This window comes from Vibrio sp. YT-19(2023), assembly GCF_033337395.1.
Map to the genome: position 1 here is coordinate 57672 of NZ_JAWOQN010000012.1, position 57671 is coordinate 115342.

49 protein-coding genes and 4 tRNA genes (2 of these 53 cut by a window edge) are annotated in these 57671 nt (G+C 44.5%); 39 read left to right on the forward strand and 14 right to left on the reverse strand.

The window, feature by feature from the left end; translation table 11 throughout:
• The 9 genes from uvrC to nspC all read left to right on the forward strand — a co-directional run.
• A protein-coding gene (uvrC, locus tag R7E78_RS11120; protein WP_017820475.1) for an excinuclease ABC subunit UvrC crosses the window boundary here: on the forward strand, positions 1 to 1255 show its 3' portion. 578 nt of this gene lie to the left of the window's left edge; only the last 1255 of its 1833 coding nucleotides appear in the window; its start codon lies beyond the left edge, outside the window; it ends in the stop codon at positions 1253 to 1255.
• Positions 1256 to 1301: 46 nt separating this feature from the next.
• Positions 1302 to 1859 (forward strand): CDP-diacylglycerol--glycerol-3-phosphate 3-phosphatidyltransferase, encoded by a 558-nt coding sequence (gene pgsA, locus R7E78_RS11125; RefSeq protein WP_213892482.1) that lies wholly within the window; start codon positions 1302 to 1304, stop codon positions 1857 to 1859.
• A gap of 463 nt (positions 1860 to 2322) precedes the next feature.
• A tRNA-Cys gene (locus R7E78_RS11130) sits at positions 2323 to 2396 on the forward strand.
• A gap of 36 nt (positions 2397 to 2432) precedes the next feature.
• Positions 2433 to 2508 (forward strand) — tRNA-Gly (locus R7E78_RS11135).
• Positions 2509 to 2585: 77 nt separating this feature from the next.
• Positions 2586 to 2672: transfer RNA gene (locus R7E78_RS11140), tRNA-Leu, on the forward strand.
• A gap of 13 nt (positions 2673 to 2685) precedes the next feature.
• Positions 2686 to 2761 (forward strand) — tRNA-Gly (locus R7E78_RS11145).
• Positions 2762 to 3660: 899 nt separating this feature from the next.
• Positions 3661 to 6537, forward strand: a complete 2877-nt coding sequence (locus R7E78_RS11150) for a pyridoxal phosphate-dependent class III aminotransferase (protein WP_262640460.1) — start codon at positions 3661 to 3663, stop codon at positions 6535 to 6537.
• Positions 6538 to 6555: 18 nt separating this feature from the next.
• Positions 6556 to 7800: a carboxynorspermidine synthase gene (locus R7E78_RS11155; RefSeq protein WP_262640459.1), complete on the forward strand. Its 1245-nt coding sequence runs from the start codon at positions 6556 to 6558 to the stop codon at positions 7798 to 7800.
• Between the two features lie 103 nt (positions 7801 to 7903).
• Positions 7904 to 9037, forward strand: coding sequence for a carboxynorspermidine decarboxylase (nspC, locus tag R7E78_RS11160; RefSeq protein ID WP_025767273.1), 1134 nt, complete (start codon positions 7904 to 7906; stop codon positions 9035 to 9037).
• A 77-nt stretch (positions 9038 to 9114) separates the two neighbouring features.
• Here nspC and R7E78_RS11165 read toward each other — a convergent pair whose 3' ends face one another.
• Together R7E78_RS11165 and R7E78_RS11170 are read right to left on the reverse strand one after the other, a co-directional pair.
• Positions 9115 to 9627 carry a glycine cleavage system protein R gene (locus R7E78_RS11165; RefSeq protein ID WP_213870258.1) on the reverse strand — a complete coding sequence of 171 codons (513 nt, stop codon included), beginning with the start codon at positions 9625 to 9627 and terminating at the stop codon, positions 9115 to 9117.
• Between the two features lie 221 nt (positions 9628 to 9848).
• Positions 9849 to 10751, reverse strand: a complete 903-nt coding sequence (locus tag R7E78_RS11170) for a DUF3943 domain-containing protein (protein WP_033905662.1) — start codon at positions 10749 to 10751, stop codon at positions 9849 to 9851.
• Positions 10752 to 10942: 191 nt separating this feature from the next.
• Between R7E78_RS11170 and R7E78_RS11175 the strand changes: the two genes are divergently transcribed.
• Entirely contained in the window at positions 10943 to 12175 is a 1233-nt protein-coding gene (locus tag R7E78_RS11175) for a CinA family nicotinamide mononucleotide deamidase-related protein (protein ID WP_005376816.1), read from the forward strand.
• Positions 12176 to 12271: 96 nt separating this feature from the next.
• On the opposite strand, the gene yfaE is transcribed toward R7E78_RS11175, so the two are convergent.
• The 4 genes from yfaE to ubiG all read right to left on the reverse strand — a co-directional run bounded on the left by yfaE (position 12272) and on the right by ubiG (position 17261).
• Entirely contained in the window at positions 12272 to 12553 is a 282-nt protein-coding gene (gene yfaE / locus R7E78_RS11180; protein ID WP_005376817.1) for a class I ribonucleotide reductase maintenance protein YfaE, read from the reverse strand.
• Positions 12553 to 13686, reverse strand: a complete 1134-nt coding sequence (gene nrdB, locus R7E78_RS11185) for a class Ia ribonucleoside-diphosphate reductase subunit beta (protein WP_005376818.1) — start codon at positions 13684 to 13686, stop codon at positions 12553 to 12555. Before nrdB ends, yfaE begins: the two co-directional genes overlap by 1 nt.
• Positions 13687 to 13769: 83 nt before the next feature.
• Entirely contained in the window at positions 13770 to 16052 is a 2283-nt protein-coding gene (nrdA, locus tag R7E78_RS11190) for a class 1a ribonucleoside-diphosphate reductase subunit alpha (protein WP_262640458.1), read from the reverse strand.
• A 501-nt stretch (positions 16053 to 16553) separates the two neighbouring features.
• Positions 16554 to 17261, reverse strand: coding sequence for a bifunctional 2-polyprenyl-6-hydroxyphenol methylase/3-demethylubiquinol 3-O-methyltransferase UbiG (gene ubiG, locus R7E78_RS11195; RefSeq protein ID WP_005376820.1), 708 nt, complete (start codon positions 17259 to 17261; stop codon positions 16554 to 16556).
• A 475-nt stretch (positions 17262 to 17736) separates the two neighbouring features.
• Between ubiG and gyrA the strand changes: the two genes are divergently transcribed.
• From gyrA to R7E78_RS11210, 3 genes are all read left to right on the forward strand, one after another.
• Positions 17737 to 20457, forward strand: coding sequence for a DNA topoisomerase (ATP-hydrolyzing) subunit A (gene gyrA / locus R7E78_RS11200; RefSeq protein WP_005376821.1), 2721 nt, complete (start codon positions 17737 to 17739; stop codon positions 20455 to 20457).
• A 123-nt stretch (positions 20458 to 20580) separates the two neighbouring features.
• Positions 20581 to 21204 carry a tetratricopeptide repeat protein gene (locus tag R7E78_RS11205; protein ID WP_165401636.1) on the forward strand — a complete coding sequence of 208 codons (624 nt, stop codon included), beginning with the start codon at positions 20581 to 20583 and terminating at the stop codon, positions 21202 to 21204.
• Between the two features lie 42 nt (positions 21205 to 21246).
• The gene (locus R7E78_RS11210) at positions 21247 to 21801 is read left to right on the forward strand and encodes a hypothetical protein (protein ID WP_130545101.1); all 555 of its coding nucleotides are present in this window, start codon (positions 21247 to 21249) and stop codon (positions 21799 to 21801) included.
• Positions 21802 to 21930: 129 nt separating this feature from the next.
• On the opposite strand, the gene nrfA is transcribed toward R7E78_RS11210, so the two are convergent.
• Positions 21931 to 23358, reverse strand: a complete 1428-nt coding sequence (gene nrfA / locus R7E78_RS11215; protein ID WP_262640457.1) for an ammonia-forming nitrite reductase cytochrome c552 subunit — start codon at positions 23356 to 23358, stop codon at positions 21931 to 21933.
• A gap of 450 nt (positions 23359 to 23808) precedes the next feature.
• Here nrfA and nrfB point away from each other — a divergent pair, with 450 nt between their 5' ends.
• From nrfB to R7E78_RS11290, 15 genes are all read left to right on the forward strand, one after another.
• Complete coding sequence (nrfB, locus tag R7E78_RS11220) at positions 23809 to 24411, forward strand: cytochrome c nitrite reductase pentaheme subunit (protein WP_262640456.1); 603 nt, start codon at positions 23809 to 23811, stop codon at positions 24409 to 24411.
• Between the two features lies 1 nt (position 24412).
• The gene (gene nrfC / locus R7E78_RS11225) at positions 24413 to 25099 is read left to right on the forward strand and encodes a cytochrome c nitrite reductase Fe-S protein (RefSeq protein ID WP_086046905.1); all 687 of its coding nucleotides are present in this window, start codon (positions 24413 to 24415) and stop codon (positions 25097 to 25099) included.
• Positions 25096 to 26067 carry a cytochrome c nitrite reductase subunit NrfD gene (gene nrfD, locus R7E78_RS11230; RefSeq protein WP_025767279.1) on the forward strand — a complete coding sequence of 324 codons (972 nt, stop codon included), beginning with the start codon at positions 25096 to 25098 and terminating at the stop codon, positions 26065 to 26067. The genes nrfC and nrfD overlap by 4 nt, the downstream gene beginning before the upstream one ends.
• 9 nt (positions 26068 to 26076) lie before the next feature.
• Complete coding sequence (locus tag R7E78_RS11235; RefSeq protein ID WP_151514965.1) at positions 26077 to 27984, forward strand: heme lyase CcmF/NrfE family subunit; 1908 nt, start codon at positions 26077 to 26079, stop codon at positions 27982 to 27984.
• The gene (locus tag R7E78_RS11240; protein WP_025767281.1) at positions 27962 to 28495 is read left to right on the forward strand and encodes a DsbE family thiol:disulfide interchange protein; all 534 of its coding nucleotides are present in this window, start codon (positions 27962 to 27964) and stop codon (positions 28493 to 28495) included. Before R7E78_RS11235 ends, R7E78_RS11240 begins: the two co-directional genes overlap by 23 nt.
• Positions 28482 to 28892, forward strand: coding sequence for a heme lyase NrfEFG subunit NrfF (gene nrfF / locus R7E78_RS11245; protein ID WP_262640455.1), 411 nt, complete (start codon positions 28482 to 28484; stop codon positions 28890 to 28892). The genes R7E78_RS11240 and nrfF overlap by 14 nt, the downstream gene beginning before the upstream one ends.
• A 146-nt stretch (positions 28893 to 29038) precedes the next feature.
• Positions 29039 to 29215, forward strand: a complete 177-nt coding sequence (locus R7E78_RS11250) for a hypothetical protein (RefSeq protein WP_020480909.1) — start codon at positions 29039 to 29041, stop codon at positions 29213 to 29215.
• Between the two features lie 271 nt (positions 29216 to 29486).
• Positions 29487 to 30083, forward strand: a complete 597-nt coding sequence (locus tag R7E78_RS11255) for a GTP cyclohydrolase II (RefSeq protein WP_025767283.1) — start codon at positions 29487 to 29489, stop codon at positions 30081 to 30083.
• Positions 30084 to 30257: 174 nt separating this feature from the next.
• The gene (locus R7E78_RS11260; RefSeq protein ID WP_262640454.1) at positions 30258 to 31520 is read left to right on the forward strand and encodes an imelysin family protein; all 1263 of its coding nucleotides are present in this window, start codon (positions 30258 to 30260) and stop codon (positions 31518 to 31520) included.
• A gap of 92 nt (positions 31521 to 31612) precedes the next feature.
• Positions 31613 to 32995 carry a di-heme oxidoredictase family protein gene (locus R7E78_RS11265; protein WP_064368586.1) on the forward strand — a complete coding sequence of 461 codons (1383 nt, stop codon included), beginning with the start codon at positions 31613 to 31615 and terminating at the stop codon, positions 32993 to 32995.
• Between the two features lie 10 nt (positions 32996 to 33005).
• Positions 33006 to 34043, forward strand: coding sequence for an imelysin family protein (locus R7E78_RS11270; protein ID WP_262640452.1), 1038 nt, complete (start codon positions 33006 to 33008; stop codon positions 34041 to 34043).
• Entirely contained in the window at positions 34024 to 35106 is a 1083-nt protein-coding gene (locus R7E78_RS11275) for a DUF1513 domain-containing protein (RefSeq protein WP_262640451.1), read from the forward strand. The genes R7E78_RS11270 and R7E78_RS11275 overlap by 20 nt, the downstream gene beginning before the upstream one ends.
• A 153-nt stretch (positions 35107 to 35259) precedes the next feature.
• Entirely contained in the window at positions 35260 to 36801 is a 1542-nt protein-coding gene (locus R7E78_RS11280) for a murein L,D-transpeptidase (protein ID WP_170893455.1), read from the forward strand.
• A 166-nt stretch (positions 36802 to 36967) separates the two neighbouring features.
• Positions 36968 to 37516, forward strand: coding sequence for a DUF882 domain-containing protein (locus tag R7E78_RS11285; RefSeq protein ID WP_031778936.1), 549 nt, complete (start codon positions 36968 to 36970; stop codon positions 37514 to 37516).
• Between the two features lie 129 nt (positions 37517 to 37645).
• A complete protein-coding gene (locus tag R7E78_RS11290) occupies positions 37646 to 38302 on the forward strand; it encodes an MBL fold metallo-hydrolase (RefSeq protein WP_149191754.1) in 657 nt (218 codons plus the stop codon).
• Between the two features lie 18 nt (positions 38303 to 38320).
• On the opposite strand, the gene R7E78_RS11295 is transcribed toward R7E78_RS11290, so the two are convergent.
• Positions 38321 to 38986: a DUF2982 domain-containing protein gene (locus R7E78_RS11295; RefSeq protein ID WP_005376857.1), complete on the reverse strand. Its 666-nt coding sequence runs from the start codon at positions 38984 to 38986 to the stop codon at positions 38321 to 38323.
• 273 nt (positions 38987 to 39259) lie between these two features.
• On the opposite strand from R7E78_RS11295, the gene R7E78_RS11300 reads away from it, so the two are divergent.
• The 6 genes from R7E78_RS11300 (at position 39260) to R7E78_RS11325 (ending at position 45262) form a co-directional block, all read left to right on the forward strand.
• Positions 39260 to 39664 carry a hypothetical protein gene (locus tag R7E78_RS11300; protein WP_005376863.1) on the forward strand — a complete coding sequence of 135 codons (405 nt, stop codon included), beginning with the start codon at positions 39260 to 39262 and terminating at the stop codon, positions 39662 to 39664.
• A gap of 414 nt (positions 39665 to 40078) precedes the next feature.
• Positions 40079 to 41170, forward strand: coding sequence for a TRAP transporter substrate-binding protein (locus R7E78_RS11305; protein ID WP_225491958.1), 1092 nt, complete (start codon positions 40079 to 40081; stop codon positions 41168 to 41170).
• A gap of 115 nt (positions 41171 to 41285) precedes the next feature.
• Complete coding sequence (locus tag R7E78_RS11310; RefSeq protein WP_005376869.1) at positions 41286 to 41825, forward strand: TRAP transporter small permease subunit; 540 nt, start codon at positions 41286 to 41288, stop codon at positions 41823 to 41825.
• 12 nt (positions 41826 to 41837) lie between these two features.
• A complete protein-coding gene (locus tag R7E78_RS11315) occupies positions 41838 to 43124 on the forward strand; it encodes a TRAP transporter large permease subunit (protein ID WP_005376871.1) in 1287 nt (428 codons plus the stop codon).
• Positions 43125 to 43275: 151 nt separating this feature from the next.
• Complete coding sequence (locus R7E78_RS11320; RefSeq protein WP_025767289.1) at positions 43276 to 44631, forward strand: cache domain-containing protein; 1356 nt, start codon at positions 43276 to 43278, stop codon at positions 44629 to 44631.
• Positions 44624 to 45262 carry a response regulator gene (locus R7E78_RS11325; protein WP_017636110.1) on the forward strand — a complete coding sequence of 213 codons (639 nt, stop codon included), beginning with the start codon at positions 44624 to 44626 and terminating at the stop codon, positions 45260 to 45262. Before R7E78_RS11320 ends, R7E78_RS11325 begins: the two co-directional genes overlap by 8 nt.
• 40 nt (positions 45263 to 45302) lie before the next feature.
• Here the strand turns inward: R7E78_RS11325 and R7E78_RS11330 are convergent, their stop codons facing one another.
• Entirely contained in the window at positions 45303 to 45779 is a 477-nt protein-coding gene (locus tag R7E78_RS11330; RefSeq protein ID WP_005376877.1) for a MarR family winged helix-turn-helix transcriptional regulator, read from the reverse strand.
• 387 nt (positions 45780 to 46166) lie between these two features.
• On the opposite strand from R7E78_RS11330, the gene R7E78_RS11335 reads away from it, so the two are divergent.
• Both R7E78_RS11335 and R7E78_RS11340 read left to right on the forward strand, forming a co-directional pair.
• Complete coding sequence (locus R7E78_RS11335) at positions 46167 to 47738, forward strand: BCCT family transporter (RefSeq protein WP_047103228.1); 1572 nt, start codon at positions 46167 to 46169, stop codon at positions 47736 to 47738.
• A gap of 230 nt (positions 47739 to 47968) precedes the next feature.
• On the forward strand, positions 47969 to 49852 hold the full coding sequence (locus tag R7E78_RS11340) for a methyl-accepting chemotaxis protein (protein ID WP_138940459.1): 1884 nt from the start codon (positions 47969 to 47971) through the stop codon (positions 49850 to 49852).
• 70 nt (positions 49853 to 49922) lie between these two features.
• On the opposite strand, the gene R7E78_RS11345 is transcribed toward R7E78_RS11340, so the two are convergent.
• Entirely contained in the window at positions 49923 to 50642 is a 720-nt protein-coding gene (locus R7E78_RS11345; protein WP_005376881.1) for a 3'-5' exonuclease, read from the reverse strand.
• Positions 50643 to 50650: 8 nt separating this feature from the next.
• Positions 50651 to 52540, reverse strand: coding sequence for a DUF294 nucleotidyltransferase-like domain-containing protein (locus R7E78_RS11350; RefSeq protein WP_033905640.1), 1890 nt, complete (start codon positions 52538 to 52540; stop codon positions 50651 to 50653).
• 314 nt (positions 52541 to 52854) lie between these two features.
• On the opposite strand from R7E78_RS11350, the gene R7E78_RS11355 reads away from it, so the two are divergent.
• Complete coding sequence (locus R7E78_RS11355; RefSeq protein WP_064368581.1) at positions 52855 to 53496, forward strand: outer membrane beta-barrel protein; 642 nt, start codon at positions 52855 to 52857, stop codon at positions 53494 to 53496.
• 89 nt (positions 53497 to 53585) lie between these two features.
• Here R7E78_RS11355 and R7E78_RS11360 read toward each other — a convergent pair whose 3' ends face one another.
• The 3 genes from R7E78_RS11360 to R7E78_RS11370 all read right to left on the reverse strand — a co-directional run bounded on the left by R7E78_RS11360 (position 53586) and on the right by R7E78_RS11370 (position 55884).
• Complete coding sequence (locus tag R7E78_RS11360; RefSeq protein ID WP_017636105.1) at positions 53586 to 54776, reverse strand: amino acid aminotransferase; 1191 nt, start codon at positions 54774 to 54776, stop codon at positions 53586 to 53588.
• Positions 54777 to 55108: 332 nt separating this feature from the next.
• Positions 55109 to 55408, reverse strand: coding sequence for a hypothetical protein (locus R7E78_RS11365; RefSeq protein ID WP_005376885.1), 300 nt, complete (start codon positions 55406 to 55408; stop codon positions 55109 to 55111).
• A 245-nt stretch (positions 55409 to 55653) separates the two neighbouring features.
• Positions 55654 to 55884, reverse strand: coding sequence for a hypothetical protein (locus tag R7E78_RS11370; protein ID WP_065274663.1), 231 nt, complete (start codon positions 55882 to 55884; stop codon positions 55654 to 55656).
• A 259-nt stretch (positions 55885 to 56143) separates the two neighbouring features.
• Here R7E78_RS11370 and R7E78_RS11375 point away from each other — a divergent pair, with 259 nt between their 5' ends.
• Complete coding sequence (locus R7E78_RS11375) at positions 56144 to 57535, forward strand: PLP-dependent aminotransferase family protein (protein WP_033905636.1); 1392 nt, start codon at positions 56144 to 56146, stop codon at positions 57533 to 57535.
• A 98-nt stretch (positions 57536 to 57633) separates the two neighbouring features.
• Positions 57634 to 57671, forward strand: partial view of a hypothetical protein gene (locus R7E78_RS11380; protein WP_017636102.1) — the 5' end (the start) only. 187 nt of this gene lie beyond the right edge of the window; 38 of the gene's 225 nt are visible here — the first part of the coding sequence; it begins with the start codon at positions 57634 to 57636; the stop codon falls past the right edge of the window.

A 57671-nucleotide genomic window follows, 5' to 3' on the forward strand; every position in this document is an offset into this window, starting at 1 on the left:
CTTTGTGCGCATGTTTTTGCAAGGCAAAGATCAGCAAGTACTCAAACAGTTGATTGAGAAAATGGAAGTTGCCAGTCAGCAATTGCGCTTTGAAGATGCCGCTAAATTTCGCGATCAAATCCAAGCGATTAGGCGTGTTCAAGAGCAGCAGTACGTCTCAGAAGACAGCATGGATGATATGGATGTACTCGGGTTTGCTCAGGAGAATGGTATCGCGTGTATCCATATCCTGATGATACGCCAAGGCAAAGTGCTTGGTAGCCGTAGCCATTTTCCGAAAATCCCACAAAATACAAGCCAGCAGGAAGTGTTCGATAGTTTTCTGACTCAATACTATTTGAGCCATAACGAAGCACGTACAATTCCTTCTCGTATTATTTTGAATCAAGAGTTGGCAGAAGATATTGCGCCAATACAGAAAGCGTTAAGTGAAGTGGCAGGCCGTAAGGTTCATTTTCATACGTCGCCAACTGGCTCTCGAGCAAGGTATCTCAAGCTTTCGAACACGAATGCACTAACGGCGATTACCACCAAAATCAATCACAAAATGACGATTAATCAACGTTTTCATGCGCTTCGCGAAACATTGAATTTGGAGTCTATAGCTCGAATGGAATGTTTTGATATCTCTCATACGATGGGGGAAAGCACGATTGCGTCATGTGTTGTGTTCAACAACGAAGGCCCCGTAAAGCAAGAGTATCGTCGCTACAACATTACTGGGATTACCGGTGGTGATGATTACGCAGCAATGGGACAAGCGTTGGAGCGCCGTTATTCGAAGCAATTGGACGTAGAGAAAATTCCCGACATCATCTTTATCGATGGCGGTAAAGGTCAGTTAAATCGTGCGCATGACATCATTTCGCAGTACTGGGGGGATTGGCCAAAGCGTCCTATCATGATTGGTATTGCAAAAGGCGTTACTCGCAAACCAGGTTTAGAAACGCTGATTACAGTCGATGGGGACGAGTTTCATTTACCAAGCGATGCTCCTGCGCTGCATCTTATTCAACATATTCGTGATGAAAGCCATAACCATGCTATAGCGGGGCACCGTGCTAAGCGAGGTAAAACCAGACGTACGAGTGCACTCGAAGGGATTGAGGGAATCGGCCCTAAACGACGTCAGGCGTTACTCAAGTACATGGGTGGGTTACAAGAACTTAAACGTGCAAGTGTCGAAGAAATCGCCAAAGTACCGGGAATAAGTCACTCTTTAGCAGAAATTATTTTCCAAGCATTGAAACAATAAGGAAAATCGCGCAACATTAAGCCGCAATGTGTAAGAGAATAATAAAATGCGTTTGAATATCCCGAACATTCTGTCTCTTCTTAGACTGTTCCTAATCCCTGTTTTTGTGGTTGTCTTTTATCTACCTTATCCATGGGCACCGTTTGCAGCAGCAATGGTGTTTTGGGTAGCGGGCTTTACTGACTGGCTTGACGGCATGTTGGCCCGTAAACTTGGCCAAACTTCTCGTTTTGGCGCGTTTATTGATCCTGTTGCTGATAAAGTACTAGTGGCAACGGCATTGATTCTAATCACGGAACATTATCATTCAATTTGGGTGACCATTCCTGCAGTAACGATGATTGCGCGAGAAATCATTATCTCAGCATTGCGAGAATGGATGGCTGAAATCGGTAAGCGAGCAAGTGTTGCGGTATCTTGGGTTGGCAAAGTAAAAACTGTTTCGCAAATGTTCGCCTTATGGGTGTTGATATGGCGTTACGATGAATGGATGGTTTGGCTAGGCTTTGCGGCCTTGTATGTGGCAACTTTCTTGACATATTGGTCAATGATTCAATATTTAGCTGCTGCGAAAGACGATCTGTTGAATGAAGAGCACCATTAAATTCTGATGTTAGAAAGCAGGCTTAGTAGCCTGCTTTTTTGTATCTAAGACAATCTACAGCATTTTTTGGCTTCTCTCGCTTTCCAATGCTTGCTAACGGCCATGTTTGCAATTTGTATCTGGAGCTTTTGCTTCGATAGAGTTCTATTTGTGATCTAAATCTTGTTTTTGTCCTTGGAGAGTCTTAGAGAGGCGAGTCTTCTGATTATTAATACTTCAATGCACGCAACGCACGGCCAGCAGTGTAAGGCGTAGCCAAAGTTTTATGATAAACAAGTGTATTTAAGCGATTTTTAGTATTAAAACTAAGCAATCCATCGTCTTTCGCACAAATTCTAGTCAAACGATTTAAAAAAATAAAAATAGTGTTGACTCGATCGCTCGAATCCGTAGAATGCATCCCGTACCCAAGAGAGCACGGCTCGAAAGGGTGGTGAAAAAGCTTAGCTTTATTCACAAATGAGGCGCCTTGGCAGAGTGGCTATGCAGCGGATTGCAAATCCGTGGACCTCGGTTCGACTCCGGGAGGCGCCTCCATTATTCTTTTGAGAGCGAATGGCTTTCGAGAAAAATGCGACACTAGCTCAGTTGGTAGAGCGCAACCTTGCCAAGGTTGAGGTCACGAGTTCGAACCTCGTGTGTCGCTCCAAATTTTATTGATATGGCATTGGCGATATCAGATGGTGTTTTACTTTTCTGTAAAGGCATCACAAAGAATATTTGTGTGCCCTGGTGGTGGAATTGGTAGACACAAGGGATTTAAAATCCCTCGACGTACGCGTTGTGCCGGTTCAAGTCCGGCCCGGGGCACCATCTAATATTAAATGCGACACTAGCTCAGTTGGTAGAGCGCAACCTTGCCAAGGTTGAGGTCACGAGTTCGAACCTCGTGTGTCGCTCCAGATTTAAGGCCTAACATGAAAATGTTAGGCCTTTTTCGTATTTTTTTGAAAATCTCAAACTTCTTTTCTGTCACAGACTTCGTTAAGTAGCGAACCCTTTGTCTCATTGACTCAAGTGATTGTTAATTCTGCCATTGCAAAACATCTTAGCTATTCCTACCAGTCTATGTTTAAACCATCACTTGTGGTGAATAACCACTCTTACTCCAGGCAAAGCTGTGACGAGAATGCTATCTTTTTAAATGTTCCGGATATAGAAAGGAATGTTTTACGATTAAGCAGCACAACCTTAAACCTCTGTTTAGATGAGGTGATGATATCTCAAGAATATTTGTTTAAATAACAGCTATTTGAGAGAAGCAGAAAAGCATAGCTCATGAATATGAACATGTGAGTTGCAATGGGGTATGTTTTGTTGTGATTTACATCACTGTTACTAATATGAAAAATCGTTGCCAGAAGATTTTATTTTGTGATAAATTCGCGCGCAATCTCGGAGCGTAATTAACAACGTTTGATCTCTGGGGGATACGCGTAGTGACCATTCAAGCTGATTGTGACACTGCGTAGGGTAGGTATCGGCAAAGCCTTTTGTCGATAGACGGGATACTAATGCTGTAAACGCGGCATATTAATGGGAAACCCAACATTGAAACCTTTGAATAAACACACACTAATCAGCTTCATACTGCCGAAATGTCCTGTTTTACAAAACGGGTGCATTACAGAACCTTGATTAATCCCTTTTACATATAAAGTCGCGAGTATCGTGGCGGATGATCTGTATTTGTCATTTATGCACTGACAAATGCGGAGGGGTATTCACACCTCCTGTAATTTCATTCTAATGATTATTAATACAGGATACAGAATTATTATAATTCAAGGGATTATGTAGTATGAGCACTGCCTTTGAAGTCGATAGCAATATCGCAAACATTTTTTCGTCTCAGGTTCCTATCGTTGAGGGAACGTATGACTTAACGCCAGATCAAGTATTGATTGATCAGGCTGAGCATGAATCTGAAGTACGTTCTTATCCACGTCGTTTGCCGATCGCAATTAAACAAGCCTTTGGGTGCTTGGTTGAAGATACGCGTGGACAGATCTTTCTAGACTGCCTTGCTGGGGCAGGCACTCTAGCTTTGGGGTATAACCATCCTGAAATAAACCAAGCTCTGAAAGAGCAATTAGATTCAGGACTGCCATATCAGACGCTAGATATTGCAACATCAGCAAAAACGACGTTTATTCAATCTGTTAAGTCTTTTCTTCCTCAAGAGTTAAGCGAGAACAGCGTTATCCAATTTTGTGGCCCGTCTGGAGCTGATGCGGTTGAAGCTGCTATCAAGCTCGCGAAACAGACTACCGGTCGCAACACTATGTTTGCCTTCCGTGGCGCATACCATGGTATGACTAATGGTACGATGGGGATGATGGGTAACTTAGGCACGAAAGCTCGTCGAACCGGTTTGATGTCGGATGTGCACTTTATGCCTTTCCCATACAACCTGCGTTGTCCTTTTGGGCTTGGCGGTGATGAAGGTGCGAAAGCAAGTATTCGCTATATCGATCGTCTTTTAAACGATGATGAGTCAGGCATTATGAAGCCTGCCGCGATTATCGTGGAGCCAGTGCAAGGTGAGGGTGGTGTTGTTCCTGCGCCAGCATTCTGGCTACGAGAGTTACGTCGTATTTGTGATGAACACGGTATCTTACTGATCTTCGATGAGATCCAGTGTGGTATTGGTAAAACTGGCTACAATTTCGCGTTCGAAGAGTCGGGCATTGTTCCAGATATTCTGTGTTTATCAAAAGCAATTGGTGGTGGCTTACCAATGTCGCTATTGGTTATCAACAAGCAACATGATACATGGAAGCCGGGCGAGCACACAGGTACATTTCGTGGTAACCAGCTAGCTATGGTCTCTGGTGCGAAAGCATTAGAAATTATCCAGCGTGATAGCCTTGTTGAGCATGCCAATATTGCGGGTCAGTACCTGCGTTACGGCCTTGAGAGTATTCAAAAGCGTGTAAACTGTATCGCAGAGGTTCGTGGCAAAGGTTTGATGCTAGGCGTGGAGATTAAAAATCCAGACGGTGAGCTCAATAAATTTGGTGAACCTCAAGCGGATAGTGAACTCACACTTTCTATTCAACGCGCAGCACTCGAGCGTGGCTTGATCGTTGAAAAAGGTGGACGCGAAGGCGCAGTAATTCGTTTCCTTCCTCCTCTTATCATCTCGTTTGAGCAAATCGACTTTGCTTTACGTGTATTTGAAGACGCGATTTTAGCCGCTGGCGGTAGTCACATCGAAACTCAGCCACAAGATGAATGGAAGAAGCATTTCATCCACACTGGAGAGATGGGCAGCAATGAATTTGCTTCGGTGATGAATCACACTACTACGGCAATGAAGTCAGTGTTTGAACAAGTGACTGCACCGTATTCAGGTATGGATCCAAAAGCATTGGAAGCAGCGATTCACGACGTTGATCTTGATAATGGAAATGCGCCTCTTAAAACCGTTATCGACGATGCTGCTGAGCTGGTCGCGAAAAACGCAATTTTTACTCAACATCCAGATTGTATTGCTCACCTGCATACTCCACCTTTGATGCCAGCGATTGCGGCAGAGGCAATGATTGCGGCTTTGAACCAGTCTATGGACTCATGGGATCAAGCTTCATCAGCGACTTATGTTGAACAGAAAGTTGTGAACTGGCTATGTGATAAATATGAGTTAGGTGAAAAAGCGGACGGTATCTTCACGAGCGGCGGCACGCAAAGTAACCAAATGGGCTTGATGTTAGCGCGTGACTGGATTGCTGACAAACTCAGTGCACACTCAATTCAAAAGCTTGGCCTTCCTGAATACGCAGACAAGCTACGTATTGTATGTTCGAAAAAATCCCACTTCACGGTTCAAAAATCAGCGTCTTGGATGGGGTTGGGTGAAAAAGCGGTCATGACTGTCGATGCTAATGCCGATGGAACGATGGATGTCACTAAATTAGACGAAGTTCTCAATCAGGCCAAAGCAGAAGGTTTGATCCCATTTGCCATTGTTGGCACAGCGGGCACAACGGACCACGGTGCTATTGATGACTTAGACTTTATCGCCGATATGGCAGCGAAACATGACATGTGGATGCATGTCGACGGTGCATACGGTGGAGCTCTGATTCTAAGTAGCCAAAAAGCGCGTCTGAAAGGTTGTGAGCGTGCACATTCCATCAGCGTAGACTTCCATAAGCTGTTTTACCAAACCATCAGTTGTGGTGCGCTATTGGTAAATGACAAGTCTAACTTTAAATTCCTGCTTCACCATGCAGACTATTTGAACCGCGAACACGACGAACTACCGAACTTGGTGGATAAGTCTATTGCGACAACTAAGCGTTTTGATGCGCTCAAAGTGTTTATGACGATGCAAAGCGTAGGGCCAAAAGCCCTAGGCGATATGTATGATCATTTGCTTGAACAGACGCTTGAAGTGGCAGACATGATTCGAGATAACAAACACTTTGAGTTGTTGGCTGAACCATCACTATCTACGGTTCTGTTCCGCGCGACACATGAATCAGCGGATCTTGATGAACTGAACAAAACGTTGCGCTTAGAAGCGTTAACACGCGGTATCGCGGTATTGGGTGAAACCATTGTCGACGATAAAACTGCATTGAAATTTACGATTTTGAACCCGTGTCTGACGACGGCGGACTTTGAATCTTTGCTCTCAAAAATCAATACGCTAGCGGCAGAGCTAGTTTAACAAAGGTAACGGAAAACTATGGCAATTCTACAGATTGGTGCAGGCGGCGTTGGCTGGGTAGTTGCACATAAAGCAGCACAAAACAACGACGTTCTGGGTGATATCACAATCGCATCACGTACCGTAGGTAAGTGTGAGAAAATCATCGAATCGATTCAGAAGAAAAACAATCTGAAAGATTCAACTAAGAAATTAGAAGCGCGAGCGGTAAACGCGGACGACGTAGATTCTTTAGTTGCTTTAATTAAAGAAGTACAACCTGACTTAGTGATCAACGCAGGTCCTCCTTGGGTGAACATGTCTATTATGGAAGCATGTTACCAAGCTAAAGTGTCATACCTTGATACATCTGTTGCGGTTGATTTGTGCTCTGAAGGCCAACAAGTACCTCAAGCTTACGATTGGCAGTGGGGTTACCGTGAGAAGTTTGAAGAAGCGGGCATTACAGGTATTCTTGGTGCTGGTTTCGATCCGGGCGTAGTATCGGTGTTTGCCGCATACGCAGTGAAGCATCTGTTCGATGAAATCGATACTATCGACGTAATGGATGTAAACGCAGGCGACCACGGTAAGAAGTTCGCAACTAACTTTGATCCAGAAACGAACATGCTTGAGATTCAAGGCGATTCGTTCTACTGGGAAAACGGCGAGTGGAAACAAGTACCTTGTCACTCACGTATGCTTGAGTTTGAATTCCCGAATTGTGGTTCACACAAAGTGTACTCAATGGCGCACGACGAAGTTCGATCTATGCAAGAGTTCATCCCGGCGAAACGCATCGAATTCTGGATGGGCTTTGGTGACCGTTACCTAAACTACTTCAATGTGATGCGCGACATCGGTCTACTCAGTCCAGATCCACTAACGCTTCACGACGGTACGGTTGTTCAACCTTTGCACGTGCTAAAAGCACTACTACCAGATCCAACATCTCTCGCACCAGGCTACACTGGCCTAACGTGTATCGGTACTTGGGTTCAAGGTAAGAAAGATGGCAAAGAGCGCAGTGTATTTATTTACAACAACGCTGATCACGAAGTCGCATACGAAGATGTTGAACACCAAGCTATCTCATACACCACTGGCGTACCTGCGATCACTGCTGCTTTGCAGTTCTTCCGTGGCAAATGGGCAGACAAAGGCGTGTTCAACATGGAGCAGCTAGATCCAGACCCATTCCTAGAAGCCATGCCATCTATTGGTCTAGATTGGCATGTCCAAGAACTGGAGCCAGGACAACCTGTTATCCATAAATTGAAGTAAGAATTTAGCGACTCTTATTTGTACGTTTAAGCCGATGCACTTGCGTCGGCTTTGTTCGATTTTATAGTGTCTTTGCTAAGGCGAAGGGACGTAAGGTATCAAAATGCAACAAAACGAACTAAAAACGCCATACTTCATGATCAATGAAGACAAGCTGATTGAGAATCTAGAGAAAGCAAAACAGCTAAAAGACATCTCTGGTGTGAAGCTTGTATTAGCACTGAAGTGCTTCTCAACATGGGGTGTATTCGACATCATCAAGCCTTACCTAGACGGAACAACAAGTTCTGGCCCGTTTGAAGTGAAGCTTGGCTACGAAACGTTCGGTGGTGAGACACACGCATACAGTGTGGGTTACAGCGAAGATGACGTTCGCGATGTGGCGGACATCTGTGACAAGATGATCTTTAACTCTCAGTCACAGCTAGCGGCTTATCGTCATATTGTCGAAGGTAAAGCATCGATTGGCTTGCGCCTAAACCCAGGTGTGAGCTATGCAGGGCAAGACTTAGCAAACCCAGCGCGTCAATTCTCTCGTCTTGGGGTTCAGGCTGATCACATCAAACCGGAAATTTTTGATGGTATTGATGGCGTAATGTTCCACATGAACTGTGAGAACAAAGACGTAGATGCGTTTATCGGCTTACTCGATGCTATTTCAGATCAGTTTGGCGAGTACCTAGATAAGCTGGACTGGGTGAGCATGGGCGGCGGCGTGTTCTTCACATGGCCGGGGTACGATATCGAGAAGTTGGGGTTAGCACTTAAAGCGTTCTCAGAGAAACACGGCGTACAAATGTATTTAGAGCCGGGTGAAGCGATAATTACTAAGACCACTGATCTCGTTGTAACAGTGGTTGATATTGTAGAGAACGTAAAGAAGACGGCGATTGTCGATTCGGCCACAGAAGCTCACCGCTTAGATACGTTGATCTACAATGAGCCAGCGTCAATCCTTGAAGCATCTGAAAATGGTGAACATGAGTATGTGATCGGCTCGTGCTCTTGTTTGGCTGGTGACCAGTTCTGCGTGGCGAACTTCGAACAGCCTCTAGAGATAGGACAGCGTCTGCATATTCTAGATAGTGCCGGTTACACCATGGTGAAACTGAACTGGTTTAACGGTCTACGTATGCCGTCGGTCTACTGTGAACGCTCGAATGGTGACATTCAAAAACTGAATGAATTTGACTACTCTGATTTCAAACGTTCACTGTCTCAGTGGTCAGTGAAATAAAACGTATTGAGTATTAGAACGACAAAGAGCAGCTGAATTGCTGCTCTTTTTATTGGGGAAGCGTTAAAGGTATGCAGTTAGCTTTCTACAATTACACGAGTGTCTTCACTCAGAGATTCTAACTCATTGGCTATGTCTTCAATTTCTAGCTCGCTAGGTAGTTTTATCGCCATTTTAGCGCTGAATAAGCTAGAGCTTACCCCTCCGCCTCCAGCAATGAATACACGCTGACAATCCATATCTAAAATTGAGATACCTTGATTATCGAGAACGTGAGTAATTTCATTCACAATACCCGCTCTATCGTTGGCATCTAAACGAAGTTGGAAGATAGTGTCTTCACGATATGAATGAGGTTCAGAGTCGACGAACCTAACAACAAGAGTCTGACAAGAAGAGAACGCCTGTTTAACGATGTCGGCATTTTCTCTTGGAAGCTCTACTTTGATGACACCTGCAACTTGGTCTTCGATAAAGTTTACTTTGCTGATCAGCCATTTCCCGCCGTTTTCGTGTGTGATTGCAGCGAGCTCTTTAATCGTGGCGGGTAACGCTTGTCCGACAAAATTAACAATAAATACGGTGTTCATAATGTCCCCTCCTGGAATCAAGGTTTGGACGCAGTACGAATAAACGTGCTACTTAAGTTATTGGAATAAATCCTTTTATTTAGTGTAGGTGCTAAGGGCAGGTAATGTTTGATGAAAGTCAATTTTTAATACTAATTCGTGATGCAAATAATTAAAACAATGTTCAGAGCACAAAAAAGCAGCCATCGTAAGGCTGCTTTTTACCGAGTATCAACTTAGGATTAGAACGTTACTTTTAACTCGACACCATAAAATTGACTGTCGTAGTTTGCGCCTGCGTCCATGGCGAATTTTGCAACATCTTGATTTCCAAACCAAGGTGATGAATTGAATTGTAGTTCTGCACTACCGCCCCATGCATCAGTTACCCAATAATGAATATGTCCAACAGGGTTTAAGAAGAAGAGCGAAACATCACCTGCGGTTTCAGAGCCCATAACTTCGCCGCCGTTTGCAATAATGTCTTGCTCAGCCGTTAACATCATTTCACCAACAACAGCACCAAAGAATGGTGTGATAAAAATATCCTGCCAAGATGGTACTTCTGCGAACGCCTCCACGCCATACTCCCAAAAGAACGTCGACATAGTTGCGGAGTACAAAAACGACTGAAATTCATTATAGCCAGCATGACGTGCTGCCGTGTAGTAAACGCCGCCAAAATATGGGTGCATGATGTAGTTGAGGACATGTTCATCACGATCCCAAACGGGGCCGTCAGAGACATTATCTTTCCACTTTTGCCCCAACTTACTCATGTCTCGGTCTTCTTCGTCCCATTTGGTGATACTTTCTGGAAGAAAAGTCATCATGCCTACGGTCGCGATACTGAGGCCTAGAATGGTGTAGGTTTGACCCATCAGATAATCCCAGTCTTTATCTTGAGGGATGATGAGATGTTTAGGCTGAAGCCCTGCGTCAAGGTTTAGCGAATCATCATTATTCTGTTCATACATAACACCGCGATTTTGAGCCTCGAAGGTGTACAGAGTCGTCGTTTCGCAGTAACCTGACAAGCAATCAGGTGTGTAAGAAAACTCTGTATGACGGCTTAGGTCATAGTGACTTGCTTGCGCAAGCGCTGACGAAGCCAAGCAAAGGCCTGTTAGAGTCGTCTTGAACATGGATGATTTTGACACAAAGGTCTCCGAGTTAATGGTGTATGTTCGGGCTCGTAATTATCCCTCAAAACATCAATCATTTAAACACTTGACCCTTATTTAGTCCCAACAAACCTCGGCGAGATTTGTCCAAATAAAAAGAAAAATAAGCGCTATAACGAAAATAGGATTGTGCTTACGTTCAGGAGTCAGTTGTGAAAATAGCAATGCTTAGTACTGGTGAGGAAGTCCTCCACGGTGATATTGTTGATACTAATGCGGCATGGTTGTCTAGCCTGTTCTATCAACATGGATTTGGCTTAACAAAGCGCTCAACGGTTGGCGATAGCCTATCGAGTTTGGTTGAAGAGTTTTTAATGCTCAGCTTTAACAACGATGTGGTTATTGTTAATGGTGGTTTAGGCCCTACAACGGATGACATGAGTGCTGCCGCCGCCGCGAGAGCCGCCGATTGTAAACTGGTGCTATTCAAAGAGTGGTTGCAGCATCTAGAAAGTTTGTATGCTCGACGTGGCATCCCTATGCCGGACAGTAATTTAAAGCAAGCAATGCTGCCAGAAACGGCAGAGATATTGGACAACCCGATAGGCACTGCTTGCGGTTTCAAAATGCTGATTAATGATGCCATTTTTTATTTCACACCGGGTGTACCAAGTGAATTTAAGCTCATGGCAGAGACGCAAATTCTTCCCGATCTGAGAAGAGTGTTTCCCGATGTTCAAGGTTCATGTTGTAGTCGAATCTACACGTTTGGTCTATCTGAATCCGGTATTTCAGATAAGCTAGATCAGCTAAAACTTCCTCAAGGCTATGAGCTAGGGTATCGCTCTTACTTGCCTTTTATTGAAGTGAAACTTTTTGGTCCTTCAGATCAGCTTGAACAGCGTTTGAAACTCGTACAGATAATTAATAAACACCTTGAGAGTAATACCGTTAGTATTGATTTACCTATGGTTGAAAATGTCGGCCAGTTGTTGGTCGATAAAGGACTAACAGTGTCGACCTCCGAAAAAAGTAGCGGAGGATACTTAACGTACTGGCTAAACGGTGATGAAAACGCTGAAAAGCAACTAGGGCATGGTTGGATACTACCGAGCCTGACTCAAGCGATGGCCAACAGCGGAGATCCATTAGCAGAAACGTTTGCTCTGGCTGGTGCTACGCGAGAGAAGTGTGGGACGGATTTATCACTCGTTACTGGCCATATTGAAGAGGGGGTTTTTTCCGTCGCTTTATCGACACCGTCAGGCGAGTGGGGAGCGTTATATAAACTCTCGAAAAAGTATCAGCGCAGTGATCAAGTTAAAGTGATCAGCACGGCAGCTCTAGACTTGTTGCGTCGCTACCTAGAACGTAAACCGATGTTTGCGCATTATGCATTTTTAGAGAAAGTTAAAGAGATGCACCTCCCGAGCAGTGCTTTATAACCAAAGCTCTATACAGTAGTCTGAGAGACAAAACACAGAGACAAAAAAGCCAAGGTGATTGCCTTGGCTTTTGCATTTTATACCGTCGAGTCAACGTTATGCGCGCTGCTTTTCTTTCATCGCGTAGTTAACGCCGCTAAGTGACAAATCTGATTTTGCTTTACAGATACAAGGTAATATTTCATCACTTTGTGTGTAAGCCATGGCAAAACCAACATACTCCACTTCACCAGACTCCAATTTGCAGCGACAGGCGCCGCAGTGCCCATCACGGCAGTTGTATTCTGGTAATAGGCCAGCTTGCTCCATTGTTTCCAAAATCGTATTGGAAGGGTTGGATTCAATGCTGATCAGTTTGTTGATTTTGAGTGTTGCCATTACAGCTCGAATCCTTCGAAGTCATCTGCGCGAACTTCATTGTCAATTTGACCCACAAGGTAAGAAGAGATTTCTGCTTCTTGAGGCGCAACTTGAACGTTATCTGAAGACAACCAAGCGTTAATCCATGGAATTGGGTTGGTTGTTGCTTCTGGATACGCTGCTGGTAGACCTACCGCTTGCATACGAATATTTGTGATGTATTCAACGTATTGGCTTAGGATGTCTTTGTTTAGACCGATCATAGAGCCATCTTTGAATAGATACTCTGCCCACTCTTTTTCTTGCTCAGCCGCTTCTTTGAATAGGTCAAAGCAGTCCTGTTTTGCCTCTTCTGCGATTTGCATGAAAGTGAAGTCATCTTGACCGTTACGTAGCAGGTTGATCATGTGCTGCGTGCCGTTTAAGTGAAGTGCTTCGTCACGAGCGATCAGCTTGATGATTTTCGCGTTACCTTCCATTAGTTCGCGTTCTGCGAAAGCGAAAGAACATGCGAAACTTACGTAAAAACGAATGGCTTCTAATGCGTTAACAGACATCAGACAGATGTACAGCTTCTTCTTAAGATCGTACAGACTAACCTTAACCGTTTCACCGTTAAGGACATGCTCACCTTCACCGTAGCGATGGTAATCATTCGTCGCTTGAATCAAATCGTCGTAGTAGTGCGCGATGTCTTTTGCACGCTTCAGAATGTGCTCGTTCTCAACGATATCATCAAACACTACAGCAGGGTCGTTCACGATGTTACGAATAATGTGTGTGTAAGAACGAGAGTGAATCGTTTCAGAGAAAGACCAAGTCTCAATCCAAGTCTCTAGTTCTGGCAGAGACACAAGCGGCAGCAGTGCCACGTTAGGGCTGCGGCCTTGGATAGAGTCAAGAAGCGTTTGGTACTTCAAGTTAGAGATGAAGATGTGCTTCTCGTGATCTGGCAGTTTGTTGTAATCGATACGGTCGCTAGATACGTCTACTTCTTCTGGACGCCAGAAGAAAGAAAGTTGTTTCTCGATAAGTTTTTCGAAAATCTCAAACTTTTGTTGGTCGTAACGTGCAACGTTTACTGATTGACCTAGGAACATTGGTTCCTTCAATTGGTCATTCTTTTTTTGGTTAAAAGTACTGTAAGCCATAATGCCTCAATTCCTTTTAAACCTCCCCGTAAGGGGGAGGTTATCGATAGTCTGTCTTTACGGGTTCGCTAGGTACGGGAAGATTAAATCTTACAACCGCCGCCAGCACAATCGTCATCTTGTGGTTGAACAGCGTCTTTCTGTTCATCTTTCGCGCCATCACGAGTGTTGTGGTAGTAAAGCGTTTTCACACCAAACTTATACGCTGTTAGCAGGTCTTGAAGTAGTTTCTTCATTGGAACCTTGCCAGTCTCGTAACGTGACGGGTCGTAGTTAGTATTAGCAGAGATAGCTTGGTCAACAAACTTCTGCATAATACCCACAAGGTGTAGATAACCGTCGTTCGAACCGATATTCCAAAGCAGTTCATAGCTGTCTTTAAGTTCTGTGAACTCTGGTACAACTTGCTTCAGGATACCGTCTTTCGAAGCTTTTACTGAAACGTAACCACGTGGTGGCTCAATACCGTTAGTTGCGTTTGAAATCTGAGAAGAAGTCTCAGAAGGCATTAGCGCAGTCAGTGTTGAGTTACGTAGGCCGTGCTCCATAATTTCTTTACGTAGGCTGTCCCAGTCGTAGTGCAGCGCTTCGTCACAAATTAGGTCGATATCTTTCTTATACGTATCAATCGGCAGTAAGCCTTTCGCGTAGTTCGTCTCGTCGAATGAAGGGCACTTACCTTGTTCTTTCGCCAGTGCTACAGATGCTTTCAATAGGTAGTACTGCATTGCTTCGAACGTACGGTGAGTTAGGCCGTTCGCGCTACCGTCAGAGTATTTCACGCCATTCTTCGCTAAGTAGTAAGCAAAGTTAATCACACCAACACCTAGCGTACGACGGTTCATAGTCGATTTGTATGCCGCTGGTAGAGGGTAATCTTGGTAATCAAGCAGTGCATCTAACGCACGAACAACAAGATCGGATAGCTCTTCGAAATCATCTAGAGACTTGATAGCACCTAAGTTGAATGCAGAAAGCGTACACAGTGCGATCTCGCCTGAGTCATCTTCAACGTTAGTTAATGGTTTCGTTGGTAGTGCGATTTCTAAACATAGGTTCGACTGACGAACTGGAGCAACTTCAGAATCAAATGGGCTGTGAGTATTACAGTGGTCCACGTTCTGGACGTAGATACGACCCGTTGATGCACGCTCTTGCATTAGCAGAGTGAACATTTCAATCGCTTTAACCGTTTCTTTCTTGATTGAAGGATCGTTCTCGTACTTCACGTATAGACGCTCAAACTCTTCTTGGTTTTCGAAGAATGCGTCGTACAGACCAGGTACATCAGATGGTGAGAATAGCGTAATATTGCCGCCTTCAACTAAACGTTGGTACATCAGTTTATTTAACTGAACACCGTAGTCCATGTGACGAACACGGTTTTCTTCAACACCACGGTTGTTCTTAAGTACCATTAGTGAGCGTGCTTCACCGTGCCACATTGGGTAGAACACAGTAGCTGCGCCACCACGTACACCACCTTGTGAACAACATTTTACTGCTGTTTGGAAGTACTTGTAGAACGGAATACAACCAGTGTGGAATGCTTCACCACCGCGAATCTCTGAGCCTAATGCACGGATACGACCTGCGTTGATACCAATACCAGCGCGCTGAGATACGTAACGAACAATTGAGCTTGCTGTTGCGTTAATAGAATCAAGACTGTCGCCACACTCGATCAGAACACATGAGCTGAACTGGCGAGTAGGGGTACGCACGCCAGACATAATTGGCGTAGGTAGAGAAATCTTAAATGTCGATGTCGCATCGTAGAAACGTTTGATGTAATCAAGACGTGTCGCTTTTGGATATTTCGCAAATAAGCACGCTGCTACAAGGATGTATAAGAACTGAGCACTTTCGTAAATTTGGCCCGTAACACGGTTCTGTACGAAGTACTTACCCTCTAGCTGCTTAACTGCCGCGTATGAGAAATTTAGGTCGCGTTTATGGTCGAGGTACGCATCAAGTTCGTCGAGTTCTGCTTTTGTGTAGTCTTCTAGAATATGTTGATCGTACTTACCCATATCGACGAGGCGAGACACGTGATCATAAAGCGTTGGTGGCTCGTATTGGCCATACGCTTTTTTACGCAGATGGAATACCGCTAGGCGAGCAGCTAGGTATTGGTAATCCGGAGTCTCTTCAGAGATCAGGTCTGCCGCAGACTTGATGATTGTCTCGTGAATATCTGTCGTTGTGATGCCGTCGTAAAACTGGATGTGAGCGCGAAGTTCTACTTGAGAAACCGAAACATTATCTAGACCTTCTGCAGCCCAAGTGATAACGCGGTGGATTTTATCCAGATCGATACTTTCTTTACGGCCATCACGCTTGGTGACGGTAAGTTGTTGGTTCATTCTGCTTTATTTCCCTAAGAAAACTGATAAAAGCCGTATTTTTGTTTGTTTATGTGCAATATGAGTAAAGCTTGCGGCGGCTTTGTGATCAAAGTCTATCTATATATTGTCGCTTAAACACAACATATAGGGGTTCATTTGTTTGCGGGTTACAAGATAGTGCTATTACACTGATTTATCAAGGTACAGATCGGGGATGACTTGTGGATAACTGACAAAATGAAAAAAATCAGTAAGTGAACACTAACCGATGAGAAAAGGGCAGACTTGAATGGTTAAAAGTACGGTTTCGAGATCGGTTTAGAAATAACCGCATGCAAAAATATTTTCCTTGATCTTTGGCCGTTTTTATCTACGAAAAATGGCTTGGTCAAAATGGAATCTAGAGCACGAATTTTAGCCATAAAAAGACAAAAAAAGCGGCAACTTTGTGCTACCGCTTCCGATTCATTTTCTTTAAAAAATGTCAATCACAAAACTCATTTTTTAACTTAATAGCGTTCAGTATTTTTTAGTATGAACGATGTAGTTTACATCTACATTACGACCGAGTTTGTAGCTGTCATTTAGAGGGTTGTAATGAAGCCCAGTAATGCCCATTTCCGTCAGGTCAGTTTGATCTATCATCTTCATCATTTCGGCTGGCTTGATAAACTTATCGTGCTCATGAGTGCCTTCAGGAACAATCTTAAGAAGCTTCTCAGCACCGACAATAGCAAATAAGTACGACTTAATGTTTCGGTTCAAAGTTGAGAAAAACACGTGACCACCGGGTTTGACTAGCGCAGCACAAGAGCGGATAACGGAGAGAGGATCTGGAACGTGTTCAAGCATCTCCATACAAGTCACGACATCGTAAGTTCCTGCGTTTTCTATAGCGTGGTCTTCTATTGTGCTCTGAATGTAGGTCAGTTGAGTACCTGTTTCTAATGCATGTAGTCGCGCGACTTCTAATGGTTCTTTACCCATATCAAGCCCCGTCACAATAGCGCCTTCTTTTGCCATGCTTTCAGCAAGAATGCCACCACCACAGCCGACATCAAGTGCGCGCTTGCCAAACAAGCCATTTGCTTTTTCAAGTACATAGTTCAAACGAAGTGGGTTAATTTGATGAAGCGGCTTAAACTCGCCTTCTAAATCCCACCATCGAGAAGCCATGTCCTCGAATTTCTTAATTTCACTTGGGTCGACGTTTTGTGCTTTAGTCATAATTGGTTTTATTGCATTCAATCTGAGTCCTTTAGAGGGCGCCAGTATACTCCAACGTTTTACACCCAAACAACCTCGATGTGCTTAGTTAAGGGACAATGACAGAGTTCACTGGCGCGGCAATCGAGACAGGTGCCTGTAATTTGTAAAGCGCTAGCTATTGTTTTTGGTTCATCCTTGAACTGGTGCCAGTGACAATAACTCTAAAACCTGCATTTTCGCGTTGTGTGGTTAAAGGAATTTACCTCGCTTTTCCGCGTAAAGGGTCCGATTTTGCTCAATATTGGCCGAAATATAACCACTAATCAGAAAGATATGGGATGAGTGTGCAAATTCTCGACATTTGATTCATAACCAAGCTCACAACCTGATAAAAGGAGAGGGAAAGTGATGCCGAAGTGATGAATTGTGTGTTATATTTTTGCACCTTACACGTATCGTAATTACGATCAGATAATAGAGGGATAATGGCTCTATGAGCGATTTAGCTAAAGAGATCACGCCCGTAAACATTGAAGATGAGCTTAGAGGTTCATACCTAGACTATGCGATGTCAGTCATCGTGGGTCGTGCTCTTCCAGATGTGCGTGATGGCCTAAAACCAGTACACCGCCGCGTTTTATTCGCGATGAACGTACTAGGCAACGATTGGAACAAACCATATAAAAAATCAGCCCGTGTTGTCGGCGACGTAATCGGTAAATACCACCCACATGGTGATAGTGCTGTGTACGACACAATCGTACGTATGGCTCAGCCGTTCTCGCTTCGTTACATGCTGGTCGATGGTCAAGGTAACTTTGGCTCGATCGATGGCGACTCTGCTGCGGCAATGCGTTACACCGAAGTTCGAATGGCAAAAATTGCCCATGAACTATTGGCTGACCTAGACAAAGAAACCGTAGACTACGTACCAAACTACGACGGTACTGAGCAGATCCCAGCGGTTCTTCCAACTAAAATTCCAAACCTATTGGTTAACGGTGCTTCTGGTATCGCAGTAGGTATGGCAACCAACATCCCGCCTCATAACCTTGGCGAAGTGATTGATGGCTGTCTTGCATACATCAATAATGAAGAAATCACTATTGATGAACTAATGGATTACATTCCTGGTCCTGATTTCCCAACGGCGGCGCTTATCAGCGGTCGTAAAGGCATTGTAGACGCGTACAAAACAGGTCGTGGCAAAATCTACATGCGTTCGAAAGCGGACATCGAAGTGGAGAAGAATGGTAAAGAGACCATTATCGTCACTGAAATTCCTTACCAGGTGAACAAAGCTCGCTTGATCGAAAAGATCGCTGAGCTAGTTAAAGATAAGAAAGTAGAAGGCATCAGTGCACTGCGCGACGAGTCAGATAAAGACGGTATGCGCATTGTTATTGAGTGTAAGCGCGATGCTGTGGGCGAAGTAGTTCTAAACAACCTTTACGCTCAGACTCAGCTGCAAACCACTTTCGGTATCAACATGGTGGCCCTAAATAATGGCCAGCCACAGCTATTCAACCTAAAAGATATGTTGAAGTGCTTCGTTGATCACCGTCGTGAAGTTGTGACACGTCGTACTATCTTCGAACTGCGTAAAGCGCGTGAACGTGCTCATATCCTTGAAGGTTTAGCTCTAGCGCTTGCTAACATTGATGAAATCATTGAGCTTATCCGTAAGGCACCTACACCGGCTGAAGCAAAAGCGGGTCTTATCGCTCGTGGTTGGGATTTAGGCAACGTTTCAGCAATGCTAGAGCGTGCTGGTACAGATGCTGCGCGCCCTGAATGGCTAGAGCCTGAATATGGTATTCGTGATGGTCAGTACTTCCTGACTGAGCAACAAGCACAAGCTATCCTAGATCTACGTTTACATAAACTAACAGGTCTAGAACACGAGAAGATTCTTGGCGAATACAAAACACTTCTAGAAGAAATCGCTGAACTCATGCATATCCTTGCGAGCACTGAGCGTTTGATGGAAGTTATCCGTGAGGAACTTGAAGCGGTTCGTGACGGCTTTGGTGACGCTCGTCGTACAGAAATCACAGCTGCGAGCCATGATATTGACATGGAAGAGCTGATCGCACGTGAAGACGTTGTGGTTACTCTATCTCACGGTGGTTACGTTAAGTACCAAGTACTGAGCGACTACGAGTCACAGCGCCGTGGTGGTAAAGGTAAGAGTGCGACTAAGATGAAAGATGAAGACCATATCGAGCGTCTTCTAGTGGCGAATACCCACGATAACATCTTGTGTTTCTCTACTCGTGGTAAAACATACCGCCTGAAAGTTTACCAATTGCCTCTAGCGAGCCGTACTGCGCGTGGTAAGCCAATTGTGAACATCCTTCCACTCGAAGAAGGTGAGCGCATTACCGCGATTCTGCGTGTTGATGAATTCTCTGAAGACAAATTCATCTTCATGGCAACAGGTGACGGTACGGTTAAGAAAACGCCGTTGAACCAGTTTGCAAACGTACGTTCAAACGGCCTAATCGCTGTGAACCTACGTGAAGACGATTCGTTAATCGGTGTGGATATCACTAACGGCGAAAACGAAATCATGCTGTTCTCTAAAGCGGGTAAAGTGGTTCGCTTTAAAGAAGCAGAGGAGATTCCAGTACTTGATGAAAATGGTAAACCAGTTCTTGATGAGAATGGTCAGCCAGAGATCAAGTTTAAAGGTGTTCGTCCTATGGGTCGTACCGCCTCTGGTGTTCGTGGTATGAAACTGGCTGAAAATGACCAAGTTGTATCACTTATTGTTCCTTCGCACGAAGGCGACATCCTAACGGTTACAGAAAACGGTTATGGTAAACGTACAGCACTTAGCGAGTACCCGACAAAAGGTCGTGGCACTCAAGGTGTAGTTTCTATCAAAGTTTCTGAGCGAAATGGCCCGGTAGTTGGTGCTATCCAGGTTGTTGAAGGTGATGAAATGATGATGATCACCGACGCTGGCACGTTAGTACGTACTCGTGTGGGTGAAGTTAGCCAGGTTGGTCGTAACACACAAGGTGTAACGCTTATCCGTACTGCGGAAGATGAATCAGTTGTTGGTTTGCAACGTATTGAAGAAGTTGATGATGAAGAGCTGCCTGCTGATGAAGATGCAGAAGCGTTAGAGTCAACAGGCGAAAATACGCAGCAAGACGCTTCAGAAGCTCCAGCTGCTGATGATGCAGAGGAAGGTAACGAAGAGTAATCTTACATCGTTATCCTGATATGAAAAGCCGAGCCTTAGTTGCTCGGCTTTTTTGTATCTGTATCAACGCATTTAAAGTAAGAAATGCGTACACTGACGTTATCTTTGTTTATGGGACGTGTTATGTCTGTTTGGTTTTTCGCTGCCATCACTCTAATGGGGTTGTTTATCGTACTCTTATCACTGAGTGCATCAAAAGTTAAACCTGCTCAATGGTTTGGCTTTTGCCTGTTAGTACTTGTCGTGACGAGTGCCAGTTTCTTATTGCTGCATCAAACTCCGCCTAAACCAATACAAGCGGAAATGTCACGAATGATGACTGCTCGTGACATCATGAAAGAGATTCAAGACCAGTTGCGAGAGGATCCAAACAACGCTGAATTGTGGTTCCAACTCGGGCAGGGCTACCTGCTAGAGGGTGAATTTGACGGTGCGTTGATTTGTTTTGACTACGCGATCCAACTGACTGAACCTGTCAGTGCCACGCAACTTGCTGCAAAGGCGACCACTTTATACTATATCCACCAACAATCTATGACGCAAGAAGTCAGCCTGCTTCTGGAACAAGCTCTACAGATAGAACCGCATAATGAAGCGGCTTTGTCTTTGATCGCAAATGACCATTTTCTGTCATTCCGCTTTCAGGAAGCGATTGATGCCTGGGTACTATTATTAGATTCTGATGATCCAAATTTAGATAGGGTGCAAATCATTAACTCTATTAACAAAGCAAAAGAGCTATTGTAAGCGTACAATTTAACAAGCAATAGAGAGAAAGGTGGGCAACGAATGAAAAATAAAGCACTAAGCATATTGGTTTTGCTGTGCGGCTCTGTATTGGCGGGTTGTAGCTCTTCCGATCATTCTGGCTCTTCCTCTACGGTTTATTATTCATCGGGTTACTACGACCCGTGGTGGTACGATCATGACGACTACTGGATTTATTACTATCCGGGCTGTTGCGACAACGACGATGAATACAAAGAGAAACTGGAAGAGTGGTGGAATGGTTTAGATGAAGACCAACAGCAATCCATCAAAGACAAAGTCGAAGATTGGAAAGACGACGATATGTCCGCCAATATCGATAACATGAAACGCCAACTTGACGATCATTGGCAATCACTGCCTGACGAGCAAAAGCAAGAGATTCGAACCAAATGGGAGAATCGTCCGGAGCATATTGAACCAGCGACTTTACAAGGCAAGGCGGTGAAAGAAAAGGTTCAACAAAGAAAAGCATTACCGGAAACGAAGATCCAGCGCCCAGTTGCTCGCCCAAATGTGCAGATGCCTAAAGCACGTCCAAATATTCAACCTAGACCTAGGCTTCCTCGTCGCTAGTACATTCGATTTTGTCTCTCGATAGAATCGGGGATGAAGAAATAAAGATAACAAAGAAACAAATAAACAAAAAAAGGGGCGTTTAGTACGCCCCTTGTTGTATCTATAAGTTAACCGTTGCCAGTTAGACTAATACGTGGCTTCGCGTTCAGCTGCTGCTTTATCCCACTCTGGCGCTACTGTTTCTAGGAAGTGTTTCTTGTCTGCGTTCATCTTATCCATATCCATGCCCAGTGCTTGTTGTGCTTTCGCTTTGGTCGAGATATCTGGAATTTGAACAGGGTCAGTAATGCCTTTGGTTGCCAGTAAACGAACTAATTTGGTACGGGCGTCAGCAGCGCGGTCAACTGCAGTACCTAGTATTTCAAGTGCTACCTCAGGAGCATGCATGTGAACACCGTGAGAAGCAATCGCGTAGTCCCAACGCCATTGTGCATGGCGAATATCTTGTAGGATAGGTTCCATCTCTGCTTCTGTTGCACCTGCTTTCCACGCTGCGCCTGCTTCAAAGTGTGCCGCTACGATTTGCTTCTCGGCGGTTAGCTTCATGTTCAGTACTTGCGCTTTGCGAGTCGAGACGATGCCTTGTAGCTGCTCTTTAGGTTGGGTATGGCATTGCGCACAGGTGTCTTCAAAACGATCAAATGGGTTACCCACTTTGTGGTCTGTGTAGACTGTACCGTCTTCTTTGGTCACTTTAGGCATGTGGCAGTCCACACACACCACTTTGTTTTTGCCATGAATACCCGCTCTCCAAGTTTCGAAACCTGGGTGTTGTGCTTTTAGCATCGGCGCTTTAGATACGGCATGCGTCCAATCTTTGAAATTCAACGCGTCGTAGTATTTCTCCATGTCATTAACGGTGGTGCCCATGTCCCATGGGAACTTAACCGCTTTAGTCGGGCCGGTGAAGTAGTATTCAACGTGACATTGAGCGCAGACCGATGCTTGCTTATCTAGGCGAGATTGTTCATCAAAGTTTTTACCAATAGTATCAAAAGCACGCTCGACGTATGGGCGAGTCAGTGCCAGCGCGGGTTCGCCTTTCTTGAAGGCTTCAGAGCCCGTGTTGTGGCAATCGGAACAACCGATAGGGTTGACGATTTCTGAGCCTAAGCGTGCCCATTTACCTTCGAAATAACCGTCTTCACCACGTTCATCAATCACGCGAGCAACGTCTGGGCTTTTACAGCTCCAGCACGCCATCGGCATAGGCCCGGACTTCTCGTCGGTTGGTGCGCCAGTACGTAAGGTTTGGCGAACATCATCAAGTGCGTAAAAGTGACCGCGCGCTTTGTTGTAGTCTTTCGCGAAGCCATAACCAGCCCACAGGATAACCATGTTTGGGTCTTCACTTAGAGCATCTTCAATGTGCTCACTTTCGGATGTTGCTTTCCAAGAATGGTATTGATCAGGGTGGTTCTGTTCAAAGACATCGTTACGAGGATCGATAAAATCCTTCTCTTCTGCCGCTAACGGAGCGCCAACCAAAAATAATTGGCTGGCGAATAAGGTCGCAACCGCAATAGGTGCGCTCATCCAGTGTTTTATGCTCACAGTGTTATCTCCATATTCGTTTTTATTAGCAGCGTTGTGAGGAGCTATTCCAAATAAGAACTGGAGATCTACGATTAATAATATTGCTTAATTGGATAGATGAAATAGAGAGTGAATCTTGTCTTGTTTTAGATCAATTTACACCAGTGATCTCAGTCATGTTTGAATTTATATACCTCTAAAGTGGTAGTTGTTAAGTCATTGTTCTACAATGCTTTGGGTTTTTAACCTTTTTAAAAATAGGGTGATTTGGTTCGCTTTTTGAGCAGGTGTTTCTACCCCTTATGAATAATAGAGGTATTATAAATATAGGTTTAGCGTTGTGGCTTTCCGAAATAAGAATTGATGTCATTTGAAGATCTAAAAAATATCTTCAGAGGAAATTAATTGTCGCTCAAATAAATAATTGAGAATAGTTATCAATTATTATCGAGCTAAGGAAAGAACAATATGGGCAATATAAAATTGACCATAGAGACAATGCTGAAACTTCTCTTCGTCTTTGCCATCTATGGTTTCTCCATCGCCGCCCATGCGACTTCTTCAGAGCCGATTGAAGGTGCTCAAGCTGAGCGTCATCAAGTCGAGTTGATCCGTGACCGTGACTACAAGTGTCTGCAATGTCATAAGGATGCAAAAGAGACTCTGAACCTTTCGCATGACCCGCAAGCTCTACTCAGCCAAGGGAAGCAACTCAATTGCACTAACTGCCATAGCAACATCGGCCCTGATCACCGTGAAGGCGCGCCTGATGTGATTAAGTTTTCTGCCGCGCAATCGAAAGAGGTACACGACAAAGTGTTCCTTGATCCAAGCATGATTCTTAAAGCCAACAGCCGATGTGTGGATTGCCATGCACCGACACAACTGAGAGAAAGCCACTGGACGCACGATGTGCACGCCAAAAACCTCACTTGTTCAAATTGCCACGATGTACACGCAGCGAAAACCAAAGCGTTGTCGTACGACAGAAAACAACTGATCAAGCAGTGTGTGGATTGTCACTCTGAATTTGCCGTCGAACCTGAACTTGCCAAAGAAGAGGAGAGATAGCATGAAATGTTCGAGAAGAAACTTTTTAGCCGGCAGCGGCGCGTTGATTTTAACTACAGGCGTTGCAGGCACTTCCGTTGTTAGCTCCTCTCTTTATGCCAGCAACCGTGAACAAGCGAAACGCATGGGTATGGTTCATGATGAAAATGCCTGCATTGGCTGTACCGCTTGTACCGATGCTTGTCGCGAAGTAAATAAAGTCCCTGAAGGCGTGACCCGACTTAAAATTCATCGCAGTGAACCGATTGGCGAATTTCCAGATGTGGAATACCAGTTTACTCGCGAATCCTGTCAACACTGTGATAACCCTCCATGTGTATACGTTTGTCCAACAGGCGCTGCATACAAAGATGAAGCGACCGGCATCGTGGATGTACACAAAGAGAAATGTGTCGGATGTGGTTATTGCCTTGCTGCTTGCCCTTACCAAGTGCGCTTCTTTAATCCAGTCGATCACTCTGCGGATAAATGTAACTTCTGCCGTGATACCAACCTAGCGCAAGGTAAGCAGCCAGCTTGCGTGGAATCTTGCCCAACAAAAGCACTCATCTTTGGTGATTTGAATGACCCAACTAGCGAGGTGAGCAAAGCTATCGAAAGCCATGTTGTCTATCGCGATAAATCGCATTTAGGTACGCAACCTAAACTGTACAAAATTCCGCATAGCAAAGGGGAGGTGTCATCATGAACGGCTTCGAAAGTGTATTCCACTTTGACTCGTTAGTCTGGGATTGGATCATCGCGATTTACTTATTCCTTGCTGGGATGTCAGCGGGTGCGGTGATGATTTCAATCTATTTAAAACGCAAAGTGATTGAAGGTGATCCCGCAAAAAACGGCATCATGAAAGCGATGGCTTGGCTCGCACCATTTGGCATCATTGCTGGGTTGGTAATTTTGATTTTCCATTTAACCAAGCCTTTAGAGTTTTGGAAGATCATGATCTACTACAACCCAACGTCTGTGATGTCGATGGGCGTGATCTTGTTCCAAGTGTACATGATCGTGTTGTTTGTTTGGATTGGCGTTATCTTCCGCCATCAAATCATCAGCTTCTGTGAAGGGAAGTTACCAAGCAAACTGCTGGATTTTGCCGATGGCATTTTGATTAAGGCGGGGAAAGCCAACAACGCAATTGAATTGTTCTTGGGCTTCTTAGCCATCGTGCTTGCAGCGTACACTGGCTTTCTATTGTCTGCGTTGAAGACTTACCCAATGCTAAACAATCCAGTACTGCCAATCTTGTTCCTGTTCTCTAGTTTGTCCTCGGGCGCAGCAGCATGCTTGATGTTCGGCATCTTGGTGTTTAAAGAGTCGACCTGCAGCCCAAGTGTGTCTTGGGTGCACGGATTTGAACGCCCAGTAGTGTTGTTTGAGTTGTTTGTCTTAGTGACATTCTTTACTGGACTGATCTTCAGCGGTGGTCAGAACGAAGTCGCGGCTTGGAATGCTATTTCGAGTGGATTCTGGGCTCAATGGTTCTGGGTTGGCGTAGTGTTCATCGGCATGATAACGCCTTTGACTCTCAATTGGTTAACGCCTTCAGAAGTGCGCCACAAAGGCAGTTACGTTTTTGTGGTCACGACGTTGAGCTTGGTTGGCGTACTTATGCTGCGTACTTTCATTCTCTATGCCGGTCAAATGACCGTAGTGTAAGGGGGATAAATGGAAGCTGAGCTAGGGTTCTTCTTACTGATATTGGTGGCTGTAACATCGACTTGTGCATCGTTGCTGCATTGGCTACGTCGTGCTATGGGTAAGAAGGCGACATTGCCGCATCAAGTCGCGATGTCCCACATCATTAGCTTAGCTTCCATCATTTGTTTAGCACTTCTGATCGTCTGCTTCGTGCAAGACAACTTCGCGTTGGAATATGTTGTTACGCATTCCAACAGTCAACTTCCCGTAGCATTCAAGATTGCTGCCGCTTGGGGCGGGCACCAAGGCTCCATGTTGTTTTGGGTCGTCACCTTGAGTTTATGGGCGTCGTTTATTGCATTTAAGTCACCGCTCAACGCCCAATATACTTGTGACTGTTTAGGAATCATGAACGTTCTTATTGCGACATTTGCTTGGTTCACGTTAATGACCTCTAACCCGTTCGAGTATGCCCAAGTATTGGCGTCGGAAGGACGAGATCTAAACCCAATGTTGCAAGATGTTGGGCTTATCATTCATCCACCATTGCTTTATCTCGGTTATGTCGGTTACGCAGCAATATTAGCTTTTGCATTAGCTGCGCTATTGGGTAAACAACCGATGAGCGATTGGTATGTGGTTGCTCGAAGCGCAGCGTTTTTTGCTTGGGGAACGCTCACGTTGGGTGTCTTGGTGGGATCATGGTGGGCGTACAATGAGCTAGGGTGGGGCGGCTGGTGGTTTTGGGACCCTGTGGAGAACGCTTCTCTACTGCCTTGGCTTACTGGTACTGCTTTGTTGCACAGCGGTGTTGTCGCAACACGTAACAGAGGCGCAATTTGGAGCACCTATGCACTGGCGTTTGCTACGTTCAGCCTAAGCATTTTAGGGACATTCGTGGTGCGCTCTGGCGTGCTGACTTCAGTGCACGCTTTTGCGGTGGACCCAACTAAAGGTTTGGTGCTGATTGGTGTATTGAGCTTGCTTGTCATCATCACTTTTGGCGTATTGATTTTGCGAGGAGAACAACTCCCTCGCTTCAAACTTCAATCTCTAGCGAGCCGAGCTTACACTGCTTACATCGCCAAAGGGCTGCTGGTTATTGCGACTGCTATCGTTTTTCTTGGCACTTTTTATCCGATGGTTTATCAACTGCTCGGTTTAGGAAACATTTCAGTTGGCGCACCTTATTTTAATAGTCTGATCTTCCCATTAAGCATACTGGCTCTGATTGCCCTAGCTTTCATGCCGCTGCTGAAATGGACAAAAGGCACAGTGCCGAGTGTAAGCGCTGATATTGCGATCAGTATTGCGTTATCTCTTGTCTCTGGGAGCGGGTTTATCTTCTTAGTGCACGCACTGCATTTCGAAGTATTGCTAACCATAACGTTGGCTACTTGGGTGATTGTGGCGCATCTCGTTATGCTGTTTCGTTGTTCCAATAAGCGCAAACTCATGCCAATCGTGATGGCACATATCGGTTTTGCGCTGGCGGTGAATGGAGCTGTATTCAACAGTCACTACTCATATGAACACAATTTACGTGTCGAACCCGGCAGTTCTCAACAAAGGGCGGGGATCACTATCGATTATCATGGTATCGAATGGCTAGTGGGGCCAAACTACACCGCGGAACAAGGACAGATCACCTTGCACTTGGAAGATGGCCGCATGCTCAATTTCAACCCGCAAAAGCGTCATTACCCTGTGCGAGTGATGAATATGACCGAGCCTGCGATTCGTTCACTATGGCATGGCGATTATTACGTGACATTGGGTGACAAAGTCGATACTCATGCTTATGCGATTAAAGTTCAGTACCGCGCAGGTATTTGGTGGATATGGTCTGGCGGGCTACTAGCTGTGTTTGGTGCGCTATTAACCGGCCTAAAGAAAAGGAGAGAGGCTATCAATGCGATCGAGAAATACGCTTAAACTCGCAGGTCTGTTTGTGGCTGTTGCCGTGTTTGCTGTAGTAACTGCGGTGGCTTTGTCTGAGCGACCACATGTTGAATTGTCCCCACAACGAAATTTAGAGACACCTAATTTTCGCTCTACTTCTCTGATCTCTGATGACATGGTTTCTGAGCAGTTGTTCAAAAGCGACGGATATAAATTATTGAATGTTTGGGCATCTTGGTGCGGAGTATGCAAACGAGAGCATGAAGAATTATTGCAGTTAGCAGAACTCGGTGTGCCTATTATTGGGCTGAATTATAGAGATCAAAAACAAGCCGCTCGTGAATATTTGAGCTCTAAACGAAATCCATATATTGAAGTAATTAGTGACCCTAATGGAAAGCTCGCTGTGGAGCTAGGTGTTATCGGAACGCCGGAAACTTACTTGATTGATCCAAATGGTCGTATATTGATCAAATATCGTGGAGAGCTAACGGCAGATAAATGGAACGATATATTTTCAGGATACTTGAATGTTTCGATTTAATAATCTTCTCCTCACTTTAATCCTATTTATACTATTTTCTCCTTTCACGAGAAGTGCGGATATAGAACAGAATGTTGATCTGTTTGAATTTAATTCTGTTGAAGTGCAACAGCGTGCAACCTCGTTAGCCAAGACATTACGCTGCCCGCAGTGTCAAAACCAAAACCTTGTCGAGTCTAATGCACAAGCGGCTAAAGACCTGAGGTTGAAAGTGTATACGATGGCCAATGAAGGAAGCTCAGATCAAGAAATAAAGGACTATCTAGTTGCTCGTTATGGGAATATTGTTCTGTATCAACCACCATTAAATTATTCCACGGCGCTGTTGTGGATCTTTCCTGTGCTATTTTTGATCTTTTTTGTCTTATATTCGATCCGAATGGTGAAGCGTAATTAATGTGACCGTTATTCCACTATTAAAAATAAATTGTGCACTTAACAAGCAGAATGTTATCATTTTTCCGAATTTATGAAGTTTCCAGTATAAAGGAAATAAAAATTTTGAGCTGGATAAGTAATAAAAGAACGAAATAGGTGCACGCAGTGGATTCAGTTATATTACAACTTAAAAAAGACTTCTATTCGCAGATTCGTGCATTGCAATCACCGAACCTGCCTCAAGTTACTTCAACGCTCGCCGTGTTGACCGACGAGGAAATCCAAGAACTCGAAGCAGTTTGGATTGAACTCGCCGTTTGGAAGCGCAGTCAGACCCATTAAAAGATAGACCAAACGACCTTCTTGAAACCCCAGACAAAATTTGTCTGGGGTTTTTTATTGTAGTTTTTTTAAATTGTTATAATATAACAATTGTTCAGTTGGAGAGTGTTTCTCTTTTGCTGTCTTGAGTGGATAACTGCCCTCAATTGTGATCTCTATATTGCAAAATGCGGTATCAGTCCCCATAGTTGAAGAGCAACGAGTAAATCCCATGAATGCAATAACGAAAACGCATCAAGCGCATCAAGCAATAAATCGAGTGAGTATAGATATGGCGGAAGTACGTGCCAGAGTAGATTTTAAAGTCGGGGCAAAAAGTAACATTGATGCCGAAATTCTGTCTTTCCATGGTCTGAAGACAGACAAAGAGCATGTTGCTATTATCTTTAAACAAGCGGACCAAACTCAGGACATGCCTTTAGTTCGTATGCACTCTGAGTGTTTGACAGGCGATGTGTTCCACTCTTCACGCTGTGACTGTGGTGAGCAACTAGAAGAGACGATCAATCGCATGGGCGAGTCCGGTGGTATCATCTTGTATCTCCGTCAGGAAGGTCGTGGTATTGGCTTGTACAATAAGATCGATGCATACCGCTTACAAAGCCAGGGCATGAACACGTACGAAGCTAACAACCATTTGGGCTTTGATGATGACCTGCGTGATTTCACAGAAGCAGCACAAATGCTAGAAGCTTTAGGCGTGAATAAGATCCGCCTCGTGACGAACAACCCTAAGAAAATTCGTGAGTTATCTGAGTACGGAATTGAAATTGGCGAGGTTGTCAATACCTCTGCACATATCAAAGATGGCAACGAAAATTATCTGAAGGCAAAAGTCTCTCACGGAAAACATGACCTAAAGGTTTAATCCTAAAGATAAAACTGACAATAAAGCCCGTGAAAAACCTCATTTTTATGAGGTTTTTTTGTATCTGGAGTTGCAAATAAATTGTAAATTTGTATTATCTCGAGACTAAAGTGCAAATAAGAATAATTAGCACTACTAATACGATAATTGAAAAGCTCAACAAGGATGCTTCAGATGAATGCAAAAAAAGTTTTAGTCCAATCTATTGCTGCATCACTCCTCATTGCCAGTGGTTCTACCGTTGCTGCCACAGTAACTAAACAACAAGTAGTCGAACATTACGCGGACGTTGCCCATGCTGTGTTTGCTGATTCAGTAACAACAGCGAAGGCGCTTGACGTAAAAATCGACGAATTTCTAAAATCACCATCAGCGAAAAAGCTTGAAGAAGTAAAACAAGCTTGGCTAGATTCTCGCGTGCCTTACCAACAGTCTGAAGTTTTCCGTTTTGGTAACGCGATTGTTGACGATTGGGAAGGTCAGTTAAACGCGTGGCCACTTGATGAAGGTCTGATCGACTACGTAGCAGCGGACTACCAATACGAATTGGGTAACGAAGGTGCGGCTGCAAATATCATCGCAAACACAAGTCTGCAGATTGGTGCTTCTAAACTGGACGTTTCAAAAATTACGCCAGAATTACTAGCAGATTTAAACGAAGTAGGTGGTTCTGAGGCAAACGTTGCATCAGGTTACCACGCGATTGAATTCTTGCTTTGGGGCCAAGACCTAAACGGCACTAACGCAGGCGCAGGTCAACGCGCTTACACTGATTTCGTTGTGGGTTCTGAGTGTACGAATGGCTATTGTGAGCGTCGTGGAGAGTACCTAAAAGCAGCCGCTGATCTACTGGTTCAAGACCTTGAGTGGATGGAAAAGCAGTGGTCTGCTGAAGTAAAAGGTAACTACCGTGAAGAGCTACTGAACGACTCAGCGGACAATGGTCTACGTAAGATGCTATTCGGCATGGGTTCTCTTTCTCTAGGTGAGCTAGCGGGTGAGCGCATGAAAGTGGCACTAGAAGCGAACTCAACTGAAGACGAGCACGATTGTTTCTCAGACAACACGCATAATTCTCACTACTACAACGAGCAAGGCATCTACAACGTTTACACAGGTACATACAAAGGTGTAAACGGCAAAGAGCTATCTGGTCCAAGTATTGCTGATCTTGTTGCTCAAAAAGATAAGAGAGCCGCGACCGACATTCAAAAGCAGTTTGATACAACACGTAGCCAAGTTGGTGAGCTAGTGACTTCTGCAGAGAAGAACAACCAGCACTTTGACCAACTTATTGCAGCGGGTAACGCACAAGGCAACGCGCTAGTAAACGACACCATCATGTCGTTGGTAGCACAAACCGGTGCGATTGAGCGTGCGGCAAGCATTGTCGGCATCGACAGCCTAAGCCCTGATACTGCTGACCACGAGTTTTAATAAGAAAACCATAATAAATAAGGGCTCTTTGTGAGCCCTTTTGACGTTTGAGCTCGTTGTTATCACCCTTGTTGTCTATGTAGAGCAATGATATGAAGCCATACCTAATTTCTGCGCTAGCCGCGATCCTTTCTTCTTCTGCCATGGCTTATGATGTTAAGTCTGGTGGCAAAACCAGTGTTAAAAAAGACGGCGCGAATGCCTATTCTCTTCCTGCTGCTAACTTGCCAATGAGCAAACGCCTCGATTTTAGCGTCGGTAACAGCTTTTTCCGCAACCCTTGGGTACAAGCGCCAGCGTCAACAGACGCTCGTGATGGCTTAGGCCCGCTTTTTAACACCAATGGTTGTCAGAATTGTCACATCAAAGACGGTCGTGGTCATCCGCCAGAGAAAGATGATTTACATGCAGTGTCTATGTTAGTGCGCTTAAGCATTCCTGCGATGACGCCAGAACAAAAGAAAGCTTACATCAAAGATGGCGGCATACCTGAGCCGACTTATGGTGGCCAGCTTCAAGATTTCGCCCTGCAAGATCAAACGCCAGAAGGCAAAATCGAAATCACTTACACCGATGTCCCAGTGAAATTTAAAGACGGTACGACGGTGACGCTAAGAAAACCTCATTTGAACATTACCGATCTGGGTTACGGCGATATGCACCCTGATACCGAGTTCTCAGCACGCGTGGCACCGCCAATGATCGGCCTTGGTTTGTTAGAGAGTATTCCCGACGAAACGCTACTTGCTTGGGCTGATGAACAAGATGCCGACAAAGACGGTATCTCAGGCAAAGTCAATAAGGTGTGGGATATTGAGAAGGACGACTTCTCGATTGGTCGTTTTGGCTGGAAAGCAGGACAACCGACGCTAATGCAGCAAAATGCAGCAGCATTTAATGGTGATGTGGGTCTTACGAGCCATTTATTCCCAAATGAAAACTGTACCTCGAAACAAAGCATTTGTGACGACATGCCAAATGGCGGCAAACCAGAAGTGAGTGAAAATATTCTCGACTTCGTAGAGTTTTACAGCCAGCACTTAGCTGTACCTATTCGCCGTAATGTCAATGGCCCTAACGTGAAACTTGGTCAGCAAATCTTTGCTGCGTCTGGCTGTGAAAGCTGCCACAAGACCAGTGTTAAAACGGCGAAACGACCAGAGTTACCAGCGCTTTCTGAGCAGCTTATCCACCCATACACCGACATGCTTTTGCATGACATGGGTGAAGGCTTAGCCGATAACCGTCCGGAATATCAAGCAAACGGCCGCGAGTGGCGAACAGCACCGCTATGGGGCATTGGTTATACCGAAGAAGTAAACGGACACACTTACTTTCTACATGATGGCCGCGCTCGTAACCTGATGGAAGCGGTGTTGTGGCACGGCGGCGAAGCTGAAACGGCGAAACAAAACGTCTTAGCACTGAACAAAAAAGAACGTGACGCATTGATTGCGTTTCTGAATTCTCTATAAGGAAGCAACCATGAAAAAAACACTATTAGTGAGTGCGATTGCCGCAACGTTAAGTTTGGTTGGTTGCCAATCGACCATCGGTTCGAGCTCTGCCAAGCCTGAGAGTACAAGTCATATTTCTCAAAGCGTGTACGAGGTCGAGTTTCAATCAGCTCAGACGTTTTTAGCGCAAACCACAGAACTTGAACAGCGCTTCGCGGATTACTGCGCATCAGAGTGGAAAGATGATGCACAAGTAAAACAGCAGTGGCATCAAACTATGCTTGCGTGGATGGCATTACAAGGTCAAGAACGTGGCCCTGCTACGGCATTGGAGCAAAGCTGGAATGTTCAGTTTTGGCCAGATAAAAAGAACACTACTGGTCGTAAAATGTCTATATTGACGAAATCTGACCAAGCTTGGAGTGCAGAAGATATCTCCACCCAAAGTGTCACCGTGCAAGGTTTAGGGGCTCTGGAATGGCTGCTTTACGATAAAGCGTCGACCTTATCTAGCAACAGCAATACTTGTGTGACAGGCGTAGCGATTGCAGAAAACCTCGATAACAAAGCGCAGATCATCGCGGATTCTTGGGCAGAGAACCCTTGGAAATCGCTAGAGATGACGGAATGGGAGTCTGAGTACATTTCACTGCTCTCGAATCAGCTTGAATACAGCATGAAGAAGTTGAGCCGACCGCTAGCGAAGATTGGTAAGCCTCGCCCGTATTTCTCAGAGTCATGGCGTTCAGAAACTTCGCTTTCAAACCTAAAAGCCAACCTTCAAGGGATGGAAGCGTTGTACTTTGCTAACGGAAATGGTTTAGATGCGTTATTAAGAGAGCAAGGCCATGCAGATCTCGCAGACCGTGTTGTTCATCAGTTTGAAATGGCGTTAGAAACTTGGCCAGAAGATAAGAGCTTGTTTGCTGCACTACAAACAAAAGAAGGCTATCGCATGGTGCTCTCTCAATACAATAAGCTAGAGCAATTGAAGTACCTGATTCACGAAGAAGTGGCGATCGAGCTTGGCGTAGTTATAGGATTTAATGCAACCGATGGTGACTGATCAAACCCGCCGAACTTTGCTGAAAGCCGCTCTATTCGGGGCGGCTATACCTATGATGCCATTTGGTTGTGCTTCAACAAGCTCACGTGAGCCTGCGTTGATCGGCTGCTCTATCATTGGCCGAGATAAATATGCAGCGGTGATGGCGGATGAGCATGGTATGCCGCTATCTTCATTGCCGATTCCTGAGCGTGGTCACGGTGTGGCAACAAACCAACAAGGCCACGCCGTAGTTTTTGGTCGTCGACCTGGTACTTTCTTCATGGTGTTTGATTATCGCTCAGAGCAGATGATCAAACTGCAACTAGCAACGCCAAATCGTCATTTTTATGGACATGGTGTTTACTCCCATGATGGCACGTTGCTATTTGCCACAGAAGGGGAGAGGGGGACAAGCCGCGGGATCATTGGTGTTTATGATGTGCAGAAGCAATATCAAAAGATTGATGAGTTAACGGGTTTTGGCCTTGGCCCTCATGAAGTGATCATGATGCCTGATGGCGCATTAGCGATTGGCGTCGGTGGCGTACACACCAACGGCCGTGAACCTCTCAATCTTGATAGCATGAGACCCAGCCTGAGTTACCTTTCACAAGAAGGTGAGCTGTTGGATCAAGTGTCTTTACCGGATCATAAGTTGAGTATTCGCCACTTAGCCCATGATGGTGCGGAAACCGTGCTTTGTGGTCAGCAATATCGTGGTGAGCCGGACGAGTATCCAGCCTTGATCGCCATGCACACGCGTGGTGGTGAAATGCAAGATCTTCAAGCTGAGCCTGAAGAGTGGGCGCGTTTCAATCACTACGTTGCGAGTATTGCAGCAACCGATGAATGGATCTTAGCCACTTCGCCTCCGGGCAGTTGTTATGGTATATGGTCTAAATCTACGGGCAAATTGGTCGAGTTAAGTGCGTTACCAGACGCCTCTGGTGTTGTGATCTACGGTGATGAATTCCGAGTCAGTTCTGGAGCGGGAAAAGTGGTAGAGCAAAGGCCTGAAGAGTCAAAAAATACCTTCGCAAGCGGTGTGCAATGGGATAACCATTGGTCGAGAATTATCTAGAAAGATCATTGAGTAATTACTTATAGAGAGTTTTGTTGTCGTTTTCGGCATCAGATTCTTAATTTTAAACCTGCAAGCTGTGAGATATTTGCCATACTTTTTATTATGGCAAGTAGCGCAAGGATCATTTCAGTGTTTGCTAGGGTTTTAATCATGACGGCACTTCTGGTGCCGTTTTGCAGCTTTTCCACCGTCGTTTCTCTCGAAGCTTCAGCGCAAGTCGAGCAAGAGGGAGCGGTACAAAAGCTGTCTGTAGAAAAAATGATCCATTATCCAGAGGTGATTGATCAACTGTATCAAAGCACCAATTACCGTTTGAACTGGGAAAATGAAAGTGATATTGAGCAGTTTCTTTTTCAAGTAAACCTGGTTGCACTTGCGGATGTCACCGACGAATTCGAAAATCAACTTCACCGGATAAACCAAGTAAGGTGGCAGGGAGATAATCTCGACTTCGATTTAGTGATGACAGATTCACTCTTGATGTACCTTAGTTATCTTGAGCAACTCCCCGAAGAAGGGATTAATTGGCTATTTACAGACAAAGCCCATGTTACGTTACCCGCTCCTAGCATCGATACTTTATCGGTTCTGAGTAATGAGATTACGGTTGGCAAACTTGGTCAGTTTTTGGCAAGTCTCCGGTCTCCACTACAAACAGATGATGCTTTCTACTCCGCCTATTCTTCGCTATCGGAACATTCTCAGTACCAATATCCGGCCTATCAACAAACTGGGCTAGCACGTGTTGGCGATACATTAGAAAACAGACCCCTGTTGATTGAGCGAATGGAGATCGTAGGCGTAGATGTTTCTTACTTGGATTTAGTCACTGAAGAATATGACGAACAATTAGAGCTTGCGATAAAAGAGTTCCAGCGTATTCATGGTTTGAAAGAAGATGGCGTTATCGGCCCGAATACCATTCGATGGATCAACTTTTCTCCTCAAGAGCGATTGCATCTGTTGGCGTTGAATTCTGAGCGTTCAAGAATTTGGTCGAAAGAAAGGGATAATGTTGTCTTTGTTAACGTGCCTGGATACGAAGTCACGTATTGGCATGACGGTCAACCCTTGTTTGAGTCTAAAGTCGTGGTAGGGAGAGCATCAAGAAAAACGCCCATCATGTCGGTAGCACTGGATTCAGTTATTCTCAACCCAACTTGGAACGTGCCTTGGACTATCATGGTTAAAGACATTATTCCTAAAGTAAAACGTAATCCGATGTATTTGATTAACCATAACATTCAAATCATTCGGTCTTGGACTTCGAACGAAATTATTGACCCTACAACCATCAATTGGGCAACAGTGAATCCGAGAACATTTCCTTATCGTATGCGACAGGCGTCGGGCTTACAAAATGCACTGGGATTGTACAAGTTCAATATGCCTAACCCACAAGCTATTTATTTGCATGACACGCCAAGTAAGAACTTGTTTGAACAGGACAGACGCGCATTCAGCTCAGGATGTGTTCGTGTAGAACATGCAGACCAGTTAGCAGAACTTCTGTTCAAAACTCAGGGGTTGGAAGAACGTTTAGCGAAAAAGCGAGAAAGTTCTCGTCGGTCTAACACGTCAGTTCCTTTGGGAGAGCGCATTCAAGTACACATCATTTATCAAACAGCATGGTTGGAAGAGGGAACGCTTTACTACCGTGATGATATCTATAAGTACGATCACCGCAGTTGAAATCTTTAAGGAAAATTTACAAAACGAAGAATTCTCTTTTCGTTCAATAATTAAGCAATAATTACTGCATCTGAAAATCAAGATGGAGCGTTTTATGCATTTGACGTGACAAATGTGTTTGGTTAATGTCCACGACTTGTCTAGTTGTTGAGCACTGTATTTTGAAATGGTAAGTCGTAACTTTTCCCGCCGAGATTTCCTTAAAATGACCGCTGGTGGTGTGGTGTTGGCGTCTGCCCTGCCATCATTTTCTTGGGCTTCACTCCCTGACGAGCCACGTGCACTGGCGATGAACAATCTTAATACTGGAGAGATCCTCGAAACATGCTATTTCGATGGAAAACGATACATTAATGATGAACTTCAAAGGCTGAATGAGTTTTGTCGAGACCATCGACGAAATGAGGTTCATCCCATGGATAGACGCTTGTTCGATCAAATAAGTCAAATTCAAAAGTTAATTGGTACAGAAGCAGAGGTGATCGTCATTTCAGGTTACCGTTCTCCTGCCACTAACGCCTCGCTGCGCAACGGGTCTTCTCGTGTAGCGAAAAAGAGCATGCACATGGAAGGAAAGGCCATTGATTTTCGTTTAGACGGCGTGAAGCTTTCAACGGTTCGTGATGCTGCATTAAGCCTAAAAGCCGGTGGCGTGGGTTATTATCCAGGTAGTAACTTTGTTCATATCGATACGGGAGCTGTTCGTTCCTGGTAGTGCTAGTTGAGACAAGGTTTCTAGTCTCAGAACGTCGTCGATTACCCACAGTTCAAAGCTTGAAGTCGCTAGGCCTTAGTGTCATAGTTGCGGCAGTTTTCACGCAAATTTATTCGGTATAGGTTATCTATGGCTCTGAAATACCAAGTTGTTCCAGTAACATCTTTCTCTCAAAACTGTTCTATTGTCTGGTGTGACGAAACCATGAAAGGTATTGTGGTTGACCCAGGCGGCGATGAAAAGCAGCTCGTTATGCTTATCAAAGAGCTGGGTGTTGACGTGGTAAACCTAGTGCTAACACACGGTCACTTGGACCACGTAGGTGGCACGGAGCCGCTGTCTGCACTGCTTGGCGGTACAGAGATTGTTGGCCCTCACAAGGCAGATAACTTCTGGTTGCAAGGTTTGGAAGGTCAGAGCCAAATGTTTGGTTTCCCGCTGACAGAAGCGTTTGAACCGCACCAATGGCTAAATGAGGGTGACACTGTCACTTTTGGTAATCAAGTGCTGAATGTATTCCACACACCTGGTCATACACCTGGTCACGTTGTGCTTTACAGTGAAGAAGCGCGTTTAGCGTTTGTGGGTGACGTTTTGTTTAACGGTAGCATTGGTCGAACTGACTTCCCACAAGGTGATTTCAATACGTTGATTAGTTCTATCAAAGAGAAATTGTGGCCTTTAGGCAATGATGTCACGTTTGTCCCTGGTCACGGCCCTCAATCGACTTTCGGTCACGAGCGTAAAACTAACCCGTTCGTTGCTGACGAGATGCCGCTTTACTAAAAGTGCGTGTACTAAGCATTATTCTGGCTCGGCGGCAGCTAAGTATCGCCGAGTCAGTCCCACAAAATCCTCAGCCTCACGATCTAGATCACTTGCTGATATAAATAGATCGTAGCCATAAAAGCCTCTCTGATACTTCATCCGGTTGGCGAGCATCGCTAACAAACCTTTGTACTCAATCCCATCTCTGTTTATATACGGTTTAGGGTCAAGCACCATATCCTCAAACTTATCTTCACACTGATTTTGTTTCGCGCCTAAGTAAAGCAGTGCTCGCTGGCTGAGGAGAATTTCTGTCGCTATACGAGGGCAGATTGAATTTAAGTAGGGTGAGTAGTGTTTTAGACGAATACCGATCCAAGGTAGCGGTTGGTGCCACCCTTCCTGTTGGTAGCTACAAATACCGATTGACTCAATATTTCGCCATCGGACGACCCAACCTCCTTTAAAAAGGTGTTGCTGAAAGTGAGAAGCTGTCAGCGTAAAAGTGACTTGGCTTTTCTTAATCATCAAGATGGCGAAACCAACGATTGCAGACATCAAAATGACCGACAGCATGGCTTGCTTCCATCCCGGAGAAATGGCAACCAAAAACAAAGTGATGAGTGCAACGAGCAACAAAAGTATTCTGTTGATAGGGGAGTCGGGTTTGAAATGTGAATTTGTTAGGTGCAGCGTTTCCATGCTTATAACCTCATCGAATACTTGTTCAAAAATGAGTGGGCAGCTTTATATGCATTGACTTGCATTTAAAATAAAACAAACCTCTGTTTTTATACCCAGTATTCAATAAATCCGTTCATAAAATATCTGATTAAATAGTAGACGCTCTATGCTTTGAGCGCATTTTTCATCGCGTTTCGCCGCTAAAACCTACAAATTGCTTGTGAATTTTGGTATAAAACGCGCTTCAAATTTTCATCCCTGCTGAGATGCAGTGAACTGGAGAAATATTCAATGAGACTTGCTCATAAGCGTAAAGTGCAGATGAAACTGCAAAAACGCATTAAAGCGACAGTAGCAAACTTAGCTGCAGCACCTAAAGCAGTGAAGCCTGTTGCGGAAAAAGCAGTAGCACCTTCTGTTGCTGAAAAAGCTGTTGCGGAGAAAGTAGTAGCTGATAAAAAAGTAGCTGCAGTGAAAACAGTTGATGTTGCCCTTACTCCTAAGCAACAACAAGTATTAGACATCGTTATGGCGAATGCTGAAGGTATTAACCCTAAAGGCATCGGTCTAGCTGCAGGTCAAGAAGATACTAAAGCGGCATCATGGGCTACTGGCGCACTAAAGAAGCTTCTTGAAGAAAACCTAGTTCAAAAAGAGCAGTTAGCAGGTAACAAAGTTATCTACAAAGCAGTTTAATTACCGCTACCGTTCTGGATTGAATACCTCGGCCGATGCCGAGGTATTTTTTTATCTTGGTATTGGAAATAATGCATTAAGTACTGACTTTAACACTACCAATAAGTGGTTTGTCACATTTTCTTAAATACTATGTAAATTTTTTGGCAGAAAAATACGTAAGTATTGTCTTTTATTTTTATTCATAGATAAAAATATAATTTATTGATTTTGCTATTATTAGTCTTTTGTCATGACGGTTTTCCTACGTACTTGTACGTAATACCTTAGGCTAATGCCTTATTGATGAATCACTCGCTTCCGTGTTCATGCCCATTTCGCATTAGACAACATTGTTACATCTTTTATACCGAATACAGCCAATCCTAATGAAATGGATGACAACAATAACCTTGGTGATAAAGGACGTGAACGATGAGTCTAATCCAAAAATCTTTAAAACGAGTGCTCAAAACAACCGCTGTCGCTGCCGCGATGGCACTCGCAGCGACTTCTGTAAACGCTGCTGAAAAAGTCTATCGTTTAAAGCTTGCTGAAACTTGGGGGCCTAATTTCCCAATTTTTGGTGATACCACAAAAAACATGGCCAAAATGGCGGAAGAGATGTCCAACGGACGTTTGCAAATCCGCATTGATTCCGCAAACAAGCATAAAGCGCCTTTTGGGGTGTTTGATATGGTTAAGTCGGGTCAGTATGACATGGGTCACTCAGCGTCTTATTACTGGAAGGGTAAGGTTCCAAACACACTTTACTTCACTTCTATGCCCTTCGGTATGTTGCCAACTGAGCAGTATGCATGGTTTTACTACGGCGGTGGTATGGAGCTGATGGAAAAAGTGTACTCTCCACATAACTTGATGTCTTTCCCTGGCGGTAATACCGATACTCAGATGGGCGGGTGGTTCCAAAAAGAGATCAAGTCCGTCGAGGACTTACAGGGTTTGAAAATGCGTATCCCAGGGTTTGCTGGTGAGATTTTGGCTGAGTTAGGTGCCAAGCCAACGAATATCGCCCCTGGTGAGCTATATACTTCTCTAGAGCGTCGCACAATTGATGCCTTGGAATGGGTTGGTCCATCGCTGGATCTACGTATGGGCTTCCACAAAATCGCGCCTTACTACTACACAGGTTGGCATGAGCCAGCGACTGAGCTTCAGTTCCTCGTTAACAAGCGTACCTGGAATCGTCTACCTGATGATCTAAAAGCGATTTTACAAGTAGCCATGAAAACGGCCGCTTACGATATGTACACGCAATCGAAACACGAAAGCGGCAAAAACTGGGCATCTATTAAGTCTGAATACCCAAATGTTGAAGTAAAAGATTTCCCACCTGAAGTCGTAGCTGCGTTGCGAGAAGCAAACGATCGTTTGTTGAAAGAACATGCAGAAAAAGATGCTTTGGCGAAAGAGATTCAAGAGTCGCAAGCGAACTATATGAATCAAGTTCGACCATGGTCAGATATTTCGCACCGAGCGTACTTAAACAGTCAAGCTCCACAATAACGTTATGAAGCAGGCGATGCCGAGAGGTTTAGCCTGCTATCGAAGCCCAAGAAAACTTCATAATGAATGCTCCGCACCATAGCGGAGCGCATCTAAACGTTCCACGGAGTTCGGAATGAGAAGTCTTATTTATATTGAGCGATTATTTAACCGCTTTAGCGATTTTCTCGGATGGTTATCCAGCATCCTGTTTATTTTGTTGTTAGCAAACGTTGTGTACGACGTTGTCATGCGTTACGTGTTTAATGATGTGTCTATCGCATTCCAAGAAATGGAATGGCATCTATTCTCTGCCGTATTCTTGCTTGGTGTGCCTTACGCAATTAAGTCCGGTGGCCATGTCCGAGTCGACATTTTTTATGAACGCTTATCTTACAAAGCACAATCCATCATCGACATCATAGGCACACTATTTTTCTTATTCCCTTTTTGCCTACTGGTCGCTTGGTTTGGTATTGATTTCGCCAAGGAAAGTTACGCGTTAGGCGAGACGTCTGGTGACCCAGGTGGGTTACCATATCGTTGGATTATCAAAGCGATGATTCCGCTGTCATTTTTCTTTATGGCGGTGAGTGGTATTGGATTGTTACTTCATTCAATCAACAAAATTGTCAACCCTCATCTCATCTATGCCGGTAATAACGGTAAGTCGTAAAAGGAAGTCATTATGATCGGTATAGTGATGTTTTTTGTTGCGCTCTTTGCGCTTCTATTGGGATTTCCCGTTGCCTTTACTTTTGGTGGTATCGCGCTGATTTTTGGTGTTTGGGCTGAAGGCATCGAGATGTTTGCTTTTATGCCATATCGAATTCAGTCCATTATGGAAAATACGGTGCTAATGGCCGTACCGCTGTTCGTTTTTATGGGGCTAGTGCTACAGAAAACGAAGCTTGCTGAACAGCTACTAGAATCAATGGGGCGTTTGTTCGGTGGCGTTCGCGGTGGTATCGCTATTTCTACCGTGTTAGTTGGCGCATTGCTTGCAGCTTCAACGGGTGTGGTAGGCGCATCAGTTGTTGCGATGGGCTTAATATCTCTTCCTGTGATGCTCAAGTACAATTACGACAAAGGTTTAGCGTGTGGGACTATTTGTGCGTCTGGCACGTTGGGCCAAATTATCCCACCTTCTATCGTGTTGATCTTGTTGGGTGATGTACTTGGCGTACCGGTAGGGGACCTATTTCAAGCTGCGATCTGGCCCGGTATTACACTTGTTGGCGCCTATGTGATCTATATTCTCATCTACGCGAAGTTGAACCCTCAAGCCGCACAGGCGATAGAGCGCGATGAGTCGATCAGTCGTAAACAAGAAGTGCTCACCGCACTGAAAGCTGTATTGCCACCTTTAGCATTGATCATCGTGGTATTGGGCTCCATCTTTGCAGGGATTGCAACACCAACAGAGTCAGCGGCACTGGGCGGTGCAGGTGCGATAATTTTATCACTATTGTATAAACAGTTTAGTTGGTCGATGATTTATGATGCATCAAAAGAGACAGTTAAAGTAACCGCAATGGTCTTTGCGATCTTACTTGGTGCGACCGCCTTTTCAATGGCATTTACCTACACTGGTGGTGATTATTTAGTTGAAGAGTGGATGTTAGAACTGCCGGGTGAAAAGTGGGGATTCCTTATTATTACCATGGTGGTGATTCTGATTTTAGGTTTCTTTATCGACTTCGTTGAAATCTGTTTTATCATCGTGCCAATTATTGCGCCAGTCGCTGAATTGATGGGCATTAATATGACGTGGTTTGCGATTCTTATTGCGATGAACTTACAGACGTCGTTCCTCACACCGCCATTTGGCTTTAGTTTGTTCTATCTAAAAGGTGTCGCTCCAGCAGGGGTTACTACGCGAGATATCTACAAAGGTGTGATGCCATTCATCGCGATTCAGATTGTTGTGTTGGCGTCTTTGCTGTTTTTCCCAGGTTTTTACGGTATGAGTTAATCACTCGATAATAAAGAGATTTTGTGAACTGAGAGTTTTTACCTTTTGAGACAAGTTGTTAAGCTGTTAATTATGTCTATGCAGACACAATCGATTCGTTTGTACTGCTAAGATAGTAAGCTGTAAAGGCAGCGTTTCATGGAGGGAAGGGATGCCTCTCAAAGCAAAGTTAATTCTGCTGACACTGATACCCGTGGTATTGGTGTCAGCGAGTATCAGCTGGATCTCTATCTATCAAACTAAGACCCTTGGCAAAAGGGAGGTGGAGATCTTTCATCAAAACCTGATCCAATCAAAAGAAGCGGCGCTGAAAGATACGGTCGACGTCGCTTTTGACTCCATTTCTTACATCTACAACGATCCGACTTTAGAAGAGAGTGCTGCCAAAACGCGTGTGAAAGCGATTTTAAATCGTTTGAGTTATGGGTCGGACGGCTATTTTTTTGCTTATGATAAATATGGTACCAACCTTGTACACCCAGTTCTTCCGGAGCTTGTCGGGGAAAACTTACTCTATCTTGAAGACGAAAATGGCGATCGCTTAATCGAAGCTTTATTGTATCAAGCGCAATCAGGTGGTGGATTTCATCAGTACCTATGGCAAAAGCCATCTACAGGTGAAGTCGTCCCTAAGCTTAGTTACGCTGCATGGCTCGATAAGTGGGAATGGATGATAGGGACTGGGCTGTATATTGAGGATGTCAGCCGAGAAGTCGCCAATATGCGCGCGGCAGTGAACAAAAATATCGAAACGACATTTTTCTCAGTCGTCGTGATCTTAGCGGTGACCGTTGCTGTAATCATTGTTCTCACTTTGGCGATCAATCTGCACGAGCATCGCCTCGCTGATAAGAACCTGAAAGAATTGGCACATAAAACCGTGATGTTCCAAGAAGATGAGAAAAAGCATTTAGCGCGAGAACTGCACGATGGAATCAATCAGTTGTTAGTCTCCAGTAAATGTCATTTAGACTTAATGAGTCATAGACTTGAAGACGAAAAACTCAAATCCCACTTAGATAAATCACAACGATCGCTCGTCACCGCGATAAATGAGGTGCGGCATATTTCTCATCAGCTCCGTCCAAGCGCCCTCGATGATATCGGTTTAGAAGCAGCACTGACGACCTTGCTACAGGATTTTCATTCCCATTCCGGGATTGATATCGAGAGCAATTTCGATACTCAGCAGCACAAACTGACTTCGGAAGTCGCAACGACGCTATATCGCGTCGCTCAGGAGTCTTTGAATAACATTGAAAAACATGCGCGAGCGAAAAAAGTAACGGTTACTTTGCAAAAAATGGGCAATATGCTGCAATTACTCATACGTGACGATGGGGTTGGATTTGTGGTTAACCATGCAGTGCACCAACAAGGGATTGGGTTAAGGAACATGCAAGAGCGTGTAGAGTTCATCGGTGGCGAATTTGAGCTAATGAGTGAGCTTGGCTTGGGAACAGAGATTACTGTGCTGCTTAATTTGGATGAAATAGTTTATGGATAAACCGATTAGTGTAGTGATTGTCGATGATCATCAAGTGGTATTGGATGGCTTCATGGCTCGTTTGGAGTTAGAGTCTGACATCGAAGTGGTGGGTACAGCAAGTAATGGCTTGGAAGCGATAGAGGTCGCAAAACACTTGCAACCGGACGTCATATTGATGGATATCAGCATGCCAATAATGAACGGTATTGAAGCGACTGGTGTAATTAAAGAAGCTCGCCCAGAGAGCAAAATACTTATGTTGACCATGCACGATAATCGCGAGTACATCATGAAGGTCATGCAAGCTGGTGCCGTAGGATATATGCTCAAGGAAATCTCGGCCGAGAAAATGGTGCAAGCAATAAAAACGGTGAACCAAGGCTCGACGTATTTCTGTGAATCCGTCACACAAACACTCTTTACCCAAGAAGTGGTGCCTGCCACGCAAAAAACGAATCCTCTCAGCCGCAGGGAAGAAGCGGTACTTAAATTAGTTGCTCAAGGAAACAGCAGCAAAAAAATCGCCACTTTACTCAATATTAGTTATCGAACGGTAGAGACGCATCGCCATAACATTAAGCACAAGTTGGACTTACATTCGACGGCAGAGTTAGCAAAATATGCGTTTGAAACTGGCTTGACTGAGTAGGAGAGTAGTGCCCGCAAAAAGCGAGCACGTGGGAGCGAAACTAATCGGCTTTGGTAATGCTACCAAGCTCTAGCATTGGAGCAACATCGATGTCCTCTGCATTCATCATCGTCGAGATGCGTTGAACGGAAGATAGTAGAAGGGATTGCTCCCATTCTTCCAATTTTTGGAATCGATTAATGAAGTGCTCTTGCAGCGGCGTTGGTGCTTGTTTTAAGGCTTCTTGGCCCTTGCTCGTAAGTACAGCATGCACTTTACGCTTGTCTTGAACACTGCGCTGACGCTCAACAAACTGGCCTCGTTCTAGTCTATCTAGAATGGTCGTTGCGGTCGCTTGGCTCATGTTAGTGTGGCTAGACAACTGTTTAATCGTCACGTTATCTAAGTCATTGATAGCGCGCATCAAAATCAACTGTGGAGCAGTCAATCCAGACTCTTTGCTCAGCTTTTTAGAATGTAAATCAATAGCGCGGATGATCTGACGAATCGAGACCAATACTTCTTCGTACTTTTCCAATTTATTCATCCAGTCTGTAGGGAACATTTATCGAGGCGACACTAACTTAAATGCGCCCTTATTTAAAGGGGGGAAATCAAAAATTACCCCTACAATTTTACGCCGTGTCCTCAATACCATTTTGTCGCGCCTTTTCGACAAAATAAGAAGAGCTAAAATTATTATAGCAATAAATGTTTGTGGTCTAACTATTGTAGTAGTGATTTGTTCTATCAAAGGCCGTAACCACACAGTGAAAAGTAAGTTATTGGATTTTTTAATAGCAAAAAGATAGACAAAAACGTGTCAAATGATAGGATCTTGCGCCTTCACGGAATGCAAAACGTATCGTGTTCGAAAGATTTTTTTGTTTGGTACGTAAAAACACTACAAAAATAGAGAGGAACGATGACAAAGGGTATAGATAAGTACAGTATCGATAGTACCGACTATACGGTAGGTCAGGACAACGTTCAAAAATGGGGTTTTGATGTTCATAACCCAGTTTTTGGTATTAGTGCAGGTTTAATTGCGCTGTTTCTTGTCGCTGCATTAGTTCTAGATGCACATACCGCAAAGACGGCACTTGATGGGCTGAAGTGGAAAATTATTGGTTCATTCGATTGGTTGTTCATTATTGCAGGTAACATTTTCGTTATTTTCTGTTTGGCGCTTATCGTCTCACCAATGGGTAAGATTCGACTAGGTGGTAAAGACGCTGTTGCCGATTACTCGTTTATGTCATGGCTTGCAATGCTATTTGCAGCTGGTATGGGTATCGGTTTAATGTTCTGGAGTGTTGCAGAACCTGTCGCTTACTTCACCGGTTGGTATGAAACGCCACTTGGTGTTGAGGCAAATACACCAGAAGCCGCGAGATTGGCACTGGGTGCAACGATGTTCCACTGGGGCCTTCACCCATGGGCAATTTACGGTGTTGTAGCACTTTCTTTAGCATTCTTTGCCTACAACAAAGGTTTACCGCTATCTATGCGTTCGATCTTCTACCCACTTCTGGGTGATCGTGCATGGGGTTGGGCTGGCCACATTGTGGACATTCTGGCTGTGCTTGCGACTTTATTTGGTCTTGCTACATCCCTAGGTCTAGGTGCGCAGCAAGCAGCAAGTGGTATTCATCACGTATTTGGTGTTGAGCCAGGCCTTGGCCTACAAATCGTCGTCATTACCGTTGTAACTTTGCTTGCTGTTGTTTCAGTGGTACGTGGTATTGATGGTGGCGTTAAAGTCATTAGTAACATCAACATGGTTGTGGCGTTCTTGCTACTTCTCCTTGTTGGTCTTATCGGTTGGGCGGCGAGTTTAGGCTCGATTCCAACCACACTTATGGCATACGTAGAGAATATTATTCCACTAAGTAACCCGTTTGGTCGTACGGACGAAGCTTGGTTCCAAGGCTGGACAGTGTTCTACTGGGCTTGGTGGATTTCATGGTCACCATTCGTAGGTATGTTCATTGCGCGTGTTTCTCGCGGTCGTACCGTTCGTGAATTCATTACAGCCGTTCTACTTGTTCCAACCGCTGTTACTGTTATTTGGATGTCAGTATTTGGTGGCCTGGCGATCGAGCAAGTTGTTGATAAAGTAGGTGAGCTGGGCACAAATGGCTTGACTGACGTATCTCTCGCTATGTTCCAAATGTTTGATGTTCTTCCATTTGGTAGCATGCTTTCTATCATCGCTGTTGTGCTGGTACTTGTGTTCTTCATTACATCTTCTGACTCTGGTTCACTTGTTATCGACAGTATCACGGCAGGTGGTAAAGTCGATGCACCTGTACTTCAACGTGTCTTCTGGGCATTCATGGAAGGTGCAATTGCGGTTGCTCTGCTATGGATTGGTGGCTCCGAGGCGGTTCAAGCTCTTCAGGCCGGTGCCATTTCTACAGCACTGCCATTTACCTTCATTCTGCTTGCAATGTGTGTGAGCTTATTGATGGGTATGCGAACTGAGCGTCAGTAATTCGGCATTTTATAAAACCGTCTGACTAACAATTAATCAAAAGGCCAGCAATTTGCTGGCTTTTTTGTGCGGTTTTTATGACGCTCGAGACAAAAAAATGACACATGAAAGTTCATATTTTACAAAGAGTTAATGTGCTATTTTGTTTTTTAAAAATTAGTGAATAGTCGTAAAAAAGTGTGTAATATTCATGCACCTTAACTGTTCTCCCAACTCAAAAAACTATAAATATGAAATTATCATTAAAACAAAAGCTTATAGGCGCAAGCCTTTCTGCTGTTGTTGTGATGGCAACAGCACTTACTTGGTTGTCGGCTGGTCAATTATTTGATCAGACTCGTTCAGGTGTCTATTCACGTGCGCAAAGTCTTAGTACTACTGCGTCAGAGGGAATTTCTGATTGGGTCAATATCCGTAAAGATATTGCCACTGCGTTCAACGACTACTCGACCGAGCAAGACGTTGTTCCTTTCCTACAACAAGCTCGCAAGGCTGGTGGCTTCGATGACATCTTCCTTGGTACACCAAACGGTGATATGTACCGCTCTCATCCGGAGCGTAACCGTGCTGATTATGACCCTCGCACACGTCCTTGGTACAAGGATGCTGATGCAGCGGGTAAGCAAATCATCACAGCCGCATATCAAGACGCAATCACTAATGCACTACTTGTGACCATTGCTGAGCCAGTAATGAAAAATGGTCAGTTTGTTGGTGTTGTTGGTGCGGACGTACTGATCGATCAGCTTATCAGCGATGTCATTAACTTAGATGCAGGTGAAAACGCGCATGCGATGCTAATCGACATGAATGAAGGCACCTTCTTAGCACATCCAGATAAAAGCTTGACGCTTAAGCCTATCACCAGTGTTCTAAAAGATTTTTCAGAAGAGGCAATTGAGCGCGCCGCCGATGAAGGTCGTATCGAAGATACGATAATCAAAGGAAAAGAGAAGCTTTACTACTTCAATAAAGTTCCTGGTACGCATTGGATGTTTGCGATTGAAATGGATCGCGCAACAGAAGAAGCAGGTCATGCGGTATTGCTACGAGATCTATTGTTTACTGCTGTGGCGATCACGATTGTGGTTATTCTTGCAGTTTCTTGGCTAGTTGGTTTCTTGTTCCGTGACTTGAACCGCGTATCAAATGCACTGGAAGAAATTGCATCTGGCGAAGGTGACTTAACGCAACGCCTAGAACCACGCAGTGATGATGAAGTAGGTAAACTGGCGGAAAACTTCAACCGTTTTGTTGGCAACATGCACACAATGGTTACTAAGCTTAGCCACGTATCTTCTGCGCTTTCAGAGCAAGCTCGCACGACAGCACAGCAAGCTGAGGAGCGTAGTCAGCGTATCTCTTACCAGCAAGATGAAATCAACATGGTGGCGACGGCTGTGAACGAAATGGCAGCAGCGACACAAGAAATTGCAGGTAATGCTGATAGCACGGCAAGTAATTCAGAAGAAGCGGTTCAAGCTTGTTCACATGGTTCAAGCCAAGTAACTCAAACGCAAGGCTCTATTCAGAACTTAGCGCAAGAAGTTCAAGTTGCTACTGATGTGATTCAAGAGCTAGAAGCACACGGAAATAGCATCAATACGATTCTATCAACGATTCAAGGCATTGCAGAGCAAACGAACCTACTTGCACTGAACGCGGCGATCGAAGCGGCACGTGCAGGTGAGCAAGGCCGTGGTTTTGCTGTGGTTGCAGATGAAGTCCGCGTATTGAGCCAACGTACTCATGCTTCAACGCAAGAGATTCAAGAAACTATCGAGATGCTACAAGGCACAACAGCCAAGGCGGTCGGTATTATGGGTGACAGTCGTCGTCTAGCTGATACCAGTGTTGATGATGCCAATGCGGCTGCAGCGAGCTTGACGCAAATCCACACTGCTGTTGAGCGTATCAGTGATATGGCAACGCAGATTGCTTCAGCAGCAGAAGAGCAAGCATCGGTAACCACTGAGATCACTCGTAACACTGAAGGTATTCGTGATGTGTCTAACGAGCTGTCAGTCGAAGCTCATCAAGCAGCAGAACAAGCTGCTCACCTGTCTGAGCTATCACACGAACTTGAACAAGAGATTCAACGCTTTAAGCTGTAATCTTGTCTCAACCTAAGTAAAAAAGGAGCCATCTGGCTCCTTTTTTGATCGCTATTAAGTGTGAAGTATATTACAGCCAGAACTCACTGATGGGTTGCTCTTCACTGTAATGATGGGCGATTTGCGCTTGCAGTAGCTCTGCGGTAGCAATTGCATCGGTTAATGCATGGTGAGGCGTATAGTCTGGCAGCCCATAACGGCGTCGAGATTGCGCTAGCCTAACCGATTCTGGCTTTTTCCCTTTTAAACGCTCCCAGAGAGAGCCGGAACGTTTCTGTTGAATGGTTTCTTCAAGGTGCAGCGTATCTAAAACAGGAAACTCAATACCTTCCCCTAAACGGCTTTTGAGCGCTTTATCCAGAAACTCTCTCTCGATACGACGGTAATGAACAACAATGATTTTCCCGCTTAAGCATGGTAGCAGCTCGCTTAAGATATCGCCTAAGTCAGGTGCATCGATCAATTCGCTGTGAGTAATACCGTGTATAATGACTGAATCTTCATCGAGTGCACGCTGTGGACGTACCTTCCAATGACGCGAGTTACGTAGGAAAATTCGCTTCAGGTTAAACGGCACTAAACCAATAGTAATGATGTCATGTTTTTCAGGATTCAAACCCGTCGTTTCGAAATCTAACGCCACGAACTCCACCTCAGATAACGGTGTTTCTGGAGCAGGCGGCTTGTTGCTATAAAACGCAATTAAATTCTCATCCTTCGCCATCTCCAGCTTTTGTTCAAACTTCGTTGGCCACTGAATGGTTGGCTTCTGAAAGAGCTTTTTAATCATGCTAAACCTCACTTAAAGCTCTTGTTCGCTTGGTAGCGGAACTTAAGGAAATTTTGACCATTGCTTAGGATCTGGAATGCATCCTTTAGGTTGCGACGTTCAAACTCAGAGAGGTTTTCCGGTTCGATATTGTTATCAGGCTCAATGCCTAGTTCCACATCCGTCGCTTGGTGACGGATACGTACCATGGAAATAAATTCTAACGCGTCTTTTAAGTCTTGTGCTCGACCTTTTGGCAAAATGCCAGCATCAATAATGTCGTCAAGACGCTCAAACGAGTTCTGTGCACGTGAACCAACCGCCAGAGAGTGAACGCGAATTAAGTCGACCAGAGGAGCAGTACCGCGACGTTTGAGGTTGATGGAGTTGTTGTGTCTGCCATCTTTTTCCATCACGAAGTCTTTAAAGAAGCCTAGAGGTGGTGTTCTGTTTAGTGCGTTACGAGCCAAACACGCTAAGAAGCGGTTGTTCTTTCGAGCGCGACGAACAATAAAGCTAGTTAACTGTTCTGCCCATTTTAAGCGGCCATAGACGCCATCCAAGTCGAAAAAGATGGAGGCGTTGAGTAGTGCTTTCGGGTTCGGGTTATCAATCCAGTCAGCAAAACACTCTTCCCACTCTGAACGAGTCATGCGCCACAGTGGGTTGGTTGCCATAATATCGCCTGTGCAATATTTGTAGCCACAGGCATCTAACCCATCGCTGACGTATTTTGCTAGGGCTTCGAAGTATTTACCATGTTTCTCTTCTTGATAGGTCTCATCTAGAATGATGGCGTTATCTTGGTCAGTCACCAACAGTTGCTCATCTCGCCCCATTGAACCAAGTGCAAGGAAACAATAAGGAATTGGCGGTGGGCCAAGCTCTTCTTCTGCCATTTCTAGCAGACGCTGTTTGAAGCTTCGGCCAATGACCGACATCGCGCTACCCACCATGTGAGAGTTGGCATCTTCATTGACCAGACGCACGAAGCTGCTTTTCACTTCTTCGGCAACAACGGCTAAATCTTCGATAGTCTGTTGTTGGAAAATACTACTCACCAGCAACAACGAATTCTGAGATTCATAACGAACAATGTCGGTTGTTTCGATAATACCAATTGGTAATTGGTTTTTTACCACTGGTAGGTGATGTACGTTGTAACGCAGCATCGTTAACATTGCTTCATAGATGTAAGCGTTGTGGTCAAGAGACATGACCTCCGTGGTCATCACACTAGACACATCGTCCTGTGGGGACAAACCTTCAGCTAACACACGGGTACACAAATCACGGTCAGTAATGATACCAAGTACTGGGGACTGTGGATCGTCTTCGTCACGAACGAAATCTGGGTCGACGATAAGTAAAGCCGATACGTTGTCATTCGCCATTTGCTGCGCGGCTTGCTGGATTGTCTGACCACGATCAATCGTATGAGCATCGCCAGTCAGCAAGGTTTTCACTTTCGACGTCGTCAGGTCATTGGCGTCTTTGTTTTCTGAAATGGCTTGGCGTAAACGAGCGCTATTTTCAACTTCAACAAAATCCGCAAAGGAATCAAAGTTATCGTAAATTTCTTGGAAAATGTCACCAGGAATACAGTAGAGCAGGGTATCCTCAATGGCTTTTACCGGAAAGCGGACTTTGTTATTGGTGAGCATGCCCATCTGGCCAAATAGGTCACCTTCGTCAAGGCGGTTATACAGCTCACCTTTGCGTCGATAAACTTCAACAACACCGCTTCGCACCACGTATAAATCTTGGATATAGTCTCCAAAATGAATGATGGGGGTATCTTCTCGGTAGTACGAGATTTCGACACTCTCTGTCACCTTGTTTAGTGTTTCTTCAGGGAGTTCATTGAACGGGGGATACTTGGCGAGAAAGTTGTAAATCTCGAGAAGTTCTGCATCCATCGAAGGCGCCTTTTAGTTCGCAAATAATAAAGTAATCTTAACTTAGTTTTAAAACAGAGTCTTATCTGAACCGCGATTTTCGTGCTCAGTCATAAGATTCTGACATATCGCACGATAAGGGAGCTTCATTTTTACTACTATATGGTCACCTCAATTGAAAAAGACGTCGTCGATATGTTTTCTTCGTGATGACTGATTAGATCTTTGGCTGTTTCAGATCGTTATCACGTCTTTAGATTAAGCTATTCTTCTTGAGCCAAGTAGCTCAGGCGATGGAATACAGTGTTTAGATAATTCTCATGAAAGGAAGTCGAATGGTGAGAAATTTATTGCTTGTTTCTTTAGCTGCTTTGCCGGCGATATCAAGCGCAGCGGTCATGGACCAAGCAGAAAAATTTGGGTACGAACACATTCATTTGGATGTTGGTGCCGGAACGACAAACGAAGAATGGTTAGATAACTCTAATGCGACCACAGTTGGACTCGGTGGTAACTATTTGTTTACTGAGAACTGGTTGTTTAATGTTGATTACTCAGCGCAGTTTTTCCATCCGGATGATTTTACTCTTCGCATTGACCGCCTTTTGTTTGGTGGTGGTTACCGTTATGGAGTTACAGAGCAATTCGATATCTACGGGCTATATGGAATAGGCGCAATCAAAGCGAAAGCGACGGACGACAAAACGGATAATACGTTGTCTTCCGATAGCGAATTGATTCAAGCTGTAACTGTTGGGGTGAATTACTTGCTCAGTGAAAAGCTTATTGCGACAGCTGAAGTGGAGTTGAACAGTAGTGATATCGTTGATGAGAACAATTTTAAGATCGGTCTTAACTACCAATGGCATAAAGTCATCGGCACTGGTCTTTTTTATCAGTTTAGAGATACTGATTACAGCGGTGAAAGCTCAGATTACGTCAATGAAGTTGGGCTGAGTTTGAAGTTTGTCTACTAGATCGGACGGGTTCGTTTTTGGCGTTAAGTTAAAACAAAAAAGGTCAGCTTATGCTGACCTTTCCTTTTAATAAAGTATGCGACAGTCGATTATAAAACCGCTGCAATGCCTTTACACAGAGGGCCCATATTTGACTTCGTCATACCAGCAACACTGATTCGGCCAGAACCGACAATGTAAATACCGAACTCTTCTTTAAGGCGGTTAACTTGCTCTTTAGAAAGACCAGAGAAAGAGAACATACCATTTTGACGTTCGATGAAACTAAAGTCTGCGTCCACACCCTCTGCTTTTAGTGTCGCTACAAATAGTTCACGCATTTCTTGAATGCGGTCACGCATTTCTGCTACTTCAGCTTCCCATTCCGCACGCATTTCGGCGTTGCCAAGAATGTGAGTCACGACAGCGCTGCCGTGTGCAGGTGGGTTAGAGTAGATAGAGCGAATAATGGCTTTAACTTGAGAAAAAGCGGTTGTTGCGACTTCTTCTGACTCAGCTACTAACGTGAAGGCACCTACGCGTTCATTGTATAGGCCAAAGTTTTTCGAGAAAGAGCTCGCGACTAGGATTTCTTTGTTGTATTTAGCAAAAGTACGAAGACCTGCAGCATCTTCTTCCACACCTTTAGCAAAGCCTTGGTAGGCGAAGTCGAACAGAGGAAGCAATTTCTTCTCTGCGACAAGTTTCGCCAATGTTTCCCATTCTTCAGCTGTAGGATCGATCCCTGTAGGGTTGTGACAGCAGCCGTGTAGAAGCACGATGTCGCCTTCAGATGCAGATTGAAGATCATTTAGCATCGCATCGAAGTCTTTGTCTTTTGTTTCAGCATTGTAGTAGCTGTATTGTGCCGTTTCGATACCAGCAGCAGTAAATACGCCGTTGTGGTTTGCCCATGTAGGGTTGCTGATCCAGATCTTTACATCGCCTAGTTGACGTTTAATGAACTCGCCGGCAACACGTAGTGCACCAGTACCACCCGGAGCTTGAGCTGTTTTAGCGCGTTTTTCGTTTACAATTTCTGCATCAGAGCCGAAAAGCAGTTTTTGCACTGCAATGCCGTACTCTGCTGTGCCTTCGATGGTTAGGTAAGATTTGGTTTTTTCAGTTTCAACAAGTGCTGCTTCAGCTTTCTTTACTGTCGCAAGAACGGGAGTTTCGCCTTGCTCGTTTTTGTAAATACCTACGCCAAGGTTAATTTTGTCTGCGCGAGCATCTTTTTTAAACTCTTCAGTAAGGCCAAGAATAGGGTCAGCCGGAGCGGCAACTACTTTTTCAAACATAATCTTCATCCATGTTAATCGAAGGGGTGTGCTAACATTTATACCTTTCAGCAATATTGGTTACAACCGTTACTGAAAAGAAAACCTAAAAAAGTTGCGATTTGAAACAGAATTCTAACATAACTAAAGTTTTTGCCATGAAAACGTTTGGTAGGCACAGAGTTTGAAGGGCATTTATGCCATGGTTGGAGAAGTTTTGCACACATCCCAATCGTTTCAATTCAGTGCTTTGCGTTAACGCGTTTATAGTTGTCTAGTGAGGATTTGTTGAGACAAAAACGCCCCACCAAAGGTGGAGCGTTTACTGTTAGAAGTATGGATATCGGTTGGGGTTATTTCTTCAGATTGATTTCCGACTCAACCGCATTGGTTTCGATGTCAGGGTTAGAAGAAAGTTTTTCAGTCGCCCAGTCGTTCATATGCTTTAAGATCGCTTTTAATGCGTGTTTTTCGGTTGGTACTTCTGTCTTTTCAACTTCAAGTTTTTGCTTCGGATGCGTACCCGTCGCATCTTCTGCAACGTGTAACCAATCTGGATGCCAGTAATAAGGTTGGCCGGAAGGAGAGCTCCAAGAATGTACGCCGTTGGATTCACCTTTGTATTTAATATCTTCTTCGTTGTATTTCGCCATTATTGTTTTCTCTCATAATCCATGAGTTGAGGTGTGCATCACCATTACTATTTAAATGTAACAGATGTAATGAAAATTAATGTGATAACAATCGACTTATTTTGCCCTTTGAACGCGATAGAAGATGCGTACTTCTCATTCAGAAGAATTTACTATTTGGCAGGTTTTAGCTTTATTTGTGTTTAAAGCATACGACGATGGATTCGCCTACCTAATGCTATTCTTGAACGGTGATAGAGCCTAAACTACTCATCATTCAAGTGTTTGAGAATCGCCGCTTTTGCATGCTCTTCTGTCGCTGTTTCTCCATCAGGGACTTCAAGGTCAGCCTTTTTGTGTTCACCCAAAGCATCTTCAGCGATATGCAGCCAATCAGGATGCCAATAATAAGGGGTGGTACTGCCAGGATGGTCCCAACTATGTACACCTTTATGTTTTCCGCGATACAAGAGATCGTCCATTGTAAAAACTTTCATCGCTTCCTCCTGATTTAAAGACCGTAGCTCGAAGTGAGTTTAACGCACTCAGTCCAACGTAAAACCTTGGCTTTTAGGTATTGCAAAGATGTGAGGCAATATGTGTGTAACAGTCAAAGTATGGGATATAAACGCTCACTTCGTGGCTGAAATATCTATTGATAAGCTTGATAAATTACGTTGCTAAATTGAATACTCCCATATCAGAATGCTGGCGCGAAGTATGCTATGGTGCGGCTGTAAGTGAAATGAGGGAAACATGAACCGATACCGTCAACTGGCTGAGCTGTTCAAAACGCAGATTCAGCAAAATACATGGAGAGCAGGGGAAAAGCTGCCATCAGTGCGTGTAACAAGCCGAAACCATTCTGTCAGCGCAGGTACGGTATTACAAGCTTATCAGCTGCTCGAAGCACAAGGTTGGGTCGCAGCGAAACCTCAGTCTGGATACTTTGTGACTGCGGAGTTGGACCGCTTCGAACCGAGTTCTCCAGCCACTTCCGTTTATCGCTCCAGCATCAACGATGAACTTTACGACTACCTCAAAAATCAGGCCTCATCGAATGCGGTGAAGTTTGGCTCCGCGTTTCCAGACCCAGCATTGTTCCCATTAGAAGCGCTAAACCGCAACCTAGCCAGCTCAGGCAGGAAGATGGGGGCAGAGACGTTATTGGATAACTTGCCGCCGGGCTGTGAGTCTCTACGCCGTTTGATTGCTCAACGGTACATCCAACAAGGTATGGTGTTTACCCATGATGATGTTGTCGTTACTTCTGGCGCATTAGAAGCGTTGAATTTGAGCCTTCAGGCCGTGACCCAGCCTGGAGATACTGTTGTAGTTGAATCACCGACGTTTTATGGCGCACTTCAAGCGATTGAACGTTTAGGTCTAAAGGCGATAGAAATAACGGTGGATCCGTTAACTGGACATTCAGTGGATCAAATTGAAGCGACTTTTGCCGACAATGATGTTCGCGCATGTTGGTTAATGACTAACTTTCACAATCCAACAGGAACCTTATTAAGTGACGGGCAGAAGCAACGTATCGTCGAACTGGCTGATAAATACGATGTGTACTTGATCGAAGATGATGTGTATTCAGAGCTTTATTTTTCTGAAAAAAAGCCAAGCTCACTTAAAGCTTTTGATACACAAGAACGCGTGTTGCATTGTGGATCATTTTCAAAAAGCCTTTGCCCTGGCTATAGGCTGGGCTGGGTGGTAAACAAACGCTTCAATGAGCAACTTCAAAAGCTGCAACTTATCTCGACGTTGTCAGGCAGTGCACCAATCCAGCAGGGTATCGCGCATTACTTACAAAACGATAGTTATGATAGCCATCTTAGAAAACTGCGAAAGAATCTTGAGCAGCGGCAATTGGCGTTTATTGAACTGGTTGATAAGTACTTTCCCCAATCGATTCGTTACACGCAACCGGAAGGCGGCTATTTTCTTTGGATAGAACTGCCGAAAACAAAGTGCGGAAAAGCGATTTATCAAAAGTTATTGGAAGCGAACATCACTGTAGCATTTGGTCAGTTGTTTTCTGTCGCTCCAAATTATGAGAACTACCTGAGGCTTAATACATCGTTACCTGTAAATGATGAATTAGAACAAGCCGTGAAGACGGTCGGAGAATTACTTCATTAGCCAACTGTTTACCTGTTTTTTGCTCAAACTGTATCAGTGGACGATACCGAAGCTGTGTTTCAATCATGGGCAGACAACCATTTAGGTTAGGAGCCGTAATGAAAAAGCAGTTGGTAAAGCATGAACTTAGGTTGAT

Excerpts from the sequence above, each read along its gene's own strand:
- pgsA (WP_213892482.1), top strand. The coding sequence starts at position 1,302 with ATGCGTTTGAATATCCCGAACATTCTGTCTCTTCTTAGACTGTTCCTA.
- R7E78_RS11150 (WP_262640460.1), top strand. The coding sequence starts at position 3,661 with ATGAGCACTGCCTTTGAAGTCGATAGCAATATCGCAAACATTTTTTCG.
- R7E78_RS11155 (WP_262640459.1), top strand. The coding sequence starts at position 6,556 with ATGGCAATTCTACAGATTGGTGCAGGCGGCGTTGGCTGGGTAGTTGCA.
- nspC (WP_025767273.1), top strand. The coding sequence starts at position 7,904 with ATGCAACAAAACGAACTAAAAACGCCATACTTCATGATCAATGAAGAC.
- R7E78_RS11165 (WP_213870258.1), bottom strand. The coding sequence starts at position 9,627 with ATGAACACCGTATTTATTGTTAATTTTGTCGGACAAGCGTTACCCGCC.
- R7E78_RS11170 (WP_033905662.1), bottom strand. The coding sequence starts at position 10,751 with ATGTTCAAGACGACTCTAACAGGCCTTTGCTTGGCTTCGTCAGCGCTT.
- yfaE (WP_005376817.1), bottom strand. The coding sequence starts at position 12,553 with ATGGCAACACTCAAAATCAACAAACTGATCAGCATTGAATCCAACCCT.
- nrdB (WP_005376818.1), bottom strand. The coding sequence starts at position 13,686 with ATGGCTTACAGTACTTTTAACCAAAAAAAGAATGACCAATTGAAGGAA.
- nrdA (WP_262640458.1), bottom strand. The coding sequence starts at position 16,052 with ATGAACCAACAACTTACCGTCACCAAGCGTGATGGCCGTAAAGAAAGT.
- ubiG (WP_005376820.1), bottom strand. The coding sequence starts at position 17,261 with ATGACTAAAGCACAAAACGTCGACCCAAGTGAAATTAAGAAATTCGAG.
- gyrA (WP_005376821.1), top strand. The coding sequence starts at position 17,737 with ATGAGCGATTTAGCTAAAGAGATCACGCCCGTAAACATTGAAGATGAG.
- R7E78_RS11205 (WP_165401636.1), top strand. The coding sequence starts at position 20,581 with ATGTCTGTTTGGTTTTTCGCTGCCATCACTCTAATGGGGTTGTTTATC.
- R7E78_RS11210 (WP_130545101.1), top strand. The coding sequence starts at position 21,247 with ATGAAAAATAAAGCACTAAGCATATTGGTTTTGCTGTGCGGCTCTGTA.
- nrfB (WP_262640456.1), top strand. The coding sequence starts at position 23,809 with ATGGGCAATATAAAATTGACCATAGAGACAATGCTGAAACTTCTCTTC.
- nrfC (WP_086046905.1), top strand. The coding sequence starts at position 24,413 with ATGAAATGTTCGAGAAGAAACTTTTTAGCCGGCAGCGGCGCGTTGATT.
- nrfD (WP_025767279.1), top strand. The coding sequence starts at position 25,096 with ATGAACGGCTTCGAAAGTGTATTCCACTTTGACTCGTTAGTCTGGGAT.
- R7E78_RS11235 (WP_151514965.1), top strand. The coding sequence starts at position 26,077 with ATGGAAGCTGAGCTAGGGTTCTTCTTACTGATATTGGTGGCTGTAACA.
- R7E78_RS11240 (WP_025767281.1), top strand. The coding sequence starts at position 27,962 with ATGCGATCGAGAAATACGCTTAAACTCGCAGGTCTGTTTGTGGCTGTT.
- nrfF (WP_262640455.1), top strand. The coding sequence starts at position 28,482 with ATGTTTCGATTTAATAATCTTCTCCTCACTTTAATCCTATTTATACTA.
- R7E78_RS11255 (WP_025767283.1), top strand. The coding sequence starts at position 29,487 with ATGGCGGAAGTACGTGCCAGAGTAGATTTTAAAGTCGGGGCAAAAAGT.
- R7E78_RS11260 (WP_262640454.1), top strand. The coding sequence starts at position 30,258 with ATGAATGCAAAAAAAGTTTTAGTCCAATCTATTGCTGCATCACTCCTC.
- R7E78_RS11265 (WP_064368586.1), top strand. The coding sequence starts at position 31,613 with ATGAAGCCATACCTAATTTCTGCGCTAGCCGCGATCCTTTCTTCTTCT.
- R7E78_RS11270 (WP_262640452.1), top strand. The coding sequence starts at position 33,006 with ATGAAAAAAACACTATTAGTGAGTGCGATTGCCGCAACGTTAAGTTTG.
- R7E78_RS11275 (WP_262640451.1), top strand. The coding sequence starts at position 34,024 with ATGCAACCGATGGTGACTGATCAAACCCGCCGAACTTTGCTGAAAGCC.
- R7E78_RS11280 (WP_170893455.1), top strand. The coding sequence starts at position 35,260 with ATGACGGCACTTCTGGTGCCGTTTTGCAGCTTTTCCACCGTCGTTTCT.
- R7E78_RS11285 (WP_031778936.1), top strand. The coding sequence starts at position 36,968 with ATGGTAAGTCGTAACTTTTCCCGCCGAGATTTCCTTAAAATGACCGCT.
- R7E78_RS11290 (WP_149191754.1), top strand. The coding sequence starts at position 37,646 with ATGGCTCTGAAATACCAAGTTGTTCCAGTAACATCTTTCTCTCAAAAC.
- R7E78_RS11295 (WP_005376857.1), bottom strand. The coding sequence starts at position 38,986 with ATGGAAACGCTGCACCTAACAAATTCACATTTCAAACCCGACTCCCCT.
- R7E78_RS11300 (WP_005376863.1), top strand. The coding sequence starts at position 39,260 with ATGAGACTTGCTCATAAGCGTAAAGTGCAGATGAAACTGCAAAAACGC.
- R7E78_RS11305 (WP_225491958.1), top strand. The coding sequence starts at position 40,079 with ATGAGTCTAATCCAAAAATCTTTAAAACGAGTGCTCAAAACAACCGCT.
- R7E78_RS11310 (WP_005376869.1), top strand. The coding sequence starts at position 41,286 with ATGAGAAGTCTTATTTATATTGAGCGATTATTTAACCGCTTTAGCGAT.
- R7E78_RS11315 (WP_005376871.1), top strand. The coding sequence starts at position 41,838 with ATGATCGGTATAGTGATGTTTTTTGTTGCGCTCTTTGCGCTTCTATTG.
- R7E78_RS11320 (WP_025767289.1), top strand. The coding sequence starts at position 43,276 with ATGCCTCTCAAAGCAAAGTTAATTCTGCTGACACTGATACCCGTGGTA.
- R7E78_RS11325 (WP_017636110.1), top strand. The coding sequence starts at position 44,624 with ATGGATAAACCGATTAGTGTAGTGATTGTCGATGATCATCAAGTGGTA.
- R7E78_RS11335 (WP_047103228.1), top strand. The coding sequence starts at position 46,167 with ATGACAAAGGGTATAGATAAGTACAGTATCGATAGTACCGACTATACG.
- R7E78_RS11340 (WP_138940459.1), top strand. The coding sequence starts at position 47,969 with ATGAAATTATCATTAAAACAAAAGCTTATAGGCGCAAGCCTTTCTGCT.
- R7E78_RS11345 (WP_005376881.1), bottom strand. The coding sequence starts at position 50,642 with ATGATTAAAAAGCTCTTTCAGAAGCCAACCATTCAGTGGCCAACGAAG.
- R7E78_RS11350 (WP_033905640.1), bottom strand. The coding sequence starts at position 52,540 with ATGGATGCAGAACTTCTCGAGATTTACAACTTTCTCGCCAAGTATCCC.
- R7E78_RS11355 (WP_064368581.1), top strand. The coding sequence starts at position 52,855 with ATGGTGAGAAATTTATTGCTTGTTTCTTTAGCTGCTTTGCCGGCGATA.
- R7E78_RS11360 (WP_017636105.1), bottom strand. The coding sequence starts at position 54,776 with ATGTTTGAAAAAGTAGTTGCCGCTCCGGCTGACCCTATTCTTGGCCTT.
- R7E78_RS11365 (WP_005376885.1), bottom strand. The coding sequence starts at position 55,408 with ATGGCGAAATACAACGAAGAAGATATTAAATACAAAGGTGAATCCAAC.
- R7E78_RS11370 (WP_065274663.1), bottom strand. The coding sequence starts at position 55,884 with ATGAAAGTTTTTACAATGGACGATCTCTTGTATCGCGGAAAACATAAA.
- R7E78_RS11375 (WP_033905636.1), top strand. The coding sequence starts at position 56,144 with ATGAACCGATACCGTCAACTGGCTGAGCTGTTCAAAACGCAGATTCAG.